This window comes from Variovorax sp. V213, assembly GCF_041154455.1.
Lineage (GTDB): Bacteria > Pseudomonadota > Gammaproteobacteria > Burkholderiales > Burkholderiaceae_C > Variovorax.
In genome coordinates this window covers 5,093,805-5,147,458 of the sequence record NZ_AP028664.1, presented here as the reverse complement: position 1 = coordinate 5,147,458, position 53,654 = coordinate 5,093,805, and the positions used below count along the sequence as shown (strand labels likewise).

The 53,654-nt window shown below is 66.7% G+C and carries 59 protein-coding genes (2 of these 59 cut by a window edge); 28 read left to right on the top strand and 31 right to left on the bottom strand.

Going from position 1 to position 53,654, the window contains the following annotated elements; all coding sequences use genetic code 11:
- From creD to ACAM55_RS24305, 3 genes are all read left to right on the top strand, one after another.
- A protein-coding gene (creD, locus tag ACAM55_RS24315; RefSeq protein WP_369653978.1) for a cell envelope integrity protein CreD crosses the window boundary here: on the top strand, positions 1-547 show its 3' portion. It extends 935 nt beyond the left edge of the window; only the last 547 of its 1,482 coding nucleotides appear in the window; its start codon lies beyond the left edge, outside the window; its stop codon occupies positions 545-547.
- 37 nt (positions 548-584) lie between these two features.
- The gene (locus ACAM55_RS24310; protein WP_369653977.1) at positions 585-2,975 is read left to right on the top strand and encodes a penicillin-binding protein 1A; all 2,391 of its coding nucleotides are present in this window, start codon (positions 585-587) and stop codon (positions 2,973-2,975) included.
- Positions 2,976-3,058: 83 nt separating this feature from the next.
- On the top strand, positions 3,059-3,664 hold the full coding sequence (locus ACAM55_RS24305) for a hypothetical protein (protein WP_369653976.1): 606 nt from the start codon (positions 3,059-3,061) through the stop codon (positions 3,662-3,664).
- Positions 3,665-3,676: 12 nt separating this feature from the next.
- On the opposite strand, the gene creC is transcribed toward ACAM55_RS24305, so the two are convergent.
- Together creC and creB are read right to left on the bottom strand one after the other, a co-directional pair.
- Positions 3,677-5,119 carry a two-component system sensor histidine kinase CreC gene (creC, locus tag ACAM55_RS24300; protein ID WP_369653975.1) on the bottom strand — a complete coding sequence of 481 codons (1,443 nt, stop codon included), beginning with the start codon at positions 5,117-5,119 and terminating at the stop codon, positions 3,677-3,679.
- A gap of 121 nt (positions 5,120-5,240) precedes the next feature.
- Positions 5,241-6,023, bottom strand: coding sequence for a two-component system response regulator CreB (creB, locus tag ACAM55_RS24295; protein ID WP_369653974.1), 783 nt, complete (start codon positions 6,021-6,023; stop codon positions 5,241-5,243).
- Between the two features lie 567 nt (positions 6,024-6,590).
- On the opposite strand from creB, the gene ACAM55_RS24290 reads away from it, so the two are divergent.
- A complete protein-coding gene (locus ACAM55_RS24290; protein ID WP_369653973.1) occupies positions 6,591-7,535 on the top strand; it encodes a YcjF family protein in 945 nt (314 codons plus the stop codon).
- Between the two features lie 6 nt (positions 7,536-7,541).
- Here the strand turns inward: ACAM55_RS24290 and cueR are convergent, their stop codons facing one another.
- Positions 7,542-7,949, bottom strand: a complete 408-nt coding sequence (cueR, locus tag ACAM55_RS24285) for a Cu(I)-responsive transcriptional regulator (protein ID WP_369653972.1) — start codon at positions 7,947-7,949, stop codon at positions 7,542-7,544.
- Complete coding sequence (locus tag ACAM55_RS24280) at positions 7,946-8,140, bottom strand: heavy-metal-associated domain-containing protein (protein ID WP_124960334.1); 195 nt, start codon at positions 8,138-8,140, stop codon at positions 7,946-7,948. Before ACAM55_RS24280 ends, cueR begins: the two co-directional genes overlap by 4 nt.
- Positions 8,141-8,275: 135 nt before the next feature.
- Here ACAM55_RS24280 and ACAM55_RS24275 point away from each other — a divergent pair, with 135 nt between their 5' ends.
- Positions 8,276-10,516 (top strand): heavy metal translocating P-type ATPase, encoded by a 2,241-nt coding sequence (locus ACAM55_RS24275; RefSeq protein ID WP_369653971.1) that lies wholly within the window; start codon positions 8,276-8,278, stop codon positions 10,514-10,516.
- A gap of 12 nt (positions 10,517-10,528) precedes the next feature.
- Here the strand turns inward: ACAM55_RS24275 and ACAM55_RS24270 are convergent, their stop codons facing one another.
- From ACAM55_RS24270 to ACAM55_RS24255, 4 genes are read right to left on the bottom strand one after another with little or no spacing between them, the layout of a single operon-like run.
- A complete protein-coding gene (locus ACAM55_RS24270; protein ID WP_369653970.1) occupies positions 10,529-11,023 on the bottom strand; it encodes an N-acetyltransferase family protein in 495 nt (164 codons plus the stop codon).
- Between the two features lie 52 nt (positions 11,024-11,075).
- Positions 11,076-12,362 carry a beta-ketoacyl synthase gene (locus tag ACAM55_RS24265; RefSeq protein ID WP_369656470.1) on the bottom strand — a complete coding sequence of 429 codons (1,287 nt, stop codon included), beginning with the start codon at positions 12,360-12,362 and terminating at the stop codon, positions 11,076-11,078.
- Complete coding sequence (locus tag ACAM55_RS24260) at positions 12,359-12,652, bottom strand: acyl carrier protein (protein WP_369653969.1); 294 nt, start codon at positions 12,650-12,652, stop codon at positions 12,359-12,361. Before ACAM55_RS24260 ends, ACAM55_RS24265 begins: the two co-directional genes overlap by 4 nt.
- A 12-nt stretch (positions 12,653-12,664) precedes the next feature.
- On the bottom strand, positions 12,665-13,549 hold the full coding sequence (locus tag ACAM55_RS24255) for an alpha/beta hydrolase (RefSeq protein WP_369653968.1): 885 nt from the start codon (positions 13,547-13,549) through the stop codon (positions 12,665-12,667).
- A 141-nt stretch (positions 13,550-13,690) separates the two neighbouring features.
- On the opposite strand from ACAM55_RS24255, the gene ACAM55_RS24250 reads away from it, so the two are divergent.
- Together ACAM55_RS24250 and ACAM55_RS24245 are read left to right on the top strand one after the other, a co-directional pair.
- Entirely contained in the window at positions 13,691-14,380 is a 690-nt protein-coding gene (locus tag ACAM55_RS24250) for a response regulator transcription factor (protein WP_369653967.1), read from the top strand.
- Positions 14,377-15,783 carry a sensor histidine kinase gene (locus ACAM55_RS24245; protein ID WP_369653966.1) on the top strand — a complete coding sequence of 469 codons (1,407 nt, stop codon included), beginning with the start codon at positions 14,377-14,379 and terminating at the stop codon, positions 15,781-15,783. Before ACAM55_RS24250 ends, ACAM55_RS24245 begins: the two co-directional genes overlap by 4 nt.
- Before the next feature lie 227 nt (positions 15,784-16,010).
- On the opposite strand, the gene ACAM55_RS24240 is transcribed toward ACAM55_RS24245, so the two are convergent.
- From ACAM55_RS24240 to gstA, 4 genes are all read right to left on the bottom strand, one after another.
- On the bottom strand, positions 16,011-17,114 hold the full coding sequence (locus tag ACAM55_RS24240) for an alkene reductase (protein WP_369653965.1): 1,104 nt from the start codon (positions 17,112-17,114) through the stop codon (positions 16,011-16,013).
- Positions 17,115-17,196: 82 nt separating this feature from the next.
- Positions 17,197-19,044: an acyclic terpene utilization AtuA family protein gene (locus ACAM55_RS24235; protein WP_369653964.1), complete on the bottom strand. Its 1,848-nt coding sequence runs from the start codon at positions 19,042-19,044 to the stop codon at positions 17,197-17,199.
- Positions 19,041-19,823 (bottom strand): enoyl-CoA hydratase-related protein, encoded by a 783-nt coding sequence (locus ACAM55_RS24230; RefSeq protein ID WP_369653963.1) that lies wholly within the window; start codon positions 19,821-19,823, stop codon positions 19,041-19,043. Before ACAM55_RS24230 ends, ACAM55_RS24235 begins: the two co-directional genes overlap by 4 nt.
- 156 nt (positions 19,824-19,979) lie before the next feature.
- The gene (gene gstA, locus ACAM55_RS24225) at positions 19,980-20,588 is read right to left on the bottom strand and encodes a glutathione transferase GstA (RefSeq protein ID WP_369653962.1); all 609 of its coding nucleotides are present in this window, start codon (positions 20,586-20,588) and stop codon (positions 19,980-19,982) included.
- 190 nt (positions 20,589-20,778) lie between these two features.
- Here gstA and ACAM55_RS24220 point away from each other — a divergent pair, with 190 nt between their 5' ends.
- The 10 genes from ACAM55_RS24220 to ACAM55_RS24175 all read left to right on the top strand — a co-directional run bounded on the left by ACAM55_RS24220 (position 20,779) and on the right by ACAM55_RS24175 (position 28,968).
- Positions 20,779-20,964 (top strand): DUF1328 family protein, encoded by a 186-nt coding sequence (locus tag ACAM55_RS24220; RefSeq protein ID WP_056574793.1) that lies wholly within the window; start codon positions 20,779-20,781, stop codon positions 20,962-20,964.
- Positions 20,964-21,110: a hypothetical protein gene (locus ACAM55_RS24215; protein ID WP_369653961.1), complete on the top strand. Its 147-nt coding sequence runs from the start codon at positions 20,964-20,966 to the stop codon at positions 21,108-21,110. Before ACAM55_RS24220 ends, ACAM55_RS24215 begins: the two co-directional genes overlap by 1 nt.
- A 7-nt stretch (positions 21,111-21,117) precedes the next feature.
- Positions 21,118-22,005, top strand: coding sequence for a transglutaminase family protein (locus ACAM55_RS24210; RefSeq protein ID WP_369653960.1), 888 nt, complete (start codon positions 21,118-21,120; stop codon positions 22,003-22,005).
- Between the two features lie 179 nt (positions 22,006-22,184).
- Entirely contained in the window at positions 22,185-24,143 is a 1,959-nt protein-coding gene (gene mnmG / locus ACAM55_RS24205) for a tRNA uridine-5-carboxymethylaminomethyl(34) synthesis enzyme MnmG (protein WP_369653959.1), read from the top strand.
- Entirely contained in the window at positions 24,140-24,781 is a 642-nt protein-coding gene (gene rsmG, locus ACAM55_RS24200; protein WP_369653958.1) for a 16S rRNA (guanine(527)-N(7))-methyltransferase RsmG, read from the top strand. Before mnmG ends, rsmG begins: the two co-directional genes overlap by 4 nt.
- A gap of 115 nt (positions 24,782-24,896) precedes the next feature.
- The gene (locus ACAM55_RS24195) at positions 24,897-25,511 is read left to right on the top strand and encodes a LysE family transporter (protein ID WP_369653957.1); all 615 of its coding nucleotides are present in this window, start codon (positions 24,897-24,899) and stop codon (positions 25,509-25,511) included.
- A 7-nt stretch (positions 25,512-25,518) separates the two neighbouring features.
- Entirely contained in the window at positions 25,519-26,433 is a 915-nt protein-coding gene (locus ACAM55_RS24190) for a ParA family protein (RefSeq protein ID WP_369653956.1), read from the top strand.
- 40 nt (positions 26,434-26,473) lie between these two features.
- On the top strand, positions 26,474-27,019 hold the full coding sequence (locus tag ACAM55_RS24185) for an RBBP9/YdeN family alpha/beta hydrolase (RefSeq protein WP_369653955.1): 546 nt from the start codon (positions 26,474-26,476) through the stop codon (positions 27,017-27,019).
- The gene (locus ACAM55_RS24180; protein ID WP_369653954.1) at positions 27,019-27,966 is read left to right on the top strand and encodes a ParB/RepB/Spo0J family partition protein; all 948 of its coding nucleotides are present in this window, start codon (positions 27,019-27,021) and stop codon (positions 27,964-27,966) included. Before ACAM55_RS24185 ends, ACAM55_RS24180 begins: the two co-directional genes overlap by 1 nt.
- A gap of 108 nt (positions 27,967-28,074) precedes the next feature.
- Positions 28,075-28,968, top strand: a complete 894-nt coding sequence (locus ACAM55_RS24175; RefSeq protein ID WP_369653953.1) for a CsgG/HfaB family protein — start codon at positions 28,075-28,077, stop codon at positions 28,966-28,968.
- A gap of 79 nt (positions 28,969-29,047) precedes the next feature.
- Here ACAM55_RS24175 and ACAM55_RS24170 read toward each other — a convergent pair whose 3' ends face one another.
- Positions 29,048-30,472 carry an FAD-binding oxidoreductase gene (locus tag ACAM55_RS24170; RefSeq protein ID WP_369653952.1) on the bottom strand — a complete coding sequence of 475 codons (1,425 nt, stop codon included), beginning with the start codon at positions 30,470-30,472 and terminating at the stop codon, positions 29,048-29,050.
- An 85-nt stretch (positions 30,473-30,557) separates the two neighbouring features.
- Here ACAM55_RS24170 and ACAM55_RS24165 point away from each other — a divergent pair, with 85 nt between their 5' ends.
- Genes ACAM55_RS24165 through ACAM55_RS24155 form a run of 3 tightly spaced genes read left to right on the top strand, consistent with a single transcriptional unit; the run spans position 30,558 to position 32,039 of the window.
- Positions 30,558-31,058, top strand: coding sequence for a DinB family protein (locus ACAM55_RS24165; protein WP_369653951.1), 501 nt, complete (start codon positions 30,558-30,560; stop codon positions 31,056-31,058).
- A gap of 22 nt (positions 31,059-31,080) precedes the next feature.
- Complete coding sequence (locus tag ACAM55_RS24160) at positions 31,081-31,677, top strand: cob(I)yrinic acid a,c-diamide adenosyltransferase (RefSeq protein ID WP_369653950.1); 597 nt, start codon at positions 31,081-31,083, stop codon at positions 31,675-31,677.
- Entirely contained in the window at positions 31,674-32,039 is a 366-nt protein-coding gene (locus tag ACAM55_RS24155) for a hypothetical protein (protein WP_369653949.1), read from the top strand. The genes ACAM55_RS24160 and ACAM55_RS24155 overlap by 4 nt, the downstream gene beginning before the upstream one ends.
- A gap of 205 nt (positions 32,040-32,244) precedes the next feature.
- Here the strand turns inward: ACAM55_RS24155 and ACAM55_RS24150 are convergent, their stop codons facing one another.
- Positions 32,245-32,883 carry a GDSL-type esterase/lipase family protein gene (locus ACAM55_RS24150; RefSeq protein ID WP_369653948.1) on the bottom strand — a complete coding sequence of 213 codons (639 nt, stop codon included), beginning with the start codon at positions 32,881-32,883 and terminating at the stop codon, positions 32,245-32,247.
- A gap of 40 nt (positions 32,884-32,923) precedes the next feature.
- The gene (locus tag ACAM55_RS24145; protein WP_369653947.1) at positions 32,924-33,352 is read right to left on the bottom strand and encodes a winged helix-turn-helix transcriptional regulator; all 429 of its coding nucleotides are present in this window, start codon (positions 33,350-33,352) and stop codon (positions 32,924-32,926) included.
- A 117-nt stretch (positions 33,353-33,469) separates the two neighbouring features.
- On the opposite strand from ACAM55_RS24145, the gene ACAM55_RS24140 reads away from it, so the two are divergent.
- On the top strand, positions 33,470-34,060 hold the full coding sequence (locus ACAM55_RS24140) for a dihydrofolate reductase family protein (protein ID WP_369653946.1): 591 nt from the start codon (positions 33,470-33,472) through the stop codon (positions 34,058-34,060).
- Positions 34,061-34,182: 122 nt separating this feature from the next.
- Entirely contained in the window at positions 34,183-34,635 is a 453-nt protein-coding gene (locus tag ACAM55_RS24135; RefSeq protein WP_369653945.1) for an RcnB family protein, read from the top strand.
- Between the two features lie 94 nt (positions 34,636-34,729).
- Here the strand turns inward: ACAM55_RS24135 and ACAM55_RS24130 are convergent, their stop codons facing one another.
- Together ACAM55_RS24130 and ACAM55_RS24125 are read right to left on the bottom strand one after the other, a co-directional pair.
- Complete coding sequence (locus tag ACAM55_RS24130; RefSeq protein ID WP_369653944.1) at positions 34,730-34,990, bottom strand: hypothetical protein; 261 nt, start codon at positions 34,988-34,990, stop codon at positions 34,730-34,732.
- A gap of 115 nt (positions 34,991-35,105) precedes the next feature.
- Positions 35,106-36,050: a CysB family HTH-type transcriptional regulator gene (locus ACAM55_RS24125; RefSeq protein WP_369653943.1), complete on the bottom strand. Its 945-nt coding sequence runs from the start codon at positions 36,048-36,050 to the stop codon at positions 35,106-35,108.
- Positions 36,051-36,235: 185 nt separating this feature from the next.
- Between ACAM55_RS24125 and ACAM55_RS24120 the strand changes: the two genes are divergently transcribed.
- Together ACAM55_RS24120 and ACAM55_RS24115 are read left to right on the top strand one after the other, a co-directional pair.
- A complete protein-coding gene (locus ACAM55_RS24120; RefSeq protein WP_369653942.1) occupies positions 36,236-36,838 on the top strand; it encodes a TetR/AcrR family transcriptional regulator in 603 nt (200 codons plus the stop codon).
- A gap of 214 nt (positions 36,839-37,052) precedes the next feature.
- The gene (locus ACAM55_RS24115; RefSeq protein WP_369656469.1) at positions 37,053-37,973 is read left to right on the top strand and encodes an alpha/beta hydrolase; all 921 of its coding nucleotides are present in this window, start codon (positions 37,053-37,055) and stop codon (positions 37,971-37,973) included.
- 44 nt (positions 37,974-38,017) lie between these two features.
- Here ACAM55_RS24115 and minE read toward each other — a convergent pair whose 3' ends face one another.
- From minE to ACAM55_RS24090, 5 genes are all read right to left on the bottom strand, one after another.
- Positions 38,018-38,296, bottom strand: coding sequence for a cell division topological specificity factor MinE (gene minE, locus ACAM55_RS24110; RefSeq protein ID WP_354397075.1), 279 nt, complete (start codon positions 38,294-38,296; stop codon positions 38,018-38,020).
- Positions 38,297-38,299: 3 nt separating this feature from the next.
- Positions 38,300-39,115 (bottom strand): septum site-determining protein MinD, encoded by an 816-nt coding sequence (minD, locus tag ACAM55_RS24105; protein ID WP_055807861.1) that lies wholly within the window; start codon positions 39,113-39,115, stop codon positions 38,300-38,302.
- Positions 39,116-39,171: 56 nt separating this feature from the next.
- Positions 39,172-39,945 carry a septum site-determining protein MinC gene (gene minC / locus ACAM55_RS24100; protein WP_369653941.1) on the bottom strand — a complete coding sequence of 258 codons (774 nt, stop codon included), beginning with the start codon at positions 39,943-39,945 and terminating at the stop codon, positions 39,172-39,174.
- Positions 39,946-40,051: 106 nt separating this feature from the next.
- The gene (locus ACAM55_RS24095; protein WP_369653940.1) at positions 40,052-41,353 is read right to left on the bottom strand and encodes a solute carrier family 23 protein; all 1,302 of its coding nucleotides are present in this window, start codon (positions 41,351-41,353) and stop codon (positions 40,052-40,054) included.
- An 88-nt stretch (positions 41,354-41,441) separates the two neighbouring features.
- A complete protein-coding gene (locus ACAM55_RS24090; RefSeq protein ID WP_369653939.1) occupies positions 41,442-41,864 on the bottom strand; it encodes a hotdog fold thioesterase in 423 nt (140 codons plus the stop codon).
- 84 nt (positions 41,865-41,948) lie between these two features.
- On the opposite strand from ACAM55_RS24090, the gene ACAM55_RS24085 reads away from it, so the two are divergent.
- Positions 41,949-43,286, top strand: a complete 1,338-nt coding sequence (locus ACAM55_RS24085) for a hypothetical protein (protein ID WP_369653938.1) — start codon at positions 41,949-41,951, stop codon at positions 43,284-43,286.
- A 21-nt stretch (positions 43,287-43,307) separates the two neighbouring features.
- On the opposite strand, the gene ACAM55_RS24080 is transcribed toward ACAM55_RS24085, so the two are convergent.
- The 4 genes from ACAM55_RS24080 to ACAM55_RS24065 are packed head-to-tail and all read right to left on the bottom strand — an operon-like array spanning position 43,308 to position 48,038.
- Complete coding sequence (locus tag ACAM55_RS24080; RefSeq protein ID WP_369653937.1) at positions 43,308-45,116, bottom strand: feruloyl-CoA synthase; 1,809 nt, start codon at positions 45,114-45,116, stop codon at positions 43,308-43,310.
- 1 nt (position 45,117) lies between these two features.
- The gene (locus ACAM55_RS24075) at positions 45,118-46,059 is read right to left on the bottom strand and encodes a 3-hydroxyacyl-CoA dehydrogenase NAD-binding domain-containing protein (protein WP_369653936.1); all 942 of its coding nucleotides are present in this window, start codon (positions 46,057-46,059) and stop codon (positions 45,118-45,120) included.
- A gap of 10 nt (positions 46,060-46,069) precedes the next feature.
- A complete protein-coding gene (locus ACAM55_RS24070; protein WP_369653935.1) occupies positions 46,070-47,062 on the bottom strand; it encodes a Bug family tripartite tricarboxylate transporter substrate binding protein in 993 nt (330 codons plus the stop codon).
- A gap of 52 nt (positions 47,063-47,114) precedes the next feature.
- Positions 47,115-48,038: a 3-keto-5-aminohexanoate cleavage protein gene (locus ACAM55_RS24065; RefSeq protein ID WP_369653934.1), complete on the bottom strand. Its 924-nt coding sequence runs from the start codon at positions 48,036-48,038 to the stop codon at positions 47,115-47,117.
- Between the two features lie 144 nt (positions 48,039-48,182).
- Here ACAM55_RS24065 and ACAM55_RS24060 point away from each other — a divergent pair, with 144 nt between their 5' ends.
- Together ACAM55_RS24060 and ACAM55_RS24055 are read left to right on the top strand one after the other, a co-directional pair.
- Positions 48,183-48,890, top strand: a complete 708-nt coding sequence (locus ACAM55_RS24060; protein ID WP_369653933.1) for a Crp/Fnr family transcriptional regulator — start codon at positions 48,183-48,185, stop codon at positions 48,888-48,890.
- A 52-nt stretch (positions 48,891-48,942) separates the two neighbouring features.
- Entirely contained in the window at positions 48,943-49,338 is a 396-nt protein-coding gene (locus ACAM55_RS24055) for a hypothetical protein (protein WP_369653932.1), read from the top strand.
- A gap of 2 nt (positions 49,339-49,340) precedes the next feature.
- Here ACAM55_RS24055 and ACAM55_RS24050 read toward each other — a convergent pair whose 3' ends face one another.
- On the bottom strand, positions 49,341-49,577 hold the full coding sequence (locus ACAM55_RS24050; protein WP_369653931.1) for a 4-oxalocrotonate tautomerase family protein: 237 nt from the start codon (positions 49,575-49,577) through the stop codon (positions 49,341-49,343).
- 27 nt (positions 49,578-49,604) lie between these two features.
- Positions 49,605-50,351: an SDR family NAD(P)-dependent oxidoreductase gene (locus tag ACAM55_RS24045; RefSeq protein WP_369653930.1), complete on the bottom strand. Its 747-nt coding sequence runs from the start codon at positions 50,349-50,351 to the stop codon at positions 49,605-49,607.
- A 106-nt stretch (positions 50,352-50,457) separates the two neighbouring features.
- Here ACAM55_RS24045 and ACAM55_RS24040 point away from each other — a divergent pair, with 106 nt between their 5' ends.
- Positions 50,458-51,369 (top strand): LysR substrate-binding domain-containing protein, encoded by a 912-nt coding sequence (locus tag ACAM55_RS24040; protein WP_369653929.1) that lies wholly within the window; start codon positions 50,458-50,460, stop codon positions 51,367-51,369.
- A 6-nt stretch (positions 51,370-51,375) separates the two neighbouring features.
- Here ACAM55_RS24040 and ACAM55_RS24035 read toward each other — a convergent pair whose 3' ends face one another.
- The 3 genes from ACAM55_RS24035 to ACAM55_RS24025 form a co-directional block, all read right to left on the bottom strand.
- Positions 51,376-52,077 (bottom strand): ABC transporter ATP-binding protein, encoded by a 702-nt coding sequence (locus ACAM55_RS24035; RefSeq protein ID WP_055807081.1) that lies wholly within the window; start codon positions 52,075-52,077, stop codon positions 51,376-51,378.
- Positions 52,077-52,829, bottom strand: a complete 753-nt coding sequence (locus tag ACAM55_RS24030; RefSeq protein WP_369653928.1) for an ABC transporter ATP-binding protein — start codon at positions 52,827-52,829, stop codon at positions 52,077-52,079. Before ACAM55_RS24030 ends, ACAM55_RS24035 begins: the two co-directional genes overlap by 1 nt.
- A gap of 124 nt (positions 52,830-52,953) precedes the next feature.
- On the bottom strand, positions 52,954-53,654 hold the 3' portion of the coding sequence (locus tag ACAM55_RS24025) for a branched-chain amino acid ABC transporter permease (RefSeq protein WP_369653927.1). Its footprint extends 286 nt past the window's final position; only the last 701 of its 987 coding nucleotides appear in the window; its start codon lies beyond the right edge, outside the window — the gene reads right to left on this strand; the stop codon is at positions 52,954-52,956.

The following is a 53,654-nucleotide window of genomic DNA, read 5'->3' as shown; positions in this document are numbered from 1 at the left end:
TGCGCCACGCAACCTCGGCCCGCTGCAGACCTTCGACGTGTCGCTCGCCCAGCCGATCAACGTGTACTCGATGAGCACGCGCGCCGGCAAGTACGGCGCGCTCTTCATCGGCCTGGTGATCATGGCGGCCTTCATGTTCGAGCTGTTCCGCAGGCAGCGCATGCATCCGGTGCAATACGGGCTGGTCGGCCTTTCGATCGCGCTGTTCTTCCTGCTGCTGCTGGCCCTGTCCGAGAAACTGGCTTTCTGGCTGGCCTATGCGAGCGCGGCCGGTGCAAGTGTTCTGCTGCTCGGCATCTACTTCAGCGCCGTTTTGCAAAGCTGGAAACGCGGCGCGGGATTTGGGGCCTATGTCGCGGTACTCTATGGCGCGCTCTACGGCCTGCTGGCATCGGAAAGCAATGCGCTGCTGCTTGGCGCCCTGCTGACATTCGGCATGCTGACGGTGCTGATGCTCGCCACCCGCAAGGTCGACTGGTATGCGCTGTCGGCCGGGAACCCCCGAACGCCCGAGCCGGTCTTACCCGAATCGACCGCTTCCGTGTAACGGACGCTACCGACTGTTTTCTTACTTACTGATTTCCATGGACGATTTCTCTCCTTCCACCGAGCCGGCGCGCTCCGAGCGATCGATACGGCTGCGGCGCATTGCACGGTGGAGCGCCATCGCGCTCGGCTCCGGTGCGCTGGTGCTGCTGGTGGCCGCCGTCGTTGCGGTGGCCGTCATCTATCCCCGGCTGCCCGACATTTCGGAGCTTGCCGACTACCGGCCCAAGCTGCCGCTGCGCGTGTATTCGGTCGAAGGCACGCTCATCGGAGAGTTCGGCGAGGAGCGCCGCACGCTCACGCCCTTTGCCAGCATTCCCAAGGTCATGAAGGACGCCGTGCTTGCCGTGGAAGACGCGCGCTTCTACGACCATGGCGGCGTCGACTACAAGGGCTTCGTGCGCGCGGCAGTGGCCAGCCTGAAGGGCGGCCGGAAGCAGGGCGCCTCGACCATCACGATGCAGGTGGCGCGCAACGTGTACCTCAGCTCGGAGCGCACGCTGAGCCGCAAAACCTATGAAATATTGCTGGCGCTGCGGCTGGAACAGCAACTCAGCAAAGACCAGATCCTCGAGATCTATTTGAACCAGATCTATCTGGGCAACCGCGCCTATGGCTTCGCTGCCGCCTCCGAGGCGTACTTTGGCAAGCCGCTGCACAACATCACCACGGCCGAAGCCGCGATGCTGGCCGGCCTGCCGAAGGCGCCCGGCGCCAACAACCCGGTGGCCAACCCGCGCCGGGCCCGCGCCCGCCAGCTCTACGTGATCGACCGCATGCAGGAAACCGGCTTCATCACCGCCGAACAGGCGGCCGAAGCGAAGAAGGAAGAGCTCCACCTGCGCGATGCCGCCGACCCGAACCGGCTGCATGCCGAATACGTGGCCGAGACGGTGCGCCAGATGATGTATGCCCAATACGGCGACAGCATCTACACGAGCGGCATGAAGGTCTACACCTCGTTGGTCGCGGCCGACCAGACGGCGGCCTACAGGTCGCTTCGCAAGGGCATCATGGACTACGAGCGGCGCCAGCCCTATCGAGGGCCCGAGCGTTTCGTCGATCTGCCGAGCGATCAAAAGGAAGCCGACGAGGCGGTGGACGACGCATTGGCCGAACACCCCGACAACGGCGACGTGATGGCGGCCGTGGTGCTGGAGGCGAACAGCAAGGAAATCAACGCGGTGCGTGCGAACGGCGAAGCCGTGCAGATCACCGGCGAGGGCTTGCGGCCCGCGCAATCGGGCCTCGCGGCCAAGGCACCGGCGAACATCAAGATCCGGCGCGGCGCAGTGATCCGCGTGGCGAAGACACCCAAGAACACCTGGGAAATCACGCAGCTGCCGGAGGTCGAGGGTGCTTTCATCAGCATGGACCCGCGCACCGGTGCCATCAAGTCGCTGGTGGGCGGCTTCGATTTCGGCAAGAACAAGTTCAACCACGTCACGCAGGCCTGGCGCCAGCCGGGTTCGAGCTTCAAGCCTTTCATCTATTCGGCCGCGCTCGAGAAGGGCTTCACGCCGGCCACCATCGTCAACGATGCGCCGCTGATCTTCGAGCCGAGCACCCCTGGCGGCCAGCCCTGGGAACCGAAGAACTTCGACGGCGGCTTCGAAGGGCCGATGCCGCTGCGCACTGCCCTGATGAAGTCGAAGAACCTGGTCACGATCCGGCTGCTGCAGTCCATCGGCGCGCCGTATGCGCAAGACTGGATCACCAGGTTCGGCTTCGACAAGGACAAGCACCCGGCCTACCTGCCGATGGCGCTCGGCGCGGGCTCGGTCACGCCGATGCAGATGGCCACCGCCTATTCGGTGTTCGCCAACGGCGGCTACAAGGTCAATCCCTATCTCGTCACGCGCGTGACCGACCTGCGGGACAAGGTGCTGCTCGAAACCGAGCCCCCAACACTCGACGAAACCCGCCGCGCCATTCCCGAGCGCAATGCCTTCATCATGGATTCGCTGCTGCAGAGCGTGGTGAAGGGCGGTACCGCCGCACGCGCCTACCAGGCGCTCAAGCGCGACGACCTGTTCGGCAAGACCGGCACGACCAACGATTCGTTCGACACCTGGTTCGCGGGCTTCCAGCCCACGAACGTGGGCATTGCATGGATCGGCTACGACACGCCGCGCCAGCTCGGCGTGCGCGGCGAAACCGGCGGCAGCCTGAGCCTGCCGATCTGGATCGGCTACATGCAGGCGGCGCTCAAGGGCGTGCCGGTGAGCCAGGTCAAGGAGCCGCCGGGCGTCGTCAACGTCGACGGCGAGTGGTACTTCGACGATTTCACGCCGGGCCGCGGCGTGGCGAGCCTGGGCGTCGAGAACGCTGGGTCGCCGCCACCGCCGGCGGAAGAACTCTCGGGTGTGCCGCTGGGCCCGCCGCCGCAGCCGGAAGAGCGCAACCGCATTCTCGATTTCTTCCGCTAGGGGCATTGCGAAAGCGCAGGCGGGTCCCCGGTGCCTACACTCGGTGCTGACCTCCGCTTTCACCTCTTCTTCCGCACGCCCTCATGGAAATCCTCACCCTGGTGACGCTGATCGTCATCGGCGCCTATATCCTCAAGTCACGGGACCAGCGCCAGCGCATCGCGCTGCTCGGGAGCCACCTCGGCAAGTACCAGATCGAAAATCTGATGGAGACCCTCACCGAGGGCTACCTGCGCTGCCTCGGCGAGGATGACGCCGCGCGGCGCCAGCAGATCTGGAGCCTGCTCGACTCCACCGAGGAAAAGCTCTCGGCCCAATTCGACAGCTTTGCCGCGGAATTCGCGCGCGTCGATGCGGCAGAGGCGCGCGTGAGCAAGCTGCCGCTGGCCATTCCGTTTGCGCACAGGCTGTTCCCGGCCGCCACCTTCGACTTTCGGCAAGCCCTTGCCATCCACGCGCGCGGCATTGCCCAGGTGATGCGGAACGAGTCGGGCCGCTCACCCAAGGCCAAGGCCTTCACGATGTCGGCCGAGCTGTTCCTGATGCAGCACACGTGCCACTGGTTCTGCAAATCGAAGACGGTGGCGTCGGCGCGCATGCTGGCGCGGCACAAGACCTCGTACGAGCAACTGCTCGATGCCGTGAGCCCCGAAACGCGCAAGGCCTACGGTGCACTCACGGGCCAGTGATTTTTTTCTTCTTCAGTGATTCGGCGGCAGCAGCGGCAGCGTGAGCGTGGCCACCGCGCCGCCGCGCGCCGCGTTGCCGAGCTCGATGCGTCCGCGGTGCAGCGCGGCAATCTCTTTCACGAAGGCCAGCCCGAGCCCGGTGCTCTTTTTCTGGCTGTGCGGCCGCGCCAGCGAATAGAACTTCTGGAAGACTTTTTCCTGCGCATAGTCCGGAATGCCCGGGCCGCGGTCGCGCACGCTCACGCGCGCAAGTTTCGAGGTGGTCTCCAGCGTCAGCAGCACCTCGCTGCCCCCTGGTGAAAAATCAATGGCGTTGTCCAGCAGGTTGCTGATGGCACGGCGCAGCAGGAACGGGTCGCCCTCGGTGCTGGCCTCGGTGCGGATGTTCACTTTCACGCCGATGTTGCGCTTGGCCGCCGCGGGCTGTGCGCTGATGGCGATGTCCTCGATCAGCGAAGCCAGCGCCACCGGCTCCGTGCGGTCGAGCCCGTGGCGGGTTTCCAGCGCGGTGAGCTCCATCATTCGGTCGACGATTTCCTGGATTCGCTGCGTCTCACGCTCGATGTTCTTCAGGAAACGTTCGCGCTCCGCATGCGGCATCGATGGTTCCTGCAGCAGTTCGGCCGCACCGCGAATGGCCGACAGCGGGCTCTTCACTTCGTGCGTGAAGGTCTGAACGTAGTCGGCGACGTAATTGCGGCCGGTGAGCGCATCGCGCATCTCGCTGAAGCCGGTGCGCACCGCGTCGACAGCGCGCCGCGCCATGCGCGAAAGGCTCAGGGTGCGCTGCGCGCGCACCCAGTTCCAGTAATCCGAAATCAGCCCGAAAGGCCGCACCAGCCAGACCGAGACGATCACCGCCAGCAGCAGCAGTGCCAGGCCTGAGCCCACGCCCACCCACAGCGTGCGGGCGCGCGCGTCTTCCACGAACTGCCCGAAGCTCTGCACCGGCTTGCCGACGCTGACCATGCCGACGATCTCGTTGTTCCAGCGGATCGGCGCCCCCACGTACATCACCGAGGTGCGCGGGTCGCCGTCCACGTCGCGCGAAGTGCGCGCACCGTACACGCCGGCGAGCGTGCGGTTCACGTCGCTCCACTGCGAGTAGTCGGCGCCCAGGTGCCTGCCGAGCGAATCGAACACCACGCGGCCGCTGCGGTCGGTCACGTACACGCGCAGCTCGACGCGGTTCTTGTGCAGGTTGTAGATCTGGGCCGAGAACTCGCGCGCATACACGGTGCGGAACAACGGCTCGAGCCGCGCCGTGGTGATGGCGCCCGCGATCACGTCCTGCTCGACCAGGCTGGCGACGAGCTGCGAGGTCTCGACCAGCGATTCCTCGGCCGATTCGCGGTAGCGCGGATCGATGTCCGACACCACGCGGTACAGCAGGAACGCGATGCCTGCCGTGTAGATCAGCAGAATCCCGATGAATATCCGCGTGCGCCTGCTCAATTGGCTCTCCCCCAGTCTTCGCGCACTTCGTGTCGCTTCGCCAACCCCCTCACCGCGGGCAATACCAGCGGCCCGGCAAAGCCGGTTCCGCGGTATTTCACGAAAAGATCCGCGCAGGGCTTCACGCCTGGGCCGGCAATTCTTCGTTCAATGCATAGCCGGTGCCGCGCAGCGTGCGAATGGGCTCCACGTCGGGCGCCACGGCCTTGAGCTTGGCGCGCAGGGTTTTCACGTGCGCATCGACCGTGCGGTCGAAGCTGTCGCTCGCGTCGTCCCAGACCAGTTGCAGCAGTTCGTCGCGCGTGAAGACGCGCCCCGGACGCTGCACCAGCAGCCGCAGCAGCCCGTACTCGTAGCGGGAGAGTTCGAGCAGGCGACCGTAGTAGCGGATCTGCATGCGCTCGTTGTCCAGCGCAAACGGCATTGCGGGGGGTTGAGAGCTCGCTGGCGCCGCCGCGCCCGAAATTTGATGGGGTACCCCGTCGTTCGGCACCGCGGCCCCTCCAGGGGCCGCTCGCGCGCTGCGCCGGAGGATGGTGCGCACCCGCGCCACCAGTTCGCGCGGCGAAAAAGGCTTGGCGATGTAGTCGTCGGCACCGAGTTCCAGCCCCACCACGCGGTCGATCTCGTCGCTTCTCGCGGTGAGAAAGAGCATCGGCACCTCGGCGCCGCCCTGCGACTGGTTCAGCGCGCGCAGGCGCTTGAAGAGCTCGAAGCCGTTGAGGTCGGGCAGGCCCACGTCCAGGATGGCCAGCGCCGGCGGCTCCTGCGCGAACTGCGCAATGGCTTCCTCGGCGGTCGCGCACCAGACCGGCGTGAAACCGTCGCTCTTCAGGACGTACTGGAGTGTGTCGGCAATGCCCGATTCGTCTTCGGCGATCAGGATCCGGGGTTTGAAACTCATCCCCGGATGTTAGCGAGGGGGCGCTGTTCGGCGCGGCTGGTTTTCGTCCGTGGCGCCGCGAACACGGCGCGGCCGTTCGCGGCCTTTTTTTTGGGCGAGGCGCTGTCCCCGTTTCTATTTCTTATTCTTCTTATTCAAATTAGTAGTAGTAGATAAGGGCAGCACCGATCTGTGGACATGGCAATTTTTCCCTTGCGTGACAGTCACTTGTCATACCTCTGTCACTGTGCGCAGCTGCGCTTCCGAGCTGTCGCGCCAAAAGGGACAACATTGGGCGGAGGCTCCGCCCTGTGGATAACGTCCTGCTTGTGCCGGAACTCTCCCCAGAGTTGTCCTTTGACAGGGTTCTGAAAATCTGCGAAAGGCGGTTTTCGGGGCGAGAAATTCAATGCCTCTTATTTGGGCAGACTGTAGATTTGTATTTGAAATCAAGCACTTAGCGTTCCCTTACACAGAAGTGCGAGTGTTATCCACAGAGTTGCCCAAGCTTTGTGGGGAGAACCCGCGGCGGAACCTTCGCACGCGATGTCGAACGAACTTTGTCCTTCAACCTTTGGAAATTCGAACGTGACCCCTTCCGAAACCAAAGCCATCGTGACGCTGAGCTTGCTGGCCGCCTTCGTCGACGGCGAAAAACACGAACGCGAACGCGCCGAGATCAAGCGCATTGCCGAGGGCCTGTCGCAGGCCGACGGCGTGAACCTGCCCACGCTCTATCAGGACGTGCTGATGAAGCGCGTCTCGCTGGCTTCCGTGGCGGGCGAACTCCAAAGCACCGAGTCGAAGCAGCTGGCCTATGAAATGGCGGTGTGCGTGTGCGATGCCGACGGCACACAGTCGGACGCGGAGCGCATGTTCCTGGCGGACCTGCGTACTTCGCTCGGACTCGACGGCTCGGCGGCGCAGTTTTCGCGCCAGGCAGAGGACATCGCAGCGGCGGTTCCCATGGCGGCCACTGGTACAGGCGTGGCAGCCGCGTCATCGGTGCCTTCGCCCGACAGCGCGGAGCTCGACAAGTCGATCCTCAACGCAGCCATCCTCAATGGCGCGCTCGAACTGCTGCCCGAAACGCTGTCGACCATGGCGATCATTCCGCTGCAGATGAAACTGGTCTATCGCATCGGCAAGGCCCATGGCTACGAGCTCGACAGCGGCCATGTGAAAGATTTTCTGGCCACGGTCGGGGTGGGCCTGACCTCGCAATACCTGGAACAGGCCGGGCGCAAGCTGCTCGGCGGCCTGCTCGGAAAGATGGGCGGCGGCTTGCTGCGCGGCCTTGGCAACCAGGCCGTGAGCTCGGGCATGAGCTTCGCCTCGACCTATGCGCTGGGGCACGTGGCCAAGCGCTACTACGCGGGCGGCCGCACGCTCTCGACGCAGATGCTCAAGGACAGCTTCTCGAACGTCGTGCAGGAAGGAAAGGGCCTGCAAACGCAGTACTTGCCGGCCATCCGGGAAAAGGCCCGCAGCCTCGATGCCGGCAAGGTGCTGGCGCTGGTCAGGGGCGCCTGAGGCAGATCAGGCCGCGGCCAGGTCGTCGAGAATGGGGCAGTCGGGGCGCGCATCCCCATGGCAGCAGTGCACAAGATGCGCCAGCGTGTTGCGCATCGACTGCATGTCTGCAATGCGCTGTTCCAGTTCATCGAGATGCTTCTGCGCTATGCGCTTCACGTTCGAGCTCGCACGGCGGCGGTTGTGCCACAGCCCCACGAGCTCGGCAATTTCTTCCATCGAGAAACCGAGATCGCGTGAGCGCTTGATGAAGCGCAGCGTGTGGATGTCGGGATCGCCGTATTGGCGGTAGCCGCTTTCGGTGCGCGCCACCACAGGCAGCAGGCCCAGGCCCTCGTAGTGCCGCACCATGCGCGCCGAAACGCCTGAAAGCCGCGCCGCTTCGCCAATGGTCACGGTGCCGAAGCTGCTCATTGGACCCTGTAGCCCGCGTTTTCGATGGCGGCGACGATGTCTTGCCGAGGTTGCGCGCTCAATACGTCGACATGCCCTGTTTCGAGATCCACCGTCACCTGCGCTTCCGGATCGACCGTTTGCACCGCGTTTTGAACCGCGCTCACGCAGTGGCCGCAGCTCATGCCCGAGACCTGGAATTTCTGGCTCATCGTTCTTGCTCCTGTTGAATGAAATGAATGAAGGCAAACACCAGTTTGAACCCTCTCACGATGTCAATGTCCAGTGCAGGGACACTGAATTCTTGGGCTTGACCTTGCCATGATGTGAGACTTTAGCCTCGGTGCATGGAAAATCTGCTGCACTCCCCACACAACCTCATGAGCACCCTGGATCTTTCTGTTGGCGGCATGACCTGTGCCTCGTGCGTGATGCGCGTGGAGCGCGCGCTCAAGAGCGTGCCTGGCGTGCAGGACGTCAGCGTGAACCTTGCCACCGAATCGGCGCGCGTCGTGGCGGCCGACGGCGAAGACATGGACGCGCGCTTGCGCCGCGCCGTGCGCGCGGCGGGCTACGAACCGCGGGCGGCAAGCAGCATGGCCGACGAAGCCGCCTCACTGTCCCCCTGGCACGGCTTTGGGCCTGTCGGTATCGGCCTCTTGCTGTCGATCCCGTTGCTGGCACCGATGCTCGGGCAAGCTTTCGGACAAGACTGGACGCTTCCGCCCTGGATCCAGCTGCTGCTGGCGGCGCCCGTGCAGTTCTGGCTCGGTGCGCGCTTCTACCGCGCAGGCTGGCATGCCGCGAAGGCACGCACCGGCAACATGGATCTGCTGGTGGCACTCGGCACCAGCGCGGCCTTCGGGTTGTCGCTTTGGCTCTGGTGGCGCGCGTCGGCCGGCGAGCACGCGGGGCACGGCGCCGTGCCCCATCTCTACTTCGAAGCGTCGGCCGTGGTCATCACGCTGGTGCTGCTTGGAAAGTGGCTGGAGGCGCGTGCCAAGCGGCAGGCCACCTCGGCCATCCGCGCGCTGCAGCAGCTGCGGCCCGAGATTGCGCACCTGGTGGGAAAGCGCGGCGAAAGCGATGTGCCCATCGGCGAGGTGATGGTGGGCGACCTGCTCGCGGTTCGCCCAGGCGAGCGCGTCCCGGCCGATGCGCGCGTGGTCGAGGGAGAGTCCGAAGTCGACGAATCGATGCTCACCGGCGAGCCGCTGCCGGTGCCCAAGAGGCTGGGCGATGCGCTGACGGGTGGCGCGGTCAATGGCGACGGCCGCATGGTCGTCGAGGTGAAAGCGGTCGGCGCCGAAAGCGTGCTGGCGCGCATCATCCGCCTGGTCGAGGACGCACAGGCGGCCAAGGCGCCGATCCAGCGGCTGGTGGACCAGGTGGCGGCCGTGTTCGTGCCGGTGGTGCTGGTGATTGCGCTGGCGACGCTGGCAGGCTGGCTGCTTGCGGGCGCCGGTGTCGAAATTGCCATGATTCATGCGGTGGCGGTACTGGTCATTGCCTGCCCCTGTGCGCTGGGCCTTGCAACGCCGGTGGCCGTCATGGCCGGCACCGGTGTCGCGGCACGCCGCGGCATCCTGATCAAGGACGCCCGTGCACTGGAAGTTGCGCACCGTGTCGCCACCGTGGCCTTCGACAAGACCGGCACGTTGACGCTGGGCCGGCCGGTGCTCACGGCGCTCGTGCCTCTTGCAACCGGCGCAGACGAAGCCCGATTGCTTGCCATGGCTGCCAGCCTGCAAGGCGGCAGCGAGCATCCATTGGCCCACGCCGTGATGGCGGCCGCCGCAGAGCGAGGCGTGCAGGCGCCGCCCTTGAGTGCCATGCAGGCGATGCCGGGCCGCGGCGTGCGCGGCGAGGTGAACGGCGAACGCTGGGCCATCGCGAGCCTGCGCTGGTGCACGGAACTGGGCGTGGTTCCCGGCGCCGCACAGGTCGAGCGCCTGCACGCACAGGGAGCCACGGTGTCCGTGCTGCTGCGCTTCGATGCGGCAGGCGCTGCCCAGGTACAGGCGTTGCTGGCCTTTGCCGATGAGCCGAAGCCCGAGGCCGCTGAAGCCGTCCGCGCATTGCGGGCGCGTGGCCTGCGCGTGGTGATGATCTCGGGCGACAACCGGCGCGCCGCTGAGGCCATGGCGGCACGGCTCGGCATTGCTGCCGAAGACGTGCGTGCCGATGTGCTGCCGGCCGACAAGGCGGCGCAGGTCAGTGCCCTGAAGAAGGACGGCCACGTGGTGGCGATGGTCGGCGACGGCGCCAACGACGCGCCGGCACTGGCCGCGGCCGACGTGGGCATTGCCATGGCACCTTCGGGCGGCGGCACCGATGTGGCAATGGAAGCCGCGGGCATCACGTTGATGCGCGGCGACCTGGCGATGGTGGCCGAGGCCTTCGAGCTTTCGGCGCGCACGGTCGCCAAGATCCGGCAGAACCTGTTCTGGGCCTTTGCCTACAACGTGGCCGGCATTCCGCTCGCGGCCTTCGGATTGCTGAGTCCCGTGGTGGCTGGCGCTGCCATGGCGCTGTCGAGCGTCAGCGTGATGGCCAATGCGCTGCTGCTGCGGCGCTGGAAGCCCTGAGCCTCATCGCGTTCAGTCGATCAGCAGCGCCAGCAGGTGATCGTCGATGTAGTCGGCTTCGCCAGCGCGCTTGTAGAACTTGCGCAGCGTGCCTTCCCTTTCGAAACCCAGCTTTTCATAGAAGCGCAGGCCCGGCGCGTTGTCGCTCTCGACATAGAGCTCGATGCGCTTGACGCCTTCGGCCTCGAGCCTGGCAATGCCATCGCTCACCATCGCATGCGCGATGCCCTTGCCGTGCAGCGACGGGTCGACCGCGAGCGTGCCGAAGCAGGCGACGTGGCTCACGCGGCCGGGGTATCGCGTTGCGCGATAGAAACCTGCGACACGGCCGTCGACTTCATAGATGTAGAAGCTGCGGCTCTCGACCAGCTCCTTGTAGATGGGCCGGAATTCGTCGAGCGGCATCGGGTCGTAGCCCAGGAAGGGCACGACCCTCTCATGCATGTAGATGGAAAAGACCGCTTCGAGGTCCTGGGGTGCGGCAAGCCTGCGCATGGATGACAGCATACCCAGTCCCGATCCGTCGCTCGTGGCTGCCCCGTTGCAGCCGTTTCTTTCCTCAGCGGTTTGTGGCGCGGCCCGCGATCAGTACGGCGTTGGTGCCGCCGAATGCGAACGAATTGGAAAGCACGTAGCGGAGATTCCCCGCTTCGCGCGGATCGCCGCGCACGAAGTCGAGATCGAAGGCCGCATCGGGGACCCGCAGGTTGGCGGTGGGCGCAAGCATGCCGTGTGCGAGGGTGCGCAGCGCCGCCACCAGTTCGATGGCGCCACCGCCGCCAAGCACGTGCCCGTGGATCGCCTTGGTGGCGCTCACGGGCACGGCATTGCCGAACACCTCGCGGATCGAAGCCGCCTCGGCGGCGTCGCCCGCCGTGGTGGCGGTGCCGTGTGCATTGATGTGGCCGATCTGCGCGGCCTCGAGGCCGGCATCGCGCAGCGCGGCGCGCATGGCGCGCACCTGGCCGGCGGGGTCGGGGTTGGTGATGTGCGTGGCGTCGCAGTTGGTGGCATAGCCTGCAAGAAAAAGCGGCATTGCTTCACTTGCGCCGCGTGCGCGTGCATGTGCTTCCGATTCGAGCACCAGCGCGGCGGCGCCTTCGCCCAGCGCAAAACCCGCGCGGTCGTCCGAGAAAGGCCGGCAGGCGCTGCCCGGCGCACCGGGCGGAGGAGGCGCCGTCACGCGCATCGCGTGCCAGCTGGCCATCACGCCGGGAGTGAGCATGGCCTCATGTCCGCCGACGACGGCCATGTCGATCCAGCCGCCGCGAATGGCGCGCATGGCCTCGCCGATGGCGACGGCCGAGGAGGCACAGGCGCATGCGTAGGCAATGGCCGCGCCTTGGGCGCCGAACTGCAACGCGAGCTCCGCCACTGCGGCGTTGGGCATGACGGTGAGCACCGTCGTCGGCCGCATGCGGCGCTTTCCGCCGTAGAGCGCGCGCGTGGTGTCGTCGAAGGCACCCGCGCCGGCCAGGCCGCTGCCCCAGAAGATGCCCAGGCGCTCGGGATCGACGCTGCCCGCCTGTAGCCCGGCCTGCGCCGCGGCATCGCGCGCCGCCGAGAGCGCCATCGCAGTGCCCCGGTCGAGCGGCAGGCGCGAACTGCTGCGCACGCTGGCCGCATCGAAATCGCAGGCCGCCACGGCGAGCTCGATCGGATCGAGGCCTGCGATGCCGAGCGTTTGCGCGCGTACGGCGGAACGTCCGTTGAAGAGCGCGTCGTCGAAGCACTCGGCCGTGTGGCCGATGGGTGTGACGAAGCCGAGTCCCGTCACCCGCACCGGCGCAGAAGCCGCATGCAAGGCGGAGGCTGCGAGCGCTGAATGAGCGGCGCCGCTGCTCACGCGGGCGCGGCCATCGAAGGCTCGACGTCGCAACGGATCTGCGCGTCGATCGCCTCGCACAAGTGCTGGAGCGTGATGCCGACTTCGCGCGGGTCGAGCCGGTCCTCGGGCAGGCGGAGGTGGAACGCGTCTTCCACCGCGAAGACGAACTCCATCAGCGCGAGCGAATCGAGCCCGAGCTCGGACAGCGCAACCTGGGGCGCGATGGAAGCGGGTGCAACGTCGAAGTTGTTCACCAGGATGGCCGCGATGCTGTTGAAGACCGGCGTAGAAAAGGAAGCGGAGGACATGGCGTTTTTCTTTCAGGCGGGAACGAGATGCAGAGGCACCGCGCCGGAGGTGCCGGGCGCGCCCATGCCATGGGCCAGGGCGTCGGCAAAAGCGACCGTTTCGCGCGCCACCTGCTGGCGGTCGTTGTCGATCGAGATCATGTGGTAGCTGTTGTGGAGCACCACGCTGCGGAAATCGCGGCAGCGAAGGCCGCGCGCGAGGATGTCGAGGTTGGCCAGGCTGGCCACTTCGTCCTCGCGGGCATGTAGCGCGAGCACGCTGCCGCATTGCACCCGGTGAAGGTTGCGCTTCACATGGCGGATCAGCCGGTCATGCTCGCGCAGATGGCTGACGCCGAGCACCGAGCTGCCCGCGCGCGACACCTTGCGGTGGCGCAGCTCGCGCTCGATCCAGGCGCGCACGCGTTCGTTCTTCACGCCGTAGGGCGGGCATTCCCGGTATTGCCAGAGGCGTCCGAGCGGCGTGTAGAACGCGAGCGGCAGCAGCATGCGCGTGCGTGGAATGGCCCAGCCGTCGAAGCGCAGCGTGGTCGACATCAGCACCAGCGCATCGACATCGCTGCCGCAGCGGATGGCCGCGCCGAGTGCGAGCGACGAGCCGGCCGAGATGCCGACCAGCAGCACGCGCTCGTGCTGCGCGCGCAGTGCCTTGATGCGCGCCTCGATGGCGTCGAGCCAGCGCTCGTAGGGCAGGGCGTGCTGCAGCGGCGCGCCGGCATCGAAGGAGTAGCCGCCGATCGCCATCGGGTGCACCGGATAGCCGCTGCTGCGCAAGGCCGACTGCACGGTCAGGAGCTCGTCAGGTGTGCTGCATAAACCATGCAAGAGCACGATGGCCGTGCGGCGCACCGCGGGGGGCACCACGCTCAGCAGGTCGGCGGGATCGCGGGCGCTCATCGAATCGAAAGGGGCTGGAAAGGGGCCCTGGCCGCAGGTTGCTGTCGTATGCTCATGGCGTGTTTATCGCCCGGGTGTGCTGACCGGCTGCTGACCCTCCTTCGCGCAAGAATAGGCACTGAAACCCACCACACAAACACCATGCGAATCCTGCTTGTCGAAGACGATGCCGTGCTGCGCGACGTGATGCTGCGCAGCCTTGCGGATGCCGGCCACCGGGTCGACGTGTCGGCCAACGTCGAGGACGCCGACCATCTCTGGCGCGTGCAGCCCTTCGACGCCGTGCTGCTCGACCTGAACCTGCCGGCCACCGCAAGCCCGACGAGCGGCCTGGCAAGCGGTCTCAACGCCCTGCGGCAGGCGCGGGCGCGCGGCGACCGCACGCCGGTGCTGGTGCTGACGGCGCGTGGCCGTACCGAGGAACGTATCGCCGGCCTCGATGCCGGTGCCGACGACTACCTGGGCAAACCGTTCGACCTGGCCGAGGTCGAGGCCCGCCTGCGTGCGCTGGTGCGGCGCGCCAAGGGTACCGAGGACATCGTGCTGCTCGGCCAGCTCAAGCTGGACCGCAAGGCGCGCCGCTTCTCCACCGCGGGCGGGCCGCTCGATCTGCCGGCGCGCGAGTTCGAGGTGCTGTGGGAGCTGATGAGCCCCCCGGGCCGCACGGTCAGCAAGCGGGCGCTCTCGGACAAGCTCTCGAGCTTCGACGAATCGCTGGGCGACAACGCGCTGGAGGCCTTCATCTCGCGGCTTCGCAAGAAGCTGGCCGGTTCGGGCGCGAGCATCCGCACGCTGCGCGGCATCGGCTACCTGCTCGAAGCCGAAGTGTGAGCCGCGTCACGCCGGACGCGCCTCGGCCGGCCGAGGCCGCACCTTCGCTCACGCGCCGCGTGCTGCGCAACGTGCTGGTGCCGCTGGCGCTCACGTGGATGCTGGGCGCAGTGATCGCCCTCGTCATCGCCAACTATTTTTCCGAACAGGCCTTCGATCGCGGCATGCTCGACGACGCTTATGCGCTCGCGGCCAACGTGCAGGCAGGCGAACGCGGCGTCGAGCTGCTGCTGACGCCGCGCGAGGTGGCCACGGTGCTGTTCGACCAGGTCGACAAGGTCTACTTCGCGGTTCAGCGGCTGGACGGCACGCTGATCTCGGGACAGGCGGGCCTGAACGCGCCGCTGCCGCCGGAAGGTGCACGCTACCGCTTCTCGGACGTGGCCTTCGACGGCAAGGTCCTTCGGGCGGTGGTGCTCCAGCCCATCGCGGAGCCGGGCCTGCCAGTGCCCTACCGGGTGGTGATTGCGCAGACCACGCTGAGCCGCACGGCGCTCGTGCGGCAGCTGCTCGGCTATGCGCTCGCACCGCAGGTGCTGTTGCTGATGCTGCTCGCGGTGTGGCTCTGGTATGGCATTCGCAGCGACCTGCGACCGCTCGGCGAGCTGCAGCGGGCACTGGACCGGCGCGATGTGTACGACCTCTCGCCGGTGGCGGTGGTCCGCACGTCGCGTGAAGTGCAGCGCCTGGGCAATGCGGTCAACGCGCTGTTCGACCGGCTGAATCACAGCGTGCGCGCGCAGCGCGAGTTCGTGGGCAACGTGGCGCACGAGCTGCGCACGCCGCTGGCGGGCATCCGTGCGCTGGCCGAGTACGGGCTTGCGCAGCACGACTCGGCGGTGTGGCGCGAGCAGCTCGTGCGCGTGGCCGAACGGCAGGCGCGCGCAAGCCACCTCATCGACCAGCTGCTGGCGCTCGCGCTGGCCGACGAGGCCCGCACCGGCCTTGCGCGTGAACCGGTTCGGCTCGACGTTCTTGCCGAGGAGACCGTGCTGCGGCACCTGGCACGCGCCGACTCGCGTGGCGTCGACCTGGGTGCGCGCGGCCTCGACGAGCGCACCACGGTGCTTGCGAACGAAGCGCTCGTCGAAGGCATTCTCGACAACCTGATCGACAACGCGCTGCGCTACGGCGGGCGCACCATCACCGTCGAACTGGCGGGCCGGACCCTGAGTGTGATCGACGACGGCCCCGGCATTCCGCTGGAAGCGCAGCGCGACCTGATGCAGCGCTGGGCACAGGGCCCCGCGGGCCAGAAGCTCGGGCAGGGCTCGGGGCTGGGACTCTCGATCGTGGCGCGCTATGCGGAGCTGCTGGGCGCCGAGCTGCGGCTCGATGTGGCCGAGCCCAGCGGACTGCGAGTGAGCGTGACCTTCGCTGACGTTCACCCTGCGGTCTCGTAGGCCACCCGTGGTGCAGCAACTGCCCGGTTGCATGGCGGCTCACGCCTTCAGCGGCTTGCGAAGAAACACCCGGGTGCGCGTTTCGAGTACGAGGCGCTTGTACTCCACGTAGCCGATCCGCTCATACAGCGCGCGGTTCTCGGTCATCTTTTCGTTCGTGAATGGGCAGTGATGCCGCGGCATCTTGCCATGGCCCGTTGCTGCCGCGCGAGGGGCGCGGCGCGGGCTCAACCCAGTGCCGGATAGTCCGTGTAGCCCTTGGTGCCGCCGCCGTACATCGTGGCCTTGTCGACCTCGTTGAGCGGTGCGTTCTCGCGCAGGCGGCGCACCAGGTCGGGGTTGGCGATGAAGGGCTTGCCGAAGGCCACGAGGTCGTCGCCTTCCTTGACCGCCTCGTCCGCCAGCGGCTTGTCGTAGCCGTTGTTGACCATCCATGCGCCCTTGCCGCCGGCCTGGCGGTAGGCGGCCTTGAGCGCCTCGTAGTCGAAGGGGCGGTCCTCGATTTCGCGCGGGCCGCCGGTAGCACCTTCGATGATGTGGATGTAGGCCAGGCCGAGCGGGGCGAGCTGCTTCACCACGTAGGTGAAGAGCGGCTGCGGATCGGAATCGTGCACGTCGTTGGCCGGCGTGACGGGCGACAGGCGAATGCCGGTCTTGCCGCCGCCGACCGCATCGACCACCGCGCGCGTAGCTTCCAGGAGCAGGCGGGCGCGGTTCTCGATGCTGCCGCCGTAGTCGTCGGTGCGCTTGTTGCTGCCGTCCTTCAGGAACTGGTCGAGCAGGTAGCCGTTGGCGCCATGGAGTTCCACGCCGTCGAAGCCGGCGGTTTCCACCGCGTTGCGCGCGGCCGCCGCATAGGCGTGGACGATGCCGGGCAACTCTTCGGCATCGAGCGCGCGCGGCTCGGAGGTCTCGACGAAGGTCGGCACGCCGCTCTTGATCAGCACGGTCTTGGTCTTGGCGGTGATGGCCGAGGGCGCGACGGGCTTGCCGCCTTCCGGCTGCAGTTCGGTGTGCGACACGCGGCCCACGTGCCAGAGCTGCACCACGATCTTGCCGCCCTGGGCGTGGACGGCGTCCGTCACGCGCTTCCAGCCGTCGAGCTGTTCGGTGCCGTAGAGGCCCGGCACGTCGGCATAGCCCTGGCCCTGGTGGCTGATGGCGGTGGCTTCGGTGATGAGCAGGCCTGCCGTGGCGCGCTGTGCGTAATACGTGGCGGCGATGTCCTGCGGAATGGCGTTGGGCGAGCGGTTGCGCGTGAGCGGCGCCATCACGATGCGGTTGGCGAGCTTCAGGTCGCCGGCCTGTACGGGGTCGAAGAGGGAGGGCATTGCGCGAATTGAAAGTGGGAAAGAGGCCGCGAGAGTAAACCTGCGCGGCCAACCCTGCTGTCGCACGGTTGTCCGGTTGCTGCTAGGCGTTTCCCGTGCCGGTTGCCGCAAGGTCCAGCAAGGCCGCGCTCGCGCGCACCGGCATCGCGAGCAGGATCTGCCCCATGCCCTTGCCGAGCGGATCGTTGCGCAGCGACGCCATGCCGCCGCCGCCGAGCGCCTGTTCGCAGACGAAGTTGAAGGCCCCGATGCCCGGAACCTCGTAGCGCGTGACCGGCCCCTTGACGAGATGCGCCAGCCATTCGGCCACGCGCGCCTCGGAGAGCTGTTCGCGCAGCAGCGGCAGCAAGGCCGGATGGCGCGCAATGACGCCGATGTTCGAGGTGTCGCCCTTGTCGCCGCTGCGGGCCCATGCGAGGCGGATGAGCGGTACCTCGATGGCATCGGCATCGAAGGACTCGGAAGCGTCCACCGCACCCTTCGCGCTCTTCGGGAAAGAAGGGGCGCCGGCGGCCGCAGACTCGGCTTCGTGCGGCAGCTCGATGCGCTGCCCGCCCATCGTCACGCGGGCTTCGACCTTCGACTTGTCCAGCAGGAAGGCGTATTGCCGGATCGAAGGCGACACGGATGAGCGCCCGCCACCGGCGCCCGTGGTGCCGGGTGCCCACGAGGTGCCGGCCGGCGCCACCTCGCGCGCAAAGAGCTCCAGCGCCTCCTTGCGCGCATGCGTCACCGCGAGCCGGAGCACGGCTTCGCGCGTCTGCGTGGCCTGCGCATGCGGGCCGTAGCAGGACTCGGCACCCAGCACTTCGAGTTGCGTGGCGCTGTAGGGGCCGAAGCCATGCTGCGTGAACAGCATGCTGGTGCGTGCGAGGATCGCTTCGCCGGTGCGGCGTGCCTTCGCGACGGCATCGAAGCCGACGATGGTGAGTTGTGCCGCGCTCTTGAAGCCTTCCACGCAGGTAGCGCAGACCTTGTAGCTCTCGGTGGGCTCGCGGCCGCGTGCGCCGTGCACATGCACGCGGTGTTCGCCGGCCTGTTCGATGCGCACCTGCGTGAAGTCGGCCACCACATCGGGCAGCAGGTAGGCCGAGGGGTCGCCGATCTCGTACAGCATCTGTTCGCCCACCACGGCCGGCGTGACCTTGCCGCCCGTGCCCGCCGGCTTGGTCACGACGAAGCTGCCGTCGGCGTGGCACTCGACGATGGGGTAGCCGATGTTGGGCCAATCGGGCACCGTGTCCCAGTCGGTGTGCAGGCCGCCGGTGGCCTGGCAGCCGCATTCGATGATGTGGCCCGCGAGGCTGCCGGCCGCCAGCAGGTCGTGGTCGCCGGGCTGCCAGCGGAACGCGTGCATCAGCACGCCGAGCGTCACGGCGGAGTCGACACAGCGGCCGGTGATGACGACTTGCGCGCCCGCGTCGAGCGCGGCCTGGATGGGCCTTGCGCCGAGGTATGCATTGGCCGTGAGCACGCGCGCCGGCAATGGCGCGCCGCTTTGCAGTTCGCGCACCGCGGGCTGCTGCTGCCGGAGCTCAGGCAGCAAAGGCATTACGTCGTCACCGCTCACCACCGCGATCTTCAATGCAATGCCTTGCTCGGCCGCCAGCGCGGCGAGCGCATCGGCGCAGCCCTGCGGATTGACGCCGCCCGCGTTGCTCACCACGCGGATGCCTTGGCGCACCACGTCCTTCAGCACCGCTTTCATCGCGACCGAGACGAAATCGGTGGCATAGCCCAGCTCGGGCTTCTTGAGCCGCGCGCCCGCAAGAATCGACATCGTGAGCTCGGCCAGGTAGTCGAACACGAGATAGTCGATCTGTCCGCTGGCCACGAGCTGGGGCGCGCCCACGCTGCTGTCGCCCCAGAAACCCGAGGCGCCGCCAATGCGCACGATGCGCTCCGGTTGTTCGTTTTCGCGGGCGCTCATCGGCCGCTCCACTGCGGCTCGCGTTTTTCGCGGAAAGCGAGCTGGCCTTCGGCCGCATCTTCCGTGAGTGCGAAGAGGCCGATCTGGCTTTCGGTGAACGCCATCGACTCTTCGAAGGCCATGGCTTCGATCTTCTTCATGGTGTACAGGCCGCGGCGTATGGCGGCGGGCGACTTGTCGAGTACGCGGCCGAGCAGCCAGTCCACGCTCTCGTCGACATCGTCGCTCACGCGGTTCACCAGCCTGTGTTCGAGCGCCTGCGCGGCGGTGATGGGTTCGCCGGTGATGCACATCTCGGCCAGCGCGCGGCGCGGCAGCAGGTTGCCGAGCACGCTGAGCACCTGCGCGGGGAAGAGGCCGACCTTGACCTCGGGCAGGCCGAACACGGCCTGGCTGCTTGCAACCGCCATGTCGCACATGCCCATGATCCCCATGCCGCCTGCCATGCAGGCGCCGTTGACGCGCGCGATCAGCGGAACGGTCGATTGCCGGGCCTGGCGGAACAGGTTGGCAAAGCCTTGGTAGGGCTCGGCATAGTCGAACTTGAAGGAAGCACCGCTTTGCAGGTCGGCGCCCGCGCAGAAGGCGCGCGTGCCCGCGCCGGTGATGACCACGGCGCGCACAGCGCGATCGGAGTCGGCACGGGCCAGCGCCTTCGACAGCGCCGCAAGCACGCCGGCGCTGATGGCATTGCGGCGTTCCTCGCGGTCGATGGTGAGCCACATCACGGGCCCGCGCATCTCCTCGCGCAATTCTTGAAGGGCAGGGGCTTCGGCCATCGGCGGGTCCTTCGCTTTCCAGGGTCTGGAGTTCGACCCGTAGCGTGACCCGAAAAAAAAGCCGCGGCATGCGGCTTGTGGCTGAAAGCGGCCCGGGTTTTCCCCATGATGGGCCGGGCCGCCTCGCAGTTGCTGCGAGCTTGTTCGCGCTTCTTCTTACTTCAGCAGGCCTTCGGCCTTCATCGCGTCCTGAACCGCAGGGCGCGATGCCACGCGCGCATGCCAGGCCTGGACATTGGGGAAGTCCGAAATGTCGACGCCGGTTGGCTTGGCCCAGTTGGTCACTGTGAACAGGTATCCGTCGGCCACGCTGAAGTGCTCGCCCATCAGGTACTGCTTGTCCGCCAGCTGGCCGTTGAGCCATTGGTAGCGCGACTTGAGCTTGTCCTTGAAGATGGACTTGGCTTCTTCAGGCATGGCGGAGTTGAACAGCGGGCTGTACCCCTTGTGCATCTCGGTGCCGATGAAGGTCAGCCACTCCTGCAGGCGATAGCGCTGCAAGGTGCCGGCGGCCGGGGCCAGGTTCTTGGTGGGCGCGAGATCGGCGATGTACTGCACGATCGCCGGGCCTTCACGCAGGCGGGTCCCGTCGTCGAGTTCGAGCATCGGCACGTACCCGAGCGGGTTGATGCCGTAGTAGTCGGTGCCGTCCTGCAGCTTGTGGCTCTTGGTGCTGGCCATCACGGGCTCGAAGGCGATGCCTGCCTCGTGCAGCGCGATGTGGGGCGAGAGCGAGCAGGCACCGGGCGAGTAATACAGCTTCATGCGGGAAATCTCCAAAGTTGAATATGGATAGCGGAAATCGATCCATGGACCGAAGCGGATGCTAGCGGGTTTGCGCGCTGCGCGTTTTTGTCCTACGGCCGCTCGCGCGCGCCGACTATCGGGGCTGCGTCGGCGGGTTTCTAAGCTTCCCCCCGCACGGTGGGCGAGGCCTGCCGCAAGGAGTGATCAGATGTTGAAGTACGCAATTATCTTTGCGGTGATTTCATTGGTGGCAGGACTGCTGGGTTTCGGTGGCATCGCCGCTGGAGCGGCGGGTATCGCCAAGCTGCTGTTCGGCCTGTTCCTGGTGCTGGCGGTGCTGTTCGTGGTGCTGGCGGCGTTGGGCGTCGGCGCGGTAAAAAAGGCGATCGATTGATGCAGCGCCCGGTACCGCAATGGCCGCGCGTGCGCCCGCTCGGCCTGTTGCTGCAAAGCCCGGCGCACCGCGTCGTGCGGGTGCTGCTCGTCACGCAATCGCACTGGCACCTTCCCGAGCACCGCTCGCATCGCCGGCGGGTTTGAGGCGCGCATGCACATCTCCCACATCGACGCAGAGCTGCGCTACGAAGTCCAGGCGCCCGCGCACATGCTGCTCAACATCGAGGCGGCGCAATCCGGCGCGCAGGCCGTCATCAGCGAGATGTTGACCATCGAACCGCCGACCGAAGTGCGGTTCTACTGCGACGGTTCCAGCGGCAACCGCTTTGCGCGTTTCGATGCGCAGCCGGGGCTGCTGCAGATCAGCTACAAGGCGAGCGTGCAGCGCAGGCAGGTCGACGTGCCGCTCGACCTCGCCGAGGTGCCGGTCAACCAGGTGCCCGATGAAATCCTCCACTACATGATGCCGTCGCGCTATTGCGAGTCGGACCTGATGTCGCGTTGCGCACAGCAGCTTTTCGGCGACCTGCCGCCCGGCATCGGCCGGGTGCAGGCGATCGTCGACTGGATTCACGAGAGCATTGCCTACGAACCCGGCAGCAGCGATTCGACGACCACGGCGCGCGAGGTGTTCGTGGCACGGGCGGGTGTATGCCGCGACCTTGCGCATCTGGGCATCACCTTTTGCCGCGCGCTCAATATTCCGGCCCGGCTGGTGGTCGGCTATGTCTGGTTCGACGAGCCGCCGCAGGATTTCCACGCCGTGTTCGAAGCGTGGCTCGGGGGACGATGGGTGCTGTTCGATCCGACACGCATGGCGCCGGTCGACCGGCTGGTGCGCGTGGGCACCGGGCGCGACGCCAAGGACGTGGCCTTTTGCACGATCTTCGGCGCCGTGACCATGACGGGCAAGGACATCAGGGTGCGCGAAGTGCAGGACGAAAGCGTGGCTCCCGCCGCGGCGCCACAGCCCACCGGCGCGATCGTGGGCATCGAAAAGCCCGTGCCCGTGGTGGAGCTGGCGGCCGCAGCCGATTGAATGCCTCGACAGCATTGAATAGTTTGCTATAAATAATGTAGCAAACGAATCAATTCAATGGGATGGACTGGGGCCGGAGTCTTTGATCCCGGTTGCCCTTATTCCCGGCGCAAAAGGGTACCCCCGATTAAAATTGATGCCCCCTTTGCGCAGCGCACGCGTCAGTGCGCCCCTCTCTCATGCTGTATCCCGAAGAATTTGATGTCATCGTCGTCGGCGGTGGCCATGCCGGCACCGAAGCCGCGCTGGCGGCTGCCCGCATGGGCGCCAAGACGCTGCTGCTGTCCCACAACATCGAGACGCTGGGGCAGATGAGCTGCAACCCGTCGATCGGCGGCATCGGCAAGGGCCACCTGGTGAAAGAAGTCGACGCGCTGGGCGGCGCCATGGCCATTGCCACCGATGAAGCGGGCATTCAGTTTCGTATTCTCAATTCCAGCAAGGGCCCGGCCGTGCGTGCGACCCGTGCGCAGGCCGACCGTGTGCTGTACAAGGCCGCGATTCGCCGCCGGCTGGAAAACCAGCCGAACCTCAGCCTGTTCCAGCAAGCGGTCGACGACCTGATGGTGGAGGGCGATCGGGTGGTGGGCGCCGTGACGCAGGTGGGCATCGCCTTCCGCGCGCGTACGGTGGTGCTCACGGCCGGAACTTTTCTCGATGGCCGCATCCATGTGGGCCTCGATAACTACCAGGCCGGGCGCGCGGGCGACCCGCCTGCCATCAGCCTGTCCGCGCGGCTCAAGGAATTGAAGCTGCCGCAGGGCCGCCTGAAGACCGGCACGCCGCCGCGCCTCGACGGACGGACCATCGATTTCTCGAAGTGCACGGAGCAGCCGGGCGACGGCATGCCCGGTGGGGCAGGGCCCATGCCGGTGTTCAGCTTCATGGGCCGGGCCGACATGCATCCACAGCAGATGCCCTGCTGGATCACCCACACCAATGCGCAGACCCACGACATCATCCGCTCCGGCTTCGACCGCAGCCCGATGTTCACCGGCAAGATCGACGGTGTCGGTCCGCGTTACTGCCCTAGCGTCGAGGACAAGATCAACCGCTTTGCCGACAAGGAAAGCCACCAGATCTTTCTGGAACCCGAAGGCCTGACGACCAACGAGTATTACCCCAACGGAATCTCGACCAGCCTGCCGTTCGACATTCAGTACCAGTTGGTGCGCTCGATGCCCGGGCTGGAGAACGCCCACATCCTGCGGCCGGGCTATGCCATCGAGTACGACTACTTCGATCCGCGCGAGCTCAAGAGCAGTTTCGAGACCCGGTCGGTCAAGGGACTGTTCTTTGCCGGGCAGATCAACGGCACCACTGGATACGAGGAAGCGGCGGCCCAGGGCTTGTTTGCCGGCATCAACGCCGCACTGCAATGCCGTGGTGAAGAGGCCTGGCTGCCGCGCCGCGACGAAGCCTACCTGGGCGTGCTCGTTGACGACCTCATCACCAAGGGCGTGACCGAGCCCTACCGCATGTTCACCAGCCGCGCCGAGTTCCGGCTGCAGCTGCGTGAAGACAATGCCGACATGCGCCTGACCGAATCAGGGCGTAAGCTGGGCCTGGTCGACGATGCGAGGTGGGATGCTTTCAGCCGCAAGCGTGATGTTGTTTCACGTGAAACAGAACGACTCAAATCGATCTGGGTGAATCCGCGCAACCTGCCGGCGGCCGAGTCGGAGCGCGTGCTCGGCAAGGCGATCGAGCACGAATACAACCTCGCCGACCTGCTGCGCCGGCCGGACGTGAACTATCAAACACTGATGTCGCTGGACGGCGGAAAGTACAGCGCGGCCACCGCGCTGAACGAAACCGAGATCGAGCAGATCGAGATCTCGGCCAAGTATTCGGGCTATATCGAGCGCCAGCACGACGAAGTGGAGCGTGCCGCCCACTTCGAAAACCTGCGCATGCCGCCTGACTTCGACTACAGCCAGGTCAAGGCATTGAGCTTCGAGGTCCGGCAGAAGCTCGACAAGCATCGGCCTGAGACGCTGGGGCTTGCTTCACGTATCTCGGGCGTGACGCCTGCTGCCATTTCCTTGCTGATGATTCATTTGCGAAAAGGCGGTCACAAGGCTTTCGACCGCGATGCCACCGCTGTAGCTCCAGCCGAACCGCAATCTGCCGAATGAACGCGCCCATCGACACGCTGCGCCAAGGCGCAGCAGCACTGGGCCTCGCCTTGTCCGGTACCCAGGCGGAGCAGCTGCTGTCTTATGGCACGCTGATGCTCAAGTGGAACAAGGTCTACAACCTCACGGCACTGCGCGATCCGGCCAGCGTGCTCACGCACCATTTGCTCGACAGCCTGGCGGCCGTGCCGCCGTTGCAGCGCGAGTGGGCAGGGGAGGGCAGACTGCTGGACGTGGGCTCGGGTGGAGGCCTGCCGGGCGTGGTGATTGCCATCATGCGGTCCGATCTCCAGGTCAGCTGCCTCGATGCGGTCGCCAAGAAGGCGGCTTTCGTGCAGCAAGTGGCTGCCGAACTCGAGTTGCCGAACCTGCGGGGATTGCATGCGCGCGTCGAATCGCTCGCCGGCAGTTATGAAGTCATCAGTTCCCGCGCCTTTGCTTCCTTGCCAGATTTTTTCAATGGGTCGGCGCATCTGCTGGCACCCGGCGGCGTCTGGCTGGCCATGAAGGGCAAAATGCCGACCGAGGAACTGGCCGTGTTACCTGCCGGTATCGCAGTGTTTCACGTGGAACAATTGACTGTTCCTGGCCTGGACGCGGAGCGCTGCATCGTCTGGGCACGCAAAGAAGCCGCCTGATCGGGCAAAAAAGAAGCGCTCATGCCAGCGAAAGCCGGTGGCGGAGGGTGATCGCAGGGGCCGCCTCGCTTAGACTCGACGCCTCCCCCCTGGCTCTCTTTTCCGAGGCAAATCCATGTTCGGCATTGCTGACTACGGCGCATTCGTTGCCGCCATCGTCCTCTTTCTTCTGATTCCCGGTCCGGGCAATCTGGCGTTGATCACCTCGACCAGCAAAGGCGGAATTCGTGGCGGACTGGCAGCAACGCTGGGCGTGATCATCGGCGACCAGTTCCTCATGTGGGCGGCCGTGGCGGGAGTTTCTGCCGTGCTGGCCGCCTACCCGGCCGCATTCAAGGCCGTGCAATGGCTGGGCGCGGCCTACCTCGCATGGTTGGGCGCCAAGATGCTGCTGGCCAAGCCCGGCGCCGCCCCCATCCTCAACATCCGCCCTAGCCATTTCCTGCGCCAGGCGCTGGCGATCACCTTGCTGAATCCCAAGGCGATCGTGTTCTACATGGCCTTCTTCCCGCTGTTCGTCGACCCGGCGCGCCACCAGGGCGTGGTCACGTTCGGCGCCATGGCGGTGACGATTGCAGTGCTGACCTTCCTGTACGGCCTGAGCTCGACGCTGCTGACGCACTTTCTGGCCGAGCGCATCCGCGCCAATCCGCGTATTTCGGGTGCGCTCGAAAAGCTCGCGGGCGTTTTCCTGATTGCCTTCGGCGTCAAGCTCGCCGTTTCCCGCTGATTCCCGTATGGCCAAGATTTTCTGTATTGCCAACCAAAAGGGCGGTGTCGGCAAGACCACCACCACCGTCAACCTTGCCGCCGGCCTGGCCAAGGTTGGCCAGCGGGTGCTGATGATCGACCTCGATCCCCAAGGCAATGCGACCATGGGTTCGGGCATCGACAAACGCCAGCTGGAACTGACGGTGTATGACGTGCTGCTCGAGTCGGCTTCCGTGGCCGAGGCGCGCGTGAAGGCCGACAAACTCGTGGAGGGCGGTTGCGGCTACGACGTGCTGGGCGCCAACCGTGAGCTGGCCGGGGCCGAAGTCGAAATGGTGGCGCTCGACCGCCGCGAAAAGCGCCTGCGCACCGCGCTGGCCGCCGTGGGCGCCGAGTACGACTTCGTGCTGATCGACTGCCCGCCGAGCCTGAGCCTGCTCACGCTCAATGGCCTGTGCGCCGCGCACGGCGTGATCGTGCCCATGCAATGCGAATACTTCGCGCTCGAGGGGCTCACGGACCTGGTCAACACCATCAAGCAGGTGCACGCCAATCTCAACAAGAACCTGCAGATCATCGGCCTCTTGCGCGTGATGTTCGATCCGCGCATCACGCTGCAGCAGCAGGTGAGCGAACAGCTCAAGGCCCACTTCGGCGACAAGGTGTTCGACACGGTCATCCCGCGCAATGTGCGGCTGGCCGAGGCGCCGAGCTACGGCCTGCCGGGCGTGGTGTTCGATCCGGCCGCCCGTGGCAGCCAGGCCTTCGTTGCCTTTGCCAGGGAACTGGTCGAAAAGTTGCCACCTGCCAGCGCTTTTGCATCGGGTGCGGTGGCGCCTCCGATTGCACCGGTCGCACCCGGGGCGCCCAACCTGGCCATTCCAGAAGATGTGCTGGCCCCGGCGGCCGCGCCCGATTCCACCAGCGAAAAAAGCCTCTGACGCCGTCCATCATGGGCCTGCGCCAACAAGTTTCCAGCAGATGACAATTCCCCGCATCCTCTTGCTGCCGGGCTGGCAGAACAGCGGCCCCGGCCATTGGCAGACCCGGTGGGAATCCGCTTACGGCGACCGCCGCGTCGAGCAGCACGAGTGGATGCGCCCGCTGCGTGGCGACTGGTCTGCACGGCTCGAGGAAGAAGTGCTCGCCGCGCCCGGTCCGGTCGTGTTTGCCGCGCACAGCCTGGGCTGCATCCTCGTGGCGGCCTGGGCTGCGCATTCGCGCAACACGCACAAGGTGCGCGGCGCGTTGTTGGTCGCGCCCGGTGACCTGGAGCGCGACGACCTGCGCCAGCTCATCCCGGGCTGGGCTCCCATCGTGCGGCAGCCCATGCCATTTCCGGCGGTGCTGGTCGCCGCCAACGACGATCCCTATTGCGACGCCGCGCGCTCGCGCCAGCTGGCGGCCGACTGGCGCGCGCGCTTCGTCGACGCCGGCCCGGGTGGTCACCTGAATGCCGAATCCGGCCTGGGCGACTGGCCCCAGGGCCGGAAACTATTGAACGAAATCTCGAAAGACAAGCACTGATGGCGACCAAGAAACCCAAGGGCCTCGGGCGCGGCCTCGAAGCACTGCTCGGCCCGACGGCTGGGCATTCCGTCGACAACGCAGGAACGGAAGAGGGCGCCGCCGCGCAGAACCCCACCACGCTGATGCTCGACCAGATGGTGGCCGGCGTCTACCAGCCGCGCACCCGCATGGACGAAGGCGCGCTGTACGAGCTCGCCGAGAGCATCAAGGCGCAGGGCATCATGCAGCCGATCCTCGTGCGGCGCCTCGACGGGGAGTCGGCCGAGGCCAAGAACGCCGAGTTCGAAATCATCGCCGGCGAGCGCCGCTTCCGTGCCGCCCGGCTCGCAGGCCTCGACCGCGTGCCGGTGCTGGTGCGCGACGTGCCCAACGAGGCCGCGGCGGCCATGTCGCTGATCGAGAACATCCAGCGCGAAGACCTCAACCCGCTCGAAGAAGCCCAGGGCTTGCAACGCCTGGTTTCGGAGTTTGGACTCACTCACGAGGCGGCCGCTCAAGCCGTGGGCCGTTCACGCAGTGCCGCCAGCAACCTGCTGCGGCTGCTGAACCTGGCCGAGCCGGCGCAGCAGATGCTGATGGCCGGCGACATCGACATGGGCCACGCCCGTGCGCTCCTGTCGCTGGACCGTGGCACGCAGATCACCGCCGCCAACCAGATCGCCGCCAAGAAGATGTCTGTGCGCGAGGCCGAGGCGCTGGTGAAGCGGCTCGCGGCCGAGTTCACGCTCACGCCTTCGCGCCGCAGCAACGACGGCGAGAAGTCGCGCGATCTGCAGCGCGTGGAAGAAGAGCTGGCCGACCTGCTCACTGCCGAGGTCGAGGTCCGCATCAAGAAGCGCAGCAAGCGCGGCGGCAGGATCGAGGAAAGCGGCGAGCTGGCCATCCACTTCGGCTCCATCGAGGCGCTCAACGGGTTGATCGAACGCATCCGCCGAACGGCCTAGGCGCGGGCTGTCCGATCGGACATTTGCTTGATTGTTTCTTGCAATCTTTTGCGCTTATCCTCGCCGCAGCTCATCAACCCAGATCTCGAGGAGAGGGAGTCCATCATCATGAGGTTCACAAGATTTCCATTCGCGGCCGCGGCTGCGGGCGCGCTGCTGCTGGCCGGTTGTGCCGCCACCGACATGCAAATGGGCAGCCAGTCGGCCAAGACCATGGCCACGGGCAGCGCGGCGGGTTCGGCCACCGCGGGTGAAAGCGGCCAGCTCGAGCGTTGCGAGTCGCCGCTCGGCACCGTCTCGCTGATCGAGAACGTGAACTCCGGCTGGTACACCATCCTCACCGGCGAATACCGCCTGCCGCCCACGGCCAACCTGCTGCGCCTCCTGGTGCAGCAGTCGAACTGCTTCGTGGTGGTCGAGCGCGGCGCGGCCGGCATGAACGCCATGACGCGCGAGCGCGCGCTGCAGCAGTCGGGCGAAATGCGCGGCGGCAGCAACTTCGGCCGCGGCCAGATGGTGGCGTCCGACTACGGCCTTTCGCCCGAGATCGTGTTCAGCAACAGCGATGCCGGGGGCATTGGCGGTGCGCTGGGCGGCCTGGTGGGCGGCGGTCGGGGCCGCGCCCTGGCAGCCGTCGGTGGCAGCCTGCAGACCAAGGAAGCCAGTGCGCTGCTCACGCTCATCGACAACCGCTCGGGTGTGCAGGTGGCGGCTTCGGAGGGCAGCGCCTCCAAGACCGACTTCGGCGCCTTCGGCTCCGTGTTCGGCAGCCGCGCCGCCGGCGGGCTCGGCGGCTATACCAACACCGCCCAGGGCAAGGTGATTGCCGCGGCGTTCATGGACGCCTTCAACCAGATGGTTCGCTCGCTGCGCAACTACAAGGCGCAGACCGTGCGCGGCCAGGGACTTGGCGGCGGTGGCCGGCTGGGCGTGGACGGTGGCGCGGCCCCGTCGCAAACCTACGTGCCGCCGGAGCCGGCGCCCGCTCGCCGCCGAAAGTAAGACGCGCGGCCATCGGCAAAAAAGCCCGGGGCTCTCGCGAGCCGCCGGGCTTTTTCATGGGCGCCGTGAACGGATCGGATCAGAGCGCGAAGATCTTCCCGGGGTTCATGATGTTCTTCGGGTCGAGCGCGCGCTTGATCGTGCGCATCATGTCGATCGCGCCCACGCCGGCTTCCGTCACCAGGAAGTCCATCTTGTGCAGCCCTACGCCGTGCTCGCCGGTGCAGGTGCCCTCCAGCGCCAGCGCGCGGCTCACGAGCGCATGGTTCAGTTCCTCGGCCTTCACGCGCTCTTCGGGAATGTTGGGGTCCAGCAGATAGCCGAAGTGGAAATTGCCGTCGCCCACGTGGCCCACCAGGAAGTAGGGGATGCCGCTCGCATCGGCCTCGGCCACCGAGTCGAGCAGGCAGTCGGCCAGGCGCGAAATGGGGACGCAGGTGTCGGTCGAGATCACCCGGCAGCCGGGGCGCGACTGCACGGCCGCGAAGTAGGCATTGTGCCGTGCGGTCCACAGGCGGGTGCGCTCTTCCGGCGTGCTGGCCCATTCGAAGGCGTTGCCACCGTGGCCGCTGGCGAGCTCCTGCACCGTCTCGGCCTGTTCCTTCACGCCGGCCGGCGAGCCGTGGAATTCCATCAGCAGCATCGGCTCTTCGCGCAGGTTCAGCTTGGCGTACGTATTCACCATGCGCACCGTGTTCACGTCGATCAGTTCGACCCGCGCGATCGGCACGCCGAGCTGAATGGTCTCGATGGTGGTGCGCACCGCGGCCTCGATGCTCGGGAACGAGCAGATCGCGGCCGACACCGCCTCGGGCAGCGGATAGATGCGCAGCGTGACCTCGGTAACCACGCCCAGCGTGCCTTCGCTGCCCACCATGAGGCGCGTGAGGTCATAGCCCGCAGAAGATTTTTTCGCGCGTGTGCCGGTGCGGATGACGTCGCCCGCGGCCGTCACGACTTCGAGCGCCAGCACGTTCTCGCGCATGGTGCCGTAACGCACCGCGTTCGTGCCGCTCGCGCGCGTGGCCGTCATGCCGCCGATGGAGGCGTCCGCGCCCGGGTCGATGGGGAAGAACAGGCCCGTGCTCTTGATCTCGTCGTTGAGCTGCTTGCGCGTGACGCCGGGCTGCACCGTGACCGTGAGGTCGTCGGCATTGACCGAGAGCACCTGGTTCATGCGCGACACGTCGATGCTGATGCCGCCCTGCACCGCGAGCAGATGGCCTTCGAGCGATGAGCCCACGCCGAAGGGAATGACCGGCACGCTGTGCTCGCTCGCGAGCTTCACGGCGTCGGCCACGTCCTGCGTGCTCTCGGCAAAGATCACGGCCGAAGGCGGCGGGGCGTCGAACGAGGACTCGTCGCGCCCATGCTGCGTGCGCACCGCCATGGCCGTGGAGCAGTTGGCGCCGAAGCGCGCCTTCAAGCCTTCGATGAGGCTCTCGGGCACGTCGCGCAGATGAAGCGCCGGCATCAGGTGCGAGGTTTGGGTCGGGGCGTTCATCGGGGCGTCTCCTGGAGAGGGTGAGGGGCGGGCTCTGTTCGGTCATTTTACGGAGCGAGCACCATAATGCGCTTCGGCAAGAACCATGAACCCTACGACCCTCAGCACACTCGCGGCCTTTCCGTCGCAACTCGCGGCCCACTATGCGGCCATCCCCGGTGCATTCCGGCATTGGGCGCCGCCCTCGTGGGAGGGCGTTCCGAGCGAAGCCTTCACGGCCATCGAGCAGCTGTGCCATGTGCGTGACATCGAGATCGAGGGCTATCACGTCCGCTTTCGCCGCACGCTGGAAGAGCGCAACCCCACGCTGGCTTCGATCGACAGCGAGCCGCTCGCCATTGCGCGCGCCTACGGCATGGCCGATGCGGCCAAGGTGCTGGCGGAGTTCAGGAGTGCGCGCGCGCAAACCATGGAGATCATCTCGAACCTGAGCGATGCGCAACTGGCGCGCACCGCCGTGTTCGAGGGCTACGGACCGCTCACGATGCGCAGCCTCATTCACTACCTCTGCAGCCACGACCAGCAGCATCTGGCGGGCCTGCAATGGCTGGCCGGCAAGATCGACGCGTCGACCATCCGGCGATAAAACAGGTCCAACAGGAGCGCCCATGGGCAACCGACTCACCCAAATCGCCACCCGCACCGGAGACGACGGCACCACCGGCCTCGGCGACAACACGCGCGTGCCCAAGGACCACCTGCGCGTGCACGCCATGGGCGACGTGGACGAACTCAACTCGCAGATCGGCGTGCTGCTCTGCGAGCCCATGCCGGAGCCCGTGCGCGAGCTGCTCGTCGACGTGCAGCACCAGCTCTTCAATCTGGGCGGCGAGCTTTCGATGCCGGGTTTCACGCTGCTCAAGGCCGACGCGCTGCTGCAGCTGGACAACGCACTGGCCGAGCACAACGCCGCCCTGCCGCGCCTGGCCGAATTCATCCTGCCCGCAGGCACGCGCGCGGCCGCGCTCGCGCACGTGTGCCGCACGGTGGCGCGACGGGCCGAGCGCGCCGTGGTGGCCCTGGGCGCAACGGCTGAACTCAACGATGCGCTGCGCCAATATCTCAACCGGCTCAGCGACCTGCTCTTCGTGCTCGCGCGTGTGCTGAACCGGATGAACGGCGGCGACGACGTCTACTGGAAGAGCGAGCGCATGGCGCGCGCCGCCGCCGCCGAACCCAACGACGAACAAGGAAGCCCATCATGACCAAGAAGATGCCTGCCCATGCATTCAGGCTGGCCGCGTGCAGCGCCGCGCTGCTGTTGCTGCCCGCCGCCGCCGTTCACGCGCAGAGCGCCGACAACCCGCCCAAGGTGCAGCCCGCGCACACGCTCAACCCGCCGCCACGCGACAGCAAGGTCGTGAACAGCGTGCAGCGCGGCACCGACGCCGCCGGCCGCGGCATCGACCGCGCCGAAGACGCCACGCGGCGCGGCGTCAACAATGTGTCGGAAAAAGCCAGCCGGCCGGTGCGCAGGGTGGGCGAGTCCTTCGGCCGCAAGCTCGCGCCCGGCTCCAGCGGACGCACCGCGCCGCCACCCGTCGGCCCGCAGGGCAACGCGCCCTGACTCGGCCGCATGGCGAGAAACATCGAAATCAAGGCCCGCATCGACGGCGTGGAACGCGTGGCGCTCATCGCCGCGAAGCTGGCCCGTTCTGCCTCATCTCGCCCACCACCACGCCCGACACCTTGCGCGAATCGCTGCACCCGGTCAGCTGGTGCAGGGCGCCTACGTCGACCTGCTGCGCGCCGCCGTTGCTGCTTGAGCCTCGTCAGCGCCAGCCCGCGGCCTTGAGCTGGTCCGCGAGCTGCTGCGCGACCTCGGCATAGCCCTTGGCATTGGCATGGATGCGGTCGGAGCGCAGCGAGGCGTCCGACAGCACGCTCGAATACACATTGGCGATGAGCAGCGCCTGCCCCGCCTTCGCGACTTCGTCGTAGAACGGCGCATCGCTGAGCGATCCGACAGCCGCGCGCATCGCATCGGGCGAGGGCGTGGCCAGCAGCGCGACATGGGGCGTGTGCGCGCGCGCCTGGCTCACGAGGGCCGCAAGGTTGTCGCGCGTGGCAGAGGGCGTCACGCCGCGCAGCATGTCGTTGCCGCCGATGCCGATCAGGATCGCGTCATAGCTGCCCGCCGCCAGCAGCGACGGCAGGCGTTCCAGCGCCCCGGCCGAGGTGTCGCCATTGATGCCCGCGTTGTCGATCTGCCAGCCGGTGAGCTCGCCCAGTTTCACGGGCCAGGCCGCCTCGGGCGGCGCGCCGTAGCCGAAAGTCAGGCTGTCGCCCAGCGCGAGCACGCGGGCGTCGGATTTCAACGCGGCGGCGGAGGGCTTGCGCTTGCCGCAGGCGGCCAGCGCGGCGGCTGCGGACATGCCGGCCAGCAGGTGGAAAAGATGTCGTCGCTTCATGCTGGGCGCGAGCTTAAACGCATTCGATGAAGCGCCGGGCTCAGCCCTTGCGGGCGGCCGCATGCGTCTTGCGCAGCTCCGCCTGCATCTGCTTCCAGAGCACCGGCCCTCCCTTTTCCAGGGCCGCCGCGGCCGCGGCGCTCTCGCGTGTGACCGGCTGGTGCTTGCGTCCCCAGATGCCGATCTGCGCCACCACCGGCAGCAGGTCGACACCCATGGGTGTCAGGCTGTAGATGGCCTTCTGCTTGTGCGTGGGGTCGTCGGCCTTGCTGAGCACTCCGTGCTCCACGAGCTTGCCCAGACGCTCGGTGAGGATGTTCGAGGATATGCCTTCGTCGGATTGGAGGAATTCCCTGAAGTGCCGCTTGCCCGCAAACATCATGTCGCGAACGATCAGCAGGCTCCAGCGGTCGCCGAAGACCTCGAGCGACAGGTTGATCGGGCACGGGGATTTCTGCTGGTTTGCCATCGCCAATATCGCTCTCTTTTTGAAACTGCTTGCATTTTCGCACCAGTGATCCAATACTTCAACTGGTTGCAAATAAAGATCAGTTGACCGGCGCGCGTCCGGGCGAAGGAGAACCTCATGAGAAAGCTCGTTCTGCAAATGCAGATGTCGGTCGATGGCTGCGTCGCGGCTTCCAACCCCGCTCTGGACTGGCAGCTTTGGGGTTGGGGCGACCGCTGGGGTTGGGACGACGCGCTCAAGCAGTACTTCAACGAGGTGTTCGAATCGGTCGACACCATTCTTCTGAGCCGCAAGATCATCGAGGAGGGCTACCTCGACCACTGGGGCCACGCCGCAAGAAGCCACCTCGCCGATCCGCGCTACGCCTTCGCGCGGAAGGTAGTCGACGCACGCAAGGTCGTGCTCACCGGCAAGCTGAAGACGTCGCGGTGGCCGCGTACCGACATTGCGGGCGGAAGCATGGCCGACGAGGTAAGTGCGCTCAAGCAGCAGCCAGGCGCAAACATTCTCTGCATCGGCGGCGTCGGCTTTGCATCGTCGCTCGTCGCGGAAGGACTGGTCGACGAGTTTCAGTTCTTCGTGAATCCGACGGCCGTCGGCGGCGGTCGCTCGGTGTTTCACGACCCGCACAAAGGCAGCAAGCTGCGCTTGCTTGGCTCCAAGGCTTACGAATGCGGTGTCGTGGTCAACCGCTATGCCCCGGATTGAAGGACAACGCGCCGCCCCGATACCAGCGCTTACCTGATTTCACCTGACGGCGACCTGATGTGCCCCGAGCAGACACAAGCCCCACTGACAATGGACTCGTCATCAACACGAAGGAGTTCCAGATGATCATCAATTCAAAGAGCATGGCCGTCGCTGCTGCGGCGCTCGCGATGTGCATGGCCGCGGGAAGCGCCTTCGCACAAGACCGCGGCCCCGATCGCGGCCATGACCGTAGCAACGATCAGGGCAACGGCCGCTACGAACAACAGGACCGCCAATTCGACCGGCACGACAACTGGCGCGACAACCGGCGTGGCGACCGCTACAGCCGCGAAGACTACCGGCCCGGCCGCCAGTTCGATCGCCGCGGCTACCCCCAGCCGCATGCCGAATGGCGCCGCGGCGGACGCGTGCCGCATGAGTACCGTGGCCGCAACTACGTGGTGAACGACTACCGCGCCTACCAGCTGCAGGCGCCCCCTCGCGGCTACCAGTGGGTGGGCGTGGGCGGCGACTACGTGCTCGCGGCCATTGCCACCGGTGTGATCGCGCAGATCATCGTGGGCAACCAGTAAGACAAAGAGCGCGGCACGCCACGCGCGCAGCTTCAAGACCGTCGCAGGGCTCCCTGCGGCGGTCTTTGCTCTTTTTGGAGAGGGAGTGAAGCCCTCAGGCTGCCACGGTGGGCAGCGACTGGGCGCAGACATTGCGCCCGGTGATGGTGAGCCGCAGGCCGCCGCCATGCCATTCGAGCCAGTTAAGACTCACATACGCATCGATGTCGGCATCGTCGATGCGGTCGGCCTGCCGGCTCTGCAGCAACTCCACGGTGGCAGGCAGCGCCCGTCTGAGCCGCTCGCGCCGTTCGGCGGCGTCGGCGGCCTTCTGGGCGGCCTTGGTTTGCTGTTGCTGCTGCGGGGTCGATGCCATTGCTGATCCGTTCCGGGAAGCCAAGGAATTAATCCGAATGTACGCTCCCTGTGTGAAGCAGCCAGCTTCTTTTTTAATCCTGTGACGGCAAGCGTTGAATACGTCCGCGCTGGCGCTAGATTTCGTAGTGCGATCCCTTCGCTTCATCGCCCAGAGCCTTTTCGACCACGGTGCGCGTCAAGGTCGGTGCGAACGACTCGATGAATGCGTAGACGTACTTGCGCAGGTAGTTGCCGCGCCGTACCGCCAGCTTGGTCAGGTTGATGCCGAACAGCCGGCCCGCGTCGAGAGCGCGCAAATGGGTATCGCGCTCGGCTTCGTAGGCCACGCCGGCGACGATGCCCACGCCCATGCCCAGCTGCACATAGGTCTTGATCACATCGGCGTCCATGGCGGCCAGCACGATGTTGGGCTCGAGCCCGCGCTGCGCAAAGGCCTCGTCGATGCGCGAGCGGCCGGTAAAGCCGGTGTCGTAGGTGATGAGCGGATGGCGCGTGAGCGCCTCGAGCGTCAGCGGCGCATCGAGCAGCGCATGGCCCGGCGGCACCACCACCGAGTGCGTCCAGCGGTAGCAGGGCAGGGCCACCAGCTGGGGATAGTCGCCGAGCGCCTCGGTCGCAATGCCGACGTCGGCCTCGCCGTCGATCAGCATCTGCGCGATCTGCTTGGGCGAACCCTGGTGCAGGTGCAGCTTCACGTTGGGAAATTGCGCGCGAAATTCCTGCACCGCCACCGGCATGGCATAGCGCGCCTGCGAATGCGTGGCCGCCACCGAGAGCAGCCCGCTCTGCTGCGCCACGAACTCCTGCCCGGCGAGCCGCAGGTTGCTGCTCTCCATCAGCATGCGTTCGATGATCGGCAGCACGTGGCCACCGGGCTCGGTGAGCCCGGTGAGCCGCTTGCCGGCGCGCACGAAGAGCTCGATGCCCAGTTCTTCCTCCAGTTCGCGGATCTGCCGGCTCACGCCCGGTTGGGAGGTGTGCAGGGTGTGGGCGACCTCGGTCAGGTTGAAGCCGCACCGCACGGCCTCGCGTACCGAGCGCAGTTGTTGGAAGTTCATCTGGCGCGCAGGATCGGAAAGAAAAAGGGGCCCGGGCCGGGCCGAGCGGCGATTCTCGGCAGAAGTGCTTATGCGGGGAACGATGCGTTTGTTGGTTTCACATGAGCAAATCATCTGTGCAGCACTGCCGGCCGTGCCTCTTCGAGCGAGTTTGCAATTTCGCACGTCTGTGCTAAAGTTGCGCCATGGATGCCAAGACCCAGAAAAGCGAACTCACCCGTGCCGCCATCGTCGGCGCGGCGATGGATCTCGCGCTGACCGAAGGCCTGGAAGCCATCACGCTCCAGGCCGTGGCCAGCCGGCTGGCGCTTTCCAAGAGCGGCGTGTTCTCGCGCGTGGGTTCGCGCGAGGCGCTGCAGAAGGCCGTGATCGAAGAGTACGGCCGCCGCTTCCTGGCCGACGTGTTCGTGCCGGCCATGCAAAAACCCAAGGGCCTGGCGCGGCTCAACGATATCGTCGACCGCTGGATCGCGCGCACCCGCGACATCGAGGCCGAAACCGGCTGCATCTACATGGCCGGCGCCTTCGAGTACGACGACCGTGAAGGCGAACTGCGCGACCTGCTGCTCGCCGAGATCACGCGCTGGCGCGCCGCCCTGCGCCGCACGGTGCTGCAGGCGGTCGAGACGGGCGAACTGCGCGCCGACACCGACGCCGCGCAGGTGGTCAGCGAAATCAACGGCCTCAACATGGGCCTGCTGCATGACGCGCGCTTCTTGCGCGACCCCCAAGCCGCCGACCGCGCCAAGCAGACCTGGCAGCGTCTTCTTTCCAGCTACCGCAGCTGAGCCACGGGCACGCCGGTTTCATTCGTCTTTCTTTGTTCTAATTTCGCACAGTCGTGCGATAAAAAGGAGAAGCACCATGCTGATCATTGCCCTCTGCCTTGCCGTCTACGTGGGCGCCATCGGCGCCGAAACCGCTCGGGAGGCGCTGCGCGCCTGCCGCGCAGCAATGAAGACTGGGTCTGGTACTGAACGGCCGAACGCAGGAGTCCATTGCATGACGAGCAGCACCACCAATTCGGCGGCCACCCACGCCGCCCAGTCGAACTACTACCGCCCCGGCCGCCTGATGCGCGCATTGCGCCTCGGCCTGACCACCTCGCAGCGCGTTTGGCCCGCATTGGGCGTGCGTGCGGCGCATCGCCTGTTCGGCACGCCGTTGCCGCTCAAGTGGCTCTACCGCGCGCAGGCGCCCGGCGCAGGATGGCGGCGCGAAGGCTGGAGTTTCGAGAACGCAAGCCTCGGGCTCTATCACCTCGCCACGCAGGATTCAGGCGCGGAATCCGCCCCCGTCGTGCTGTTGGTGCACGGCTGGGGCGGGCATGCGGGGCAGATGGTGGCGCTGGCGGAGGCCGTGGCTCATGCGGGCCTGCGGCCGGTGCTGCTCGAGCTGCCGGCCCATGGCCGCAGCGCGGGCATGATGAGCAACTCGCCGCAGTTCGCCCGTGCCATCTCGTACGTGGTCGCAAGGCTCGTGGCAGACGGTCATGCCCTCCGCGCAGCGGTCGCGCATTCGATGGGCGCCAACGCGCTCGGGTTGGCCGCCGCGCAGGGCCTGCGCGCCGAGCGGCTGGTGCTGCTCGCACCACCGGCTTCAGCGCGCGAATACACGCGCTACTTCGCACACACGTTCGGGCTGAGCGAGGCGACGCGGCTCGCAATGCAGCGGCTATTCGAAGCGCAGGAAGGTATCTTGATGGCGCAGCTCGAACCGGCCGCCGTCGGTCCGCGCATCGCGCAGCCGACGCTGATCGTGCACGACCGCGACGACCGCGTGAACCGTTTTGCGGATGCCGAGGCGTACCGCGATGCCATCAAGGGGGCGCAGCTGGTGGCCACGCAGGGCCTGGGGCACCGCCGCATCCTCAAGGAAGAGGAGGTGCTCCGGCAGGTGGCGCGCTTCTTGGCGCAGCCCTGAGTTTCAAGGCGGCGAGGCAGCGGTGCCGCCCGCGCCGCAATCGTTCAGCGCGCCGGAGAGGGCGCCGGGTCGGGCAGTTCGATCTTGATGTCGAGCACTTCGAGGTCGTCCTGCTTTTCCAGGTGGACCTTGATGTCCTCGGCATTGATCTTCACGTACTTGGAGATCACCGCCATCAGCTCGCGCTGGAGGTCGGGCAGGTAGTCTGGGCGCTTTTTGCCGCTGAGGCTGGACCGCTCGTGCGCGAGGATGATCTGCAGCCGCTCCTTGGCGACGCTGGCCGTCTTCTTCTTTTCGCCGAGCAGGAACGAGAAAAAGGACATGGCCTACTTGCCTCCGAAAATTCGCTTGAAGAAGCCCGGTTTTTCCGCATCGACGAAGCGCATCGGCTTGTCTTCGCCCAGGAAGCGCGCCACCACGTCGCTGTAGGCCTTGGCCACGTCGGTTTCCTTGTCGTGGATGGCGGGCACGCCCTGGTTCGACGCCTGCAGCACGCTTTCGGATTCGGGGATGACGCCGATCAGCTTGATGCGCAGGATGTCCTGGATGTCTTCCAGCGAGAGCATCTGGCCGCCGGCCACGCGGTTGGGGTTGTAGCGGGTGATCAGCAGGTGCTCCTTGATGGGGTCGCCGCCTTCCTTCGCCCGCTTGGTCTTGCTGCTCAGCATGCCCAGGATGCGGTCGGAGTCGCGCACCGAGGATACCTCGGGGTTGGTCACCACCAGTGCCTCATCGGCAAAGTGCATGGCCATCATGGCACCGGTCTCGATGCCCGCGGGCGAATCGCACACGATGTAGTCGAAGTCCATGGCGGCCAGGTCGGTCAGCACCTTTTCGACGCCCTCTTGCGTGAGCGCTTCCTTGTCGCGCGTCTGCGAGGCCGCCAGCACGAACAGGTTGTCGCACTGCTTGTCCTTGATGAGCGCCTGGCTCAGGTTGGCTTCGCCCTGGATCACGTTGATCAGGTCGTACACCACGCGGCGTTCGCAGCCCATGATGAGGTCGAGGTTGCGCAGGCCCACGTCGAAGTCGATCACCGCCGTCTTCTTGCCGGCGAGCGCAAGGCCCGACGCGAAGCTGGCGCTCGTCGTGGTCTTTCCGACGCCGCCCTTGCCTGAGGTCACCACCACAATTTTGGCCATTGCCATTCCTTCTTGTTTCGATTCGGTTGTTGGTTTGTCGGATGCGCCTCGGCGCATCAGATCGGATCGATCACTAATTTCTTGCCGTCGAGGCGTATCTGGGCCGGCTTGCCGAGCACCGGATCGGGCAGCGGCACTTCGTTGGTGCGGTAGATGCCCGCGATGGCCACCAGCTGCGCTTCCATGCAGGTGGAGAAGATGCGCGCCTCGGTATTGCCGCGCGCTCCGGCAATCGCCTTGCCCCGCAGCGGTGCGTACACGTGCACGTTGCCGTCGGCGATCACTTCGGCGCCAAAGCTCACCACAGCGGTCACCACCACGTCGCCGCCGCGGGCGTAGACCTGCTGGCCCGAGCGCAGCGGCTTGTCGATCACCAGGGTGCCGTTGGCCGGCACCGGCACTTCGCGCACGATCTGCGGTGCTTCGCTGGCGGGCGCAGGCGGGGCGGCGGGCGGCGCGGGGGAACGCGGCGCGGGCGCCACCGGCATGGCCGTGAGGGAGAGGCCGGCCGCGCGGGCCGCCGCATTCTGGGCGTCGTTGCCCCCGCGCACCGCAATGGGTTGCGTCTGATGGCGCGCCAGCAGGCCGCGCAGCGCCGCGAAATCGAGCGCCGCGGGTTCCTCGCCGCCTTCTTCGTCCGGCTGCAGCTGCGAGAGGTCGATGACCACCGGCTCCTGCTCGAAGAAATCGGGCGAATCGGCCAACTGGGCGTCGAGTGCCTCGGCCAGCACGGCCAGGTCGGCCGTCTTGAGGATCACTGCGATCAGCGGCAGCGTGGCGCTCTTGAATTCGAAAACCGCCTTGGTGCGCGCGGCGGAGACATCGGCCATTGGAAAACGTCGGTGCGAAAAGCGTTGAAGTCTAACGGGCGCGGGCTTCCGGCCAGTGACCGGGTCGCGCTTCAACCACTTGGCAGAACATTTATTGCAAGGCGTTTCACTTTGCCGGGACGGAAGCGTTGCGCGTTCTGCCCAGAAGTGCGTAAAGAATGATCGCGCCGAAAGTCGCGGTTCCGATGCCGCCCATTGCGAAATCGCCGAACTTGAGCGTGAAGTCGCCGGTGCCGATGATCAGCGTGATCGCGGCCACGATGAGGTTCTTGTTCTGCGAGAAATCGACCTTGTTGTCGACCCAGATCTTGGCGCCCGCGATGGCGATGAGGCCGAACACCACGATGCTCACGCCGCCCATCACCGGCAGCGGAATCGCCTGGATCAGCGCGCCGAACTTGGGGCTGAAGCCCAGCACCAGCGCAATGAGCGCCGCCACCACGAACACCGCCGTCGAATAGATGCGCGTGGCCGCCATCACGCCGATGTTCTCGGCATAAGTGGTCACGCCCGTGCCGCCGGCGGCGCCGCTCACCACGGTGGCGATGCCGTCGCCGATGAAGGCGCGGCCGATGTAGGGGTCGAGGTTGCGGCCGGTCATGGCCGTGACCGCCTTCAGGTGGCCGAGGTTTTCCGCCACCAGGATGATGGCCACGGGCGCGATGAGCAGCATGGCGTTGGTGGTGAACACCGGGGCGGTGAAGGTCGGCATGCCGAACCACGCCGCATTGGCGATGCCGCTCAGGTCCACCGGCTTGCCCATGCCCAGGAGGTTCGTCAGCACCGCATAGGCCACGGTGGCCAGGATGAGCCCGACCAGGATCAGCAGGCGCTGCAGCATGCCGCGCGTGAACACCGCCACCAGCCCCACGCACAGGAAGGTGACGGCCTGCATCCACGAATCGAAATTGCTGGCCGCCATGTTCTTGATCGGCACGCTCGCCAGGTTGAGCCCGATCACCGCCACCACAGCGCCCGTGACCACCGGCGGCATGAAGCGCTCGATCCAGCCGGTGCCGATGGCCTGCACCAGGGCGCCGATGAGGATGTAGATCGCCCCGCAGGCCACGATGCCGCCCAGTGCCACCGCGATGTTGGCATTGGGCCCCTTGCCCGCATAGCCGCTGGCCGCGATCACCACGCCGATGAACGCGAAGCTCGAGCCCAGGTAGCTGGGCACCTTGCCGCCCGTCACCAGGAAGAAGATCAGCGTACCGATGCCGCTCATCAAAATGGCGATGTTGGGATTGAAGCCCATCAGGATGGGCGCCAGCACCGTGGCGCCGAACATCGCAATGACGTGCTGCACGCCCATGGCGCCAGTCTGCAGCCAGGGCAGGCGTTCGTCGGGCGCGACCACGCGGCCCTCGGTGGCGGCGACTTCGCGCCAGCTGAATAGATTGCTCATGGGTTTTCTATCTCCTCGTGTTTGTGTTTCTGGGGGGCTTCTCCGGGCCCGCCGCCGCCCGTCTGCCGGGCGGGTTTTCTTGTCGCTGCTAGCGCGGCGACAGCACCGCCATTGTGATGCGCGAGACGCAGGTCAATTCGCCGGCGTCGTTGGTAAGGTCGATCTGCCACACCTGCGTGGTGCGACCGCGGTGCACCGGCCGCGCGGTGCCCGTGACCCATCCGCTGGTGGCCGAGCGGATGTGGTTGGCGTTGATGTCCAGGCCCACGGCCCGATCCCCCTCGGGGGCCGAGTAGTGCGCGCCGCAGGAGCCCAGCGTTTCGGCCAGCACCACCGACACCCCGCCGTGCAGGATGCCGTAGGGCTGGCGGGTGCGCTCGTCCACCGGCACGCGGGCGCGGATGAAGTCGTCGCCCACCTCCAGGAACTCCATGCCCAGCGTGGAGACGGCGGTGCCGATGTGGTTGCGGGTCAGCTCTTCGACCGAGATGTCTTTCTTCCAGATGCGCATGAGGTTGTCTCCGGTACGGGGTTTGGGAAACTATAGCGATGGCGGCTGACAACCGCAGTCGCCTTTGCGTGCTAACTTGGTCCGATGAAGCACCCCGTCCGACGCTGGCTCATCGGCATTGCCGCGGTGTTGCTGCTCGGCACCGGCGCGCTGGTGTGGCTGGCCAGCACCCGCTTGCCCAGCGACGAGGAAGTGGCCGCGCGGATTTCCGAAGCGTTCGAAAAGCGCTTCGGCGTCGGCCTGAAGATCGGCGGCGCGCATTGGACGCTCTGGCCCAGCCCGGTGCTGGTGCTGTCCGAAGTCGCCACCGATCAGCCGCGCCCCATCACCCTGCGCCGCATCACGCTCCAGCTCAAGCTCCGGAAGCTGCTGCATCGGATCGTCGCCATCGACGAGGCCGAGATCGAAAGCCTGGTGCTGCCGCGCGAGTCGGTGCGCGCATTCCGCGGCAAGGGACCCAAGCCGAAGGAGGGCGGCGACATCGTCGCGCTGTCCGCGCCCTGGGCGCTGGCGCCCATTCCGCTGGAAAAGATGCGCTGGCGCGACCTGGTCTGGATCGACCGGCGCGACATTGCCCTGGCCTATGACGGCGACATTGATTTCGATGCCCACTGGCGCCCGCGCCAGGCGCGCATCGAACGTGCAGGCGCCTCGCCCCCCGCGCGGCTGCGCCTGGACCGCGAAGCCGGCCGGGACCGATGGCGCACGCGCATCGACGTGGGCGGCGGCACGTGGAGCGGTGTCACGCTCTTGGAGAACTTGCCGAACGATATGCTGCGTGTGTCGGCCGAGCTCGAGCCTCGGCAGGTGGACATCGAAGGGCTGGTGCAGGCCTTTGGCCGGCGCACCGCCGTGGCCGGCAAGGTCTCGGGCCAAACCACGCTGGTGTCCGAAGCCGGCGAGGTGGGCGCGCTGATGCGCAACCTGCGCACCCACACCACATTCTCGGTGCGGCCCGCCATGCTCACCCGGCTCGACCTGGCCAAGGCCGTAAGCACCGCGGGCATCAGCCGCGGCGGCACCACGCCGCTCGACGAACTCACTGGCATCCTCGACACGCAGGGCACCGAAGACGGCATCGTGATGCGCTACACGGAGCTCAAGGCGCGCTCGGGCATGCTCACTGCCAGCGGCAACCTGCGGCTCTTCAACCGCAAGCTGGACGGCGAAATGGCGGTCGACCTCGTCGATGGCGTGGTGGGCATGCCGCTCAAGATCGGCGGGACGATGAGCGATCCCGAGGTGTCGCTGACCGGTGGCGCGCTGGCCGGCGCAGCGGTCGGCACCGCGGTGCTGCCGGGCGTGGGCACGGCCATCGGCGCGCGCGTGGGCCAGCAGATGGAAAGGCTGTTCGGCGCGGACGAGCCCGCGAAGAAGAAGGCGCCGCCCCAGCCGCAAAAATCGCCGGGCGTTTCTCGCTGATGGCCTTCTTCTTGCAGCAGTTCAACCACGCAGGTGGATCACCTGCAGGTCGTGGTGCGCGCCGGCATGCAGCCGCACCACCTCGGCCGCGCGCCGCGTGAGCACGGCACGCTGGTTGATGTAGCCCTTGTCGGTGATCTCGCCCGCGTCGAGGCTCGGCGGTTCGGTGAGCACCAGCGCGCGCGTCGGGCATTGCGAAGAACCGGCGCCTTCCTCGCGCAGCGCGCGCAGCACGTCGGCGATGCGCTCGGCCAACACTTGCGGCGCGGCCTGTGGGCCGGGAAACACCAGCATGCCGATCTCGTCGCGGTCGTGGCCCGTGAGCACCACGTCCTGCACATGCGGCGCCAGCATCGACACCAGCTTGACGCGCAACGTGCCCACCGACACCCAGGTGCCGCTCGAAAGCTTGAAGTCTTCGGCCACGCGGCCGTTGAAGATCACCCCCTGCGCGGGCTCGGCGGGGTTCGCAAGAAAGCCGGCATCGCCGATGCGGTAGTAACCCTCTTCGTCGAAAGCCTCCGCCGTTTCGCGCGGCGCATGGCGGTAGCCCGGGAACACCGAGACGCCCTTGACGCGCATCTCGAGCTTCTGGCCGTTGGGCACGAACTTGAGTTCGAGTCCTGGCAGCGGCGCACCAATGCAGCCCGCGCCGTCCAGCTTCCAGTGCGCCGAGGTGATGGCGGGCGACGTTTCGGTCGCGCCCCATGAGGTGGTAAGCCACAGCGGGCGCTCGGGCCGCACGCGCTCGGCCACCGCTTCGAGCCGCTGCCAGGTCGAGGGCGCGAGCGCCGCGGCCGCGTAGAAGGCGAGCCGCAGGCGCGAGAACACCTCGGCGGCGAGCGCATCGTCGGCTTCGAGAAACGGCAGCAGCATGTCGAAGCCGCGCGGCACGTTGAACAGCAGCGTGGGCTTCACCTCGCGCAGGTTGCGCACCGTCTTTTCGATGAGCCCCGGCGCGGGGCGGCCCTCGTCGATGTAGAGCGCACCGCCGTGGCACAGCACCATGTTCAGGTTGTGGTTGGCGCCGAAGGTATGGCTCCAGGGCAGCCAGTCGACCAGCACCGGTTTTTCCCGCGTGAGGAAGCGCCAGGTCTGCGCCATCATCTGCTGGTTGGCGCAGAGCATGCGGTGCGTGTTGATCACCACCTTGGGCGTGCCGGTGGAACCCGAGGTCAGCAGGTATTTGGCGTGGGTGTCGGGCAGCACCGCTTCGTAAGCCTGCATCACGGCCGGCGTTTCGCTGGCCTGCAGCAGCTGCGCGAAGGGCAGGGCGCCGGGGTGCGCGTCGGCGTTGCGGCTGAACACCGCCACCGCCTCCACGCCGGAGCCCGCGAGTGCGCCGCCATACACCTTGGCATCCGAGGCGTAGATCAACGCCGGCTGCAGCGCCTGCAGCATGCCGTGCAAACGCGACGGATCCTTTGCCATGCGCGAATAGGCGCTCGACAGCGAGCAGGCCGTGCGGCCGATGTGCATTGCCGCGAGCATCAGCACGGCGTGGTCGATCGCGTTGTCCGAGAGGATCGCGATGGGCTTGCCCGCCGGCAGCTGCAGGTCGAGCAGCGCCTGCGCCACTGCGCCGACGGCATGGCGCAACCCGCGGTAGTCGAGCTTGCGCCAACCTTCGCCGCTCTCGTCGCGCTCCGCGAAAGCCAGCGCATCGGGGGTTTCGCGCGCCCAGCGCTCGATCCATTCGCCGATGCAGCGCGCATAGGGCTTGAGCGCCACCGGCGAACGCAGCGCGAAGGAGCCGTCGTCGAAGTCGATGCGCACCGTGCGCGGCGGGGCGATCTGGCTCTCGTCCAGGAGGAAGTCGTCGTCTGTCATTTCAATCGAGTCTGCCGGTGTCGGCTTTGGCGCGAATCAGGTTCAACAGCAGCATGTCGCGCGCGGCCTCGAGGTCGGCCACGCGCCGTGCGCCCAGTTCTTCGGCCACGCCCTCGGCCACCTTCTGCTTGAGTTCCGTCGTCATGGATGGCGCGCCGAGATCCTTCCACCAGTCCTCGATCGGCCCGCCCAGGTGGGCGAGCACATGCGCGATGCCGCCCGCGCCGCCGGAGAGATGCAGGTTCATGAACGGCCCCATCACCGCCCACCGCAGGCCGGGGCCGTGCGCAATGGCGGTGTCGATGTCGGCCACGCTGGCCACGCCTTCGTTGACGAGGTGAAAGGCCTCGCGCCAGAGCGCGGCCTGCAGCCGGTTCGCGATGTGGCCCTTGACCTCGCGCTTCACGTGGATCGGCCGCTTGCCGATGGAGGCATAGAAGGCCATCGTGCGCTCGATGGTCTCGGCCGAAGTGCGTTCGCCGCCCACCACTTCCACCAGCGGAATCAGGTGCGGCGGATTGAAGGGGTGGCCCAGCACCACGCGTTCCGGATGCCGGCATTCGGCCTGCACCGCGCTGATGGCGAGCCCCGAAGAGCTCGACGCCAGGATCGCGTGGGCGGGCGCGGCCTCGTCCATGCGGCGGAACAGGTCGATCTTGAAATCCAGCCGCTCGGGGCCGCTCTCCTGGACGAAGTCGGCCTCTGCCACCGCGTCTTCGAGCCGCGCATGGAAGCGCAGCCGACCCACCGAGGCACTCTCTGCCAGCCCGAAGCGCTCGAGCGTGGGCCAGTGCGCAGCCACCGCCGCGCGCAGCCGCGCCTCGGCGTCGGGCGAGGGGTCGGTGGCGTCCACGTCGAGGCCGCGCGCAAGGAAGAAGGCGGCCCAGCTGGCGCCGATGACGCCGGTGGCGACCACCGCCACGCGTTTCGGATTCGGTTCCATCGGCATCGCCTCAGGAGTCCGCCGTGAAGCCGATCTTCTTCACGAGCGGCCCCCAGCGTTCGGCCTCGGCCTTCTGCGAGCGTGCCATCTCCTCGGACGTGGAGCCCTGGGCGATCAGGCCGACCACGGCGAGGCTGTCCGTCACCACCTTTTCCTTGATGGCCGCGTTGATCGCGGCATTGGCCGTTGCCACCACGCTGGCCGGCGTCCTGGCCGGCGCGTAGAAGCCGAACCATTCCTCGGTGGTCAGTTCCGCAAAGCCCTGTTCGGCAAAGGTCGGTACCTCCGGCGAGAACGGCGAGCGCGCCTTGCCCGAAGTGGCGAGCAGCCGCAGCTTGCCGGCCTTGTGGTTCGGGATGAAGTCGCCGCTCGGGGTGACCATGGCGGCGATCTGCCCGCCCACCACGTCTGTCACGCCGGGAATGGAGCCGCGATAGGGCACGTGCTTCAGTTCGACCCCGTTGTTGAGGCCCAGCAGCGCGCCGATGAAATGCGGCGTCGAACCGGCCGCCGGCGAGCCGTAGCTGGCCTGGTTCGGGTTGGCCTTGGCCCAGGCCAGGAAGTCTTTCACCGTGCGCACCTCGGGCGGCACCAGCGGGCCGACCGCCAGGCCGTGGTGCATGACGGCGGCAATCGACACCGGCACGAAATCCTTGCCCGGGTCGTAGCTCAGCTTGCTGTAGATGTGCGGGTAGATCGAGGTGCACGAGAACGGCGACAGCGCCAGCACGCTGCCGTCGGCCGGCGCGTTCTTGAGGGTTTCGAGCGCGATGCGGCCGCCCGCGCCCGGCTTGTTTTCGACCACGGCCGCATTGCGCGTATAGGCCGAGCCAGCGAGCTTTTCGCCCACGCGGCGCGCCACGCTGTCGCCGGCGCTGCCGGCCGGAAAACCGTAGTAGATCTTGACCTGTTCGAGCGCCTGGGCCAGCGCGGCCAGCGGCGAGAGGGTACCCAGCGCAGTGGCTGCGCCCAGGGTATGGAGGAAGTGGCGGCGGGTGTTCATGAGATGTCTCCTGGTATCTTCGGGGCGGTTTCTGGCGGGTTGCACGGCCTTTTCAACGCGGCGCGAATTCGGGGCGCGGCCCGCCTCCGCGCGGCAGCCCCATCATCTGCCTTGCCTCGGCCGGCGTGGCCACTTCCATGTCGAGCTCATGGATAACGCGCACGATGCGTTCGGTCAGCTGCACGTTGGTGGCGAGCTCGCCCTGGCGGAAATACAGGTTGTCTTCCAGTCCCACGCGTGCATGCCCGCCGAGCAGAAGCGCCGCCACGTTGGCCTCCAGCTGCGAAGGGCCGATGCCGCTCACGCAGAAGATGCTGCCCTTGGGCAGGGTGTCGACCATCATCTGCAGGAAGCGCGGCGAATACGGCATCGCGTTCTGGAAGTTGCGGTGCACGTTCATCACCAGGTTGATGAAGTACGGCTCGTCGTCATGGCCCTCGTCGATCAGCGTGGTCGTGTCCTGCAGGATGTGCGTGGGGCTGAACACCTCCCACTCGGGCTTGATGCCGCGCGCCTTCATGCCGGCGGCCAGCTCGCGGCCCCTGGTAATCGGTGTGTCCATCAGGATCTGCTTGCCCTCGAAGCTCAGGTTCAGCGTGGTCGCGTCCAGCGTGCACATCTCGGCGCCCGCGTCCATGCCCTTGATGCGCTCTTCCCATGCAATTTCCCAGCGCTCGCCGGCCAGCGGCTTCACCATGTCGCCGTGCACGCCGCCGCCGGTGGAGTTGTTGATGACGATGTCGCAGCCGCCCGCGCGGATGCGGCTGTTGATGTCGCGGTACACGTCGGCATTGCAGGTGGCACCGTCGTCGGGCCGGCGGGCGTGGATCGCCACCACGCTGGCGCCGGCATTCCAGCAGCGCAGCACGTCGGCCGCGATCTCGTCCGGCTGGGTGGGAAGGTGGGGGTTCTGCGACTTGTGCGCCATCCCGCCCGTGGGGGCGATGGTCACGATCACTTTGCGCTTCGACGACATTGCTCCGGGTCTCCTGGTGTCTTCTTTCATGAGGGGCGCGCTATTATTTTTGGCGGCGCAGTCACACTCAGTCATTGCGACGACATTTAGGCTCAGGGTTTACGCGGCGTGGGCCGCGCCCGTGCCATCAGGAGCTTTCTTTTCATGCCCACGACGAAGCCGGCCATCAAGGCGGCATCGCTGACTGTTCCACAGCTGCTTCAGCGCTCGGCCTGGTTTCCGCTGCTCGACGAGGCGGCGCGCGAGCGCGTGCTCGACGAGATCCGCGAGGTCGAAGTCGCGGCCGGCGCCGCCCTGTGCCGGCGCGGCGATACGCCACTGCACTGGTACGGCACGCTCGAGGGCCTGCTCAAGTGGTCGATCACTTCGAGCGACGGCCGCTCGGTCACTTTCGGCGGGCTCTCGGTCGGCAGCTGGTTCGGCGAAGGCACGCTGCTGCGCGGCGCTCCGCGCTCGGCCGACGTCATCGCGCTGCGGCCCAGCCGCGTGGCCCAATTGCCGCTGGAGACTTTCGAGTGGCTGCACCGCACGCAGCGCGGCTTCGATCATTTCCTGCTGCAGCAGCTCAACGAGCGGCTGCACTGGTTCATGGGCAACTACGCGGCGCACCGGCTGCTCGACGCCGACAGCCAGGTGGCCCGTGCGCTGGCGGGGCTGTTCCATCCGTGGCTGTATCCGGGCAGCGAGCTGCATCTGCAGACCTCGCAGGAGGAGATCGCGAATCTGTCGGGCGTATCGCGGCAGCGCTGCAATGCCGCGCTGAACCGGCTGAAGGAAGCGGGGTTCCTGCGGATCGAGTACGGCGGCATCACCGTGATCGATCTGGACGGGCTGCGGCGGTTCATCGAGTAGGCCGCCACAAGGGCTGACTATGATTTTCCGCTGATCTTCAGGGAGACTCCCCATGCTCGAGTTCAACCTCTTCGCCGACTACTTCCAGTTCTATATCCAGGACGAATCTGCGGATGGTGATCTTTCGGACGCCTGGTCCGATGAAGCCGTGGAGCAGCTCTTCGCCGTCAGGCCCGGCGTCGTCGGTATCGGCACCGTGAGGAACATGGACGTGCCCGTGACCGTCGAGGTCCTCGAGACGGAAAAAGCCGTCGATCTCTCCGAATGGGACCACGTCGTCGATGCGGCCCGCATTCCCGTGGCGCCGGGAACCTACCGCTTGCGCGCCTGCTATGCGGGTCTCGACACCCTGTCCGATGGCGGCCTGCAAGGCAGCGACCGCTACCACCTGCAGCTGTGGCCGGCGCCCGCCATCGAACCGGTGGTTCTCAAGCAGCGCGCGGCTTGACGCTATCGCTGGATTTCACTGGTTTTTTTTGCGTCTTCCGCCAGCCGCTTGCGGTATTCGGTGGTCGTCACGCCGCCGAAGCCCCAGTCGTCCGTATCGATTTCCTCGATCACGATGTGCGTCCACTCCGGCGGCTTCTTCAGCACGCGTTCGAGGGTTTCCGTGAACTCGGCGATGACCTGGGCCTTCTGTTCGCGGGTGACGCCGTCGCGGGTGATCTTCAGGTTGATGAAAGGCATGGTGTGCTCCTTGGATGAATGAGGTGATTACCACTTGCCCGTGCTCATGCCGCCGTCCACCGGCAGCACCACGCCCGTCGTGAAGTCGGCGCTCGTGAGGTAGAGCACCGCGTCGGCGATCTCGCGCACGGTCGCAATGCGGCCGGCAGGCGAGAGGCCGTTCAGGAAGCCGTGCTGCTCGGGCGTGTAGAGCGGCGTGTCGACGATCCCGGGCGCCACCGCGTTCACCTTGACGTTGTATGGCGCGAGTTCGAGTGCCAGCGCGCGCGTTGCGGCATTGATGCCGCCCTTGATCAGCACCGGCAGCGCGGCCGGCACCTGCTGGTTCGGCTGCAGCGCGATGCTTGCGGTGATGTTCACGATGTGGCCCCGGCGGCGCGCGACCATGTGCTTTGCTGTGGCCTGGGAGGCGTAGACGAAGCCCTTGAGGTTGGTGGCCACCAGCTGGTCGAGTTCATCCTCGGTGTATTCGACAAAAGGCTTGGCGTTGAAGATGCCCGCGTTGTTGATGAGCACGTCGACCTGGCCGAAACGCTCCACGGCGCGGTCGATGAGCTGCCGTGCGGTGTCGCGCTGGCCGATGTCGCCGGCCACGCCGAGAAAGCGCGTCGGGTTCCCGAGTTGCTTCGCCGCGGCGGTGAGCCGCTCGTCGGTGCGTGCGTTGGCGACCACGTTGAAGCCACGTTCGAGATAAGCCTGTGCGAGTCCCAGGCCGATGCCGCTCGAGGCACCGGTGATGACGACCGTGGACGGGGTGTTGAGGGTGTCTTGCATGTCGGTACTCCAAGAGAGTTGAAGGGATAGACGAACTGTATTGATGACACCTCGATCGATAAATCACTAGACTCGCACTTCAATTGATACATGGGGTAATCAAACCATGCAGCGGCAGTTCGGCGACATCCTTCTCGGCAGCATCGAGCTGTTCTGCCTGGCGGCGGAAACGGGCGGCTTCACCTCGGCCGCGCTGGCTGCGGGCGTCACGCCTGCGGCCGTCAGCCGCTCGATCTCGCGGCTCGAAAAACGGCTGGGCCTGCGCCTCTTCGTGCGCACCACGCGCAGCGTTCGGCTGACCGACTCGGGCCGGTCCTACTTCGCTCAGTGCCGCCAGGCGCTGGCGCAGCTGGCGGAGGCCGAGCGCGAGGTCATGGGCCAGCAGGCGCAGCCCTCGGGCATGCTGCGCATCAGCGTGCCCACCACCTACGGCCACCACCGCATCCTGCCGCTGCTGCCGGTGTTTCGCGAACGCTTTCCCGACATCCGGCTGCACGTTCACCTGAGCAACCGCAACATCGACTTCGTGGAAGAGGGCTACGACATGGCCGTGCGAGTGCGCGCCCAGCCCGACTCCACGCTGATCGCGCGGCACCTCGAGGATGCGGATCTGGTGGTGGTGGCGAGCCGCAAGTATTTGAAGAAGGCCGGCACGCCGCGTACGCTGGACGATCTTTCCGCGCACGAGTGCATCCAGTTCGAGCTGCCCAGCAGCGGCCGCCGCATTTCATGGCTCTTCAAGGAAAACGGCGAGGACCGCGAAGTCTTCGCGGACAGCGCCTACAGCTGCTCCGACGACGTGCTGGGCGGCGTCACGCTCGCCAGGAGCGACGCCGGGCTCTTCCAGACCTATCGCTTCGTGGTGGAAAAAGAGCTGGCCGACGGCTCGCTCGTCGAGGTGCTGAAGCCGTTCGCGGGCCGCTCGCGGCCCTACACGCTGCTGTATCCCGACGGGCGGCATGTGCCGCTGCGCATGCGGGTGTTCATCGACTTTCTGATGGCGCAGCGGGCCGCCTGAAGCGCCTTACACACCCAGCAATTCTTCGAGCGCCTGAGGCTCCGCCAGCAGGTCGGCCGACGCACCGTGCCGCACGATCTGCCCCTTCTCCATCACCATCGCCAGGTCGGTGTGCGCGAGCACCTTGCGGTAGTCGCGGTCGACGATGAGCGTGGCGATGCCGGTCGCGCGAATCTCCCCGATCACGCGCCAGATCTCGGCCACGATCAGCGGCGCGAGGCCTTCGGTGGCCTCGTCGAGGATGAGCAGGCGCGGGTTGGTCATCAGCGCGCGGCCGATGGAGAGCATCTGCTGCTCGCCGCCCGAGAGCTGCTGGCCGCCATGCGAGAGCCGCTCGGCGAGCCGCGGAAAGGTGGCCATCACGCGGTCGAAGGTCCAGGCGCGGTGCCCGTCGATGCCTGCGCGCTCGCTCATCACGAGGTTCTCGCGCACCGAGAGGTTCGGGAAGATGCCGCGGCCCTCGGGCACGTAACCGATGCCCAGGCGCGCCATCTTCTCCGGCGGCCAGCCGGTGACCGTGCGGCCATCGACCTGCACTTCGCCCGAGGCGGGGCGCACATAGCCCATCATGCTGCGGATCAGCGTGGTCTTGCCCATGCCGTTGCGCCCGAGCAGGCCCACCGACGTGGCGGCTGGAATGCCGGCATGCACGCCGCGCAGGATGTGGCTGTTGCCGTAGTAGGTGTTGAGATCGCGGACGACGAGCATCAGTGGTCTTCTCCGAGGTAGGCAGTTCGCACTTCGGGGTTTTCGCGGATCGAGGCCGGATCGCCCGTTGCGATGACGGTGCCGTTCACCATCACCGTGATGCGGTCGGCGATACGGAACACCGCATCCATGTCGTGCTCCACCAGCAGGATCGCATGGGTCGATTTGAGCCGCGCGAGCAGAGTCAGCATGCGATCGGTTTCCTCGGCGCCCATGCCCGCGAGCGGCTCGTCGAGCAGCAGCACGCGCGGCTTGGTGGCAAGGCACATCGCCACTTCGAGCTGGCGCTGCGCGCCGTGGCTCAGCGTGCCGGCCACGCGCCGGGCTTCGTTCGAAAGGCCCGCGGCCTCGAGCGCCGCATCGGCCGCCGCGTTGCTGGCCGCGCAGCGCTGCGACGACTGCCACACCGTCCACGGCCGCGCCGTGGCGGCCTGCGCCGCGAGCCGGCAGTTCTCGTGCACGCTGAACTCCGGGAAGATGGTCGTGCGCTGGTAGCTGCGGCCCACGCCCGCCCGCGCGCGGCGCCACTGCGCACGCCGCGTGACGTCGATGCCGTCGAGCGCAATGCGTCCTTCGGAGGCTTCGATCTCGCCCGAGAGCATGTTGATGAGCGTCGACTTGCCCGCGCCGTTGGTGCCGATCACCGCATGGACTTCGCCGACGTGCAGGTCGAGCGTGACGGCGTTCACGGCCGTGAGGCCGCCGAAGCGGCGCGTGAGGCCTTGAACGGAAAGAAGAGCGGTGGCGTTCATGGTTTGGCTCCTTCCCCCTTTGGGGGAAGGTTGGGATGGGGGCGGGCAGAGCGCTCGGTGGTGGCGCCGCGTGCCCTCACCCCAGCCCTCCCCCGGGAGGGGAGGGAGAAACACCGGGAGCAGGTCATGCGGCCTCCTTTGGAGACAAGCGCTTCACCAGGCCGATGAGACCCTTGGGCAACAGCGCCACGAAGACGATGATCGCGATGCCCAGCGTCAGCTGCCAGTGGTCCGCGAGCGGGCCCATCACGGCGTGCGTCGAGAAGATCTCCTTCAGCAGCGTGAACGCAACGGCGCCGATGACCGCGCCGCGCAAATGGCCGAGGCCACCCAGGATCACCATCAGCAGCACCTCGCCCGAGTTGTGCCATGCCATGAGCTCGGGGTTGACCACGCCATCGCGCGAGGCCAGCAGAAATCCCGCCAGCCCGGCCAGCGCGCCCGCCAGCACGAAGGCCGCGAGCTTGTACCCATACACCGGAAAACCCGCCGCGCGCATGCGCTGCTCGTTCACGCGGATGCCCGCCAGCGCCGCGCCGAAGCGCGAGCGGCGAACCAGCGCCAGCAGGCCGTAGGTGAACACCAGCGACGCGAGCACCACGTAGAACAGCACCATGCGGTTCTCCATGTCGAGCTTGCCGATGGCCGGCCGCACGTACATGTAGATGCCGTCGCTGCCGCCGCCCACCTTGGTGTCGTGGAACACGAAGAAGGCCATCTGCGCGAAGGCCAGCGTCACCATGATGAAGTACACGCCGCGCGTGCGCAGGCTCAGGGCGCCCACGAACAATGCGTAGAGCGCCGCCACGCCCATGGCCGCCGGCA

Bases quoted from the DNA above. Each gene is read 5' to 3' on its own strand.
- creB (WP_369653974.1), bottom strand. From the start codon at position 6,023: ATGAGTTTCAAACCCCGGATCCTGATCGCCGAAGACGAATCGGGCATT.
- ACAM55_RS24250 (WP_369653967.1), top strand. From the start codon at position 13,691: ATGCGAATCCTGCTTGTCGAAGACGATGCCGTGCTGCGCGACGTGATG.
- ACAM55_RS24260 (WP_369653969.1), bottom strand. From the start codon at position 12,652: ATGTCCTCCGCTTCCTTTTCTACGCCGGTCTTCAACAGCATCGCGGCC.
- ACAM55_RS24155 (WP_369653949.1), top strand. From the start codon at position 31,674: ATGACCAAGAAGATGCCTGCCCATGCATTCAGGCTGGCCGCGTGCAGC.
- ACAM55_RS24255 (WP_369653968.1), bottom strand. From the start codon at position 13,549: ATGAGCGCCCGCGATCCCGCCGACCTGCTGAGCGTGGTGCCCCCCGCG.
- ACAM55_RS24215 (WP_369653961.1), top strand. From the start codon at position 20,964: ATGCAGCGCCCGGTACCGCAATGGCCGCGCGTGCGCCCGCTCGGCCTG.
- ACAM55_RS24140 (WP_369653946.1), top strand. From the start codon at position 33,470: ATGAGAAAGCTCGTTCTGCAAATGCAGATGTCGGTCGATGGCTGCGTC.
- ACAM55_RS24125 (WP_369653943.1), bottom strand. From the start codon at position 36,050: ATGAACTTCCAACAACTGCGCTCGGTACGCGAGGCCGTGCGGTGCGGC.
- ACAM55_RS24085 (WP_369653938.1), top strand. From the start codon at position 41,949: ATGAAGCACCCCGTCCGACGCTGGCTCATCGGCATTGCCGCGGTGTTG.
- ACAM55_RS24175 (WP_369653953.1), top strand. From the start codon at position 28,075: ATGAGGTTCACAAGATTTCCATTCGCGGCCGCGGCTGCGGGCGCGCTG.
- ACAM55_RS24310 (WP_369653977.1), top strand. From the start codon at position 585: ATGGACGATTTCTCTCCTTCCACCGAGCCGGCGCGCTCCGAGCGATCG.
- ACAM55_RS24210 (WP_369653960.1), top strand. From the start codon at position 21,118: ATGCACATCTCCCACATCGACGCAGAGCTGCGCTACGAAGTCCAGGCG.
- ACAM55_RS24170 (WP_369653952.1), bottom strand. From the start codon at position 30,472: ATGAACGCCCCGACCCAAACCTCGCACCTGATGCCGGCGCTTCATCTG.
- ACAM55_RS24235 (WP_369653964.1), bottom strand. From the start codon at position 19,044: ATGAGCGCCCGCGAAAACGAACAACCGGAGCGCATCGTGCGCATTGGC.
- gstA (WP_369653962.1), bottom strand. From the start codon at position 20,588: ATGAAGCTGTATTACTCGCCCGGTGCCTGCTCGCTCTCGCCCCACATC.
- ACAM55_RS24270 (WP_369653970.1), bottom strand. From the start codon at position 11,023: ATGCTGTCATCCATGCGCAGGCTTGCCGCACCCCAGGACCTCGAAGCG.
- ACAM55_RS24060 (WP_369653933.1), top strand. From the start codon at position 48,183: ATGCCCACGACGAAGCCGGCCATCAAGGCGGCATCGCTGACTGTTCCA.
- ACAM55_RS24130 (WP_369653944.1), bottom strand. From the start codon at position 34,990: ATGGCATCGACCCCGCAGCAGCAACAGCAAACCAAGGCCGCCCAGAAG.
- minD (WP_055807861.1), bottom strand. From the start codon at position 39,115: ATGGCCAAAATTGTGGTGGTGACCTCAGGCAAGGGCGGCGTCGGAAAG.
- ACAM55_RS24160 (WP_369653950.1), top strand. From the start codon at position 31,081: ATGGGCAACCGACTCACCCAAATCGCCACCCGCACCGGAGACGACGGC.
- rsmG (WP_369653958.1), top strand. From the start codon at position 24,140: ATGAACGCGCCCATCGACACGCTGCGCCAAGGCGCAGCAGCACTGGGC.
- ACAM55_RS24080 (WP_369653937.1), bottom strand. From the start codon at position 45,116: ATGACAGACGACGACTTCCTCCTGGACGAGAGCCAGATCGCCCCGCCG.
- ACAM55_RS24185 (WP_369653955.1), top strand. From the start codon at position 26,474: ATGACAATTCCCCGCATCCTCTTGCTGCCGGGCTGGCAGAACAGCGGC.
- ACAM55_RS24115 (WP_369656469.1), top strand. From the start codon at position 37,053: ATGACGAGCAGCACCACCAATTCGGCGGCCACCCACGCCGCCCAGTCG.
- ACAM55_RS24180 (WP_369653954.1), top strand. From the start codon at position 27,019: ATGGCGACCAAGAAACCCAAGGGCCTCGGGCGCGGCCTCGAAGCACTG.
- minE (WP_354397075.1), bottom strand. From the start codon at position 38,296: ATGTCCTTTTTCTCGTTCCTGCTCGGCGAAAAGAAGAAGACGGCCAGC.
- ACAM55_RS24150 (WP_369653948.1), bottom strand. From the start codon at position 32,883: ATGAAGCGACGACATCTTTTCCACCTGCTGGCCGGCATGTCCGCAGCC.
- ACAM55_RS24240 (WP_369653965.1), bottom strand. From the start codon at position 17,114: ATGCCCTCCCTCTTCGACCCCGTACAGGCCGGCGACCTGAAGCTCGCC.
- ACAM55_RS24135 (WP_369653945.1), top strand. From the start codon at position 34,183: ATGATCATCAATTCAAAGAGCATGGCCGTCGCTGCTGCGGCGCTCGCG.
- ACAM55_RS24230 (WP_369653963.1), bottom strand. From the start codon at position 19,823: ATGGCCGAAGCCCCTGCCCTTCAAGAATTGCGCGAGGAGATGCGCGGG.
- ACAM55_RS24030 (WP_369653928.1), bottom strand. From the start codon at position 52,829: ATGAACGCCACCGCTCTTCTTTCCGTTCAAGGCCTCACGCGCCGCTTC.
- minC (WP_369653941.1), bottom strand. From the start codon at position 39,945: ATGGCCGATGTCTCCGCCGCGCGCACCAAGGCGGTTTTCGAATTCAAG.
- ACAM55_RS24305 (WP_369653976.1), top strand. From the start codon at position 3,059: ATGGAAATCCTCACCCTGGTGACGCTGATCGTCATCGGCGCCTATATC.
- ACAM55_RS24120 (WP_369653942.1), top strand. From the start codon at position 36,236: ATGGATGCCAAGACCCAGAAAAGCGAACTCACCCGTGCCGCCATCGTC.
- ACAM55_RS24040 (WP_369653929.1), top strand. From the start codon at position 50,458: ATGCAGCGGCAGTTCGGCGACATCCTTCTCGGCAGCATCGAGCTGTTC.
- ACAM55_RS24065 (WP_369653934.1), bottom strand. From the start codon at position 48,038: ATGTCGTCGAAGCGCAAAGTGATCGTGACCATCGCCCCCACGGGCGGG.
- ACAM55_RS24050 (WP_369653931.1), bottom strand. From the start codon at position 49,577: ATGCCTTTCATCAACCTGAAGATCACCCGCGACGGCGTCACCCGCGAA.
- cueR (WP_369653972.1), bottom strand. From the start codon at position 7,949: ATGAGCAGCTTCGGCACCGTGACCATTGGCGAAGCGGCGCGGCTTTCA.
- ACAM55_RS24045 (WP_369653930.1), bottom strand. From the start codon at position 50,351: ATGCAAGACACCCTCAACACCCCGTCCACGGTCGTCATCACCGGTGCC.
- ACAM55_RS24190 (WP_369653956.1), top strand. From the start codon at position 25,519: ATGGCCAAGATTTTCTGTATTGCCAACCAAAAGGGCGGTGTCGGCAAG.
- ACAM55_RS24195 (WP_369653957.1), top strand. From the start codon at position 24,897: ATGTTCGGCATTGCTGACTACGGCGCATTCGTTGCCGCCATCGTCCTC.
- ACAM55_RS24055 (WP_369653932.1), top strand. From the start codon at position 48,943: ATGCTCGAGTTCAACCTCTTCGCCGACTACTTCCAGTTCTATATCCAG.
- ACAM55_RS24090 (WP_369653939.1), bottom strand. From the start codon at position 41,864: ATGCGCATCTGGAAGAAAGACATCTCGGTCGAAGAGCTGACCCGCAAC.
- ACAM55_RS24145 (WP_369653947.1), bottom strand. From the start codon at position 33,352: ATGGCAAACCAGCAGAAATCCCCGTGCCCGATCAACCTGTCGCTCGAG.
- ACAM55_RS24165 (WP_369653951.1), top strand. From the start codon at position 30,558: ATGAACCCTACGACCCTCAGCACACTCGCGGCCTTTCCGTCGCAACTC.
- mnmG (WP_369653959.1), top strand. From the start codon at position 22,185: ATGCTGTATCCCGAAGAATTTGATGTCATCGTCGTCGGCGGTGGCCAT.
- ACAM55_RS24075 (WP_369653936.1), bottom strand. From the start codon at position 46,059: ATGGAACCGAATCCGAAACGCGTGGCGGTGGTCGCCACCGGCGTCATC.
- ACAM55_RS24280 (WP_124960334.1), bottom strand. From the start codon at position 8,140: ATGAGCCAGAAATTCCAGGTCTCGGGCATGAGCTGCGGCCACTGCGTG.
- ACAM55_RS24070 (WP_369653935.1), bottom strand. From the start codon at position 47,062: ATGAACACCCGCCGCCACTTCCTCCATACCCTGGGCGCAGCCACTGCG.
- ACAM55_RS24035 (WP_055807081.1), bottom strand. From the start codon at position 52,077: ATGCTCGTCGTCCGCGATCTCAACACCTACTACGGCAACAGCCACATC.
- ACAM55_RS24220 (WP_056574793.1), top strand. From the start codon at position 20,779: ATGTTGAAGTACGCAATTATCTTTGCGGTGATTTCATTGGTGGCAGGA.
- ACAM55_RS24095 (WP_369653940.1), bottom strand. From the start codon at position 41,353: ATGAGCAATCTATTCAGCTGGCGCGAAGTCGCCGCCACCGAGGGCCGC.
- ACAM55_RS24275 (WP_369653971.1), top strand. From the start codon at position 8,276: ATGGAAAATCTGCTGCACTCCCCACACAACCTCATGAGCACCCTGGAT.